The sequence below is a fragment of the Streptomyces sp. NPDC002588 genome (assembly GCF_040295925.1).
In the GTDB taxonomy this organism is placed as follows: domain Bacteria; phylum Actinomycetota; class Actinomycetes; order Streptomycetales; family Streptomycetaceae; genus Streptomyces.
This window is the reverse complement of record NZ_JBEOWF010000003.1, coordinates 1-57,671: the sequence shown is the minus strand read 5'-3', so window position 1 is coordinate 57,671 and position 57,671 is coordinate 1. Positions and strand designations below refer to the sequence as shown.

At 72.3% G+C, this 57,671-nt stretch carries 42 protein-coding genes (1 of these 42 running past the window's edge); 17 read left to right on the top strand and 25 right to left on the bottom strand.

Annotated features, from left to right (window positions below):
* A protein-coding gene (locus ABT057_RS04875; protein WP_352341023.1) for an AfsR/SARP family transcriptional regulator crosses the window boundary here: on the bottom strand, nucleotides 1-300 show its 5' portion. 2,859 nt of this gene lie to the left of the window's left edge; 300 of the gene's 3,159 nt are visible here — the first part of the coding sequence; its start codon is at nucleotides 298-300; its stop codon lies beyond the left edge, outside the window.
* 424 nt (nucleotides 301-724) lie between these two features.
* Between ABT057_RS04875 and ABT057_RS04870 the strand changes: the two genes are divergently transcribed.
* Nucleotides 725-2,254 (top strand): multicopper oxidase family protein, encoded by a 1,530-nt coding sequence (locus ABT057_RS04870; RefSeq protein WP_352341022.1) that lies wholly within the window; start codon nucleotides 725-727, stop codon nucleotides 2,252-2,254.
* 68 nt (nucleotides 2,255-2,322) lie between these two features.
* On the opposite strand, the gene glpK is transcribed toward ABT057_RS04870, so the two are convergent.
* A complete protein-coding gene (gene glpK / locus ABT057_RS04865; protein ID WP_352341021.1) occupies nucleotides 2,323-3,840 on the bottom strand; it encodes a glycerol kinase GlpK in 1,518 nt (505 codons plus the stop codon).
* 66 nt (nucleotides 3,841-3,906) lie between these two features.
* On the bottom strand, nucleotides 3,907-4,752 hold the full coding sequence (locus tag ABT057_RS04860; RefSeq protein WP_352341020.1) for an MIP/aquaporin family protein: 846 nt from the start codon (nucleotides 4,750-4,752) through the stop codon (nucleotides 3,907-3,909).
* Between the two features lie 251 nt (nucleotides 4,753-5,003).
* On the opposite strand from ABT057_RS04860, the gene ABT057_RS04855 reads away from it, so the two are divergent.
* A complete protein-coding gene (locus ABT057_RS04855) occupies nucleotides 5,004-5,927 on the top strand; it encodes a peptidoglycan-binding domain-containing protein (RefSeq protein ID WP_352341019.1) in 924 nt (307 codons plus the stop codon).
* 102 nt (nucleotides 5,928-6,029) lie between these two features.
* Here the strand turns inward: ABT057_RS04855 and ABT057_RS04850 are convergent, their stop codons facing one another.
* From ABT057_RS04850 to ABT057_RS04790, 13 genes are all read right to left on the bottom strand, one after another.
* On the bottom strand, nucleotides 6,030-7,460 hold the full coding sequence (locus tag ABT057_RS04850) for a PP2C family protein-serine/threonine phosphatase (RefSeq protein ID WP_352341018.1): 1,431 nt from the start codon (nucleotides 7,458-7,460) through the stop codon (nucleotides 6,030-6,032).
* An 85-nt stretch (nucleotides 7,461-7,545) separates the two neighbouring features.
* Nucleotides 7,546-8,268 (bottom strand): FadR/GntR family transcriptional regulator, encoded by a 723-nt coding sequence (locus ABT057_RS04845; RefSeq protein WP_352341017.1) that lies wholly within the window; start codon nucleotides 8,266-8,268, stop codon nucleotides 7,546-7,548.
* Nucleotides 8,269-8,317: 49 nt separating this feature from the next.
* Nucleotides 8,318-9,643, bottom strand: coding sequence for an enolase C-terminal domain-like protein (locus tag ABT057_RS04840; protein WP_352341016.1), 1,326 nt, complete (start codon nucleotides 9,641-9,643; stop codon nucleotides 8,318-8,320).
* Between the two features lie 53 nt (nucleotides 9,644-9,696).
* Nucleotides 9,697-10,740: an ABC transporter permease gene (locus ABT057_RS04835; RefSeq protein ID WP_352341015.1), complete on the bottom strand. Its 1,044-nt coding sequence runs from the start codon at nucleotides 10,738-10,740 to the stop codon at nucleotides 9,697-9,699.
* On the bottom strand, nucleotides 10,733-12,241 hold the full coding sequence (locus ABT057_RS04830; protein ID WP_352341014.1) for a sugar ABC transporter ATP-binding protein: 1,509 nt from the start codon (nucleotides 12,239-12,241) through the stop codon (nucleotides 10,733-10,735). Before ABT057_RS04830 ends, ABT057_RS04835 begins: the two co-directional genes overlap by 8 nt.
* 23 nt (nucleotides 12,242-12,264) lie before the next feature.
* The gene (locus tag ABT057_RS04825; protein ID WP_352341013.1) at nucleotides 12,265-13,326 is read right to left on the bottom strand and encodes a sugar ABC transporter substrate-binding protein; all 1,062 of its coding nucleotides are present in this window, start codon (nucleotides 13,324-13,326) and stop codon (nucleotides 12,265-12,267) included.
* A gap of 588 nt (nucleotides 13,327-13,914) precedes the next feature.
* A complete protein-coding gene (gene dacB / locus ABT057_RS04820) occupies nucleotides 13,915-15,279 on the bottom strand; it encodes a D-alanyl-D-alanine carboxypeptidase/D-alanyl-D-alanine endopeptidase (protein ID WP_352341012.1) in 1,365 nt (454 codons plus the stop codon).
* Between the two features lie 153 nt (nucleotides 15,280-15,432).
* Complete coding sequence (locus ABT057_RS04815; protein ID WP_352341223.1) at nucleotides 15,433-16,026, bottom strand: DinB family protein; 594 nt, start codon at nucleotides 16,024-16,026, stop codon at nucleotides 15,433-15,435.
* A gap of 99 nt (nucleotides 16,027-16,125) precedes the next feature.
* On the bottom strand, nucleotides 16,126-18,603 hold the full coding sequence (locus ABT057_RS04810; protein ID WP_352341011.1) for a CBM35 domain-containing protein: 2,478 nt from the start codon (nucleotides 18,601-18,603) through the stop codon (nucleotides 16,126-16,128).
* 62 nt (nucleotides 18,604-18,665) lie between these two features.
* On the bottom strand, nucleotides 18,666-19,241 hold the full coding sequence (locus ABT057_RS04805) for an AMIN-like domain-containing (lipo)protein (RefSeq protein ID WP_352341010.1): 576 nt from the start codon (nucleotides 19,239-19,241) through the stop codon (nucleotides 18,666-18,668).
* Nucleotides 19,242-19,348: 107 nt separating this feature from the next.
* Nucleotides 19,349-20,914: an outer membrane protein assembly factor BamD gene (locus ABT057_RS04800; RefSeq protein WP_352341009.1), complete on the bottom strand. Its 1,566-nt coding sequence runs from the start codon at nucleotides 20,912-20,914 to the stop codon at nucleotides 19,349-19,351.
* Between the two features lie 286 nt (nucleotides 20,915-21,200).
* Nucleotides 21,201-21,686, bottom strand: coding sequence for a MarR family winged helix-turn-helix transcriptional regulator (locus tag ABT057_RS04795; protein WP_502973777.1), 486 nt, complete (start codon nucleotides 21,684-21,686; stop codon nucleotides 21,201-21,203).
* Between the two features lie 153 nt (nucleotides 21,687-21,839).
* A complete protein-coding gene (locus ABT057_RS04790; protein WP_352341007.1) occupies nucleotides 21,840-23,999 on the bottom strand; it encodes a GH92 family glycosyl hydrolase in 2,160 nt (719 codons plus the stop codon).
* Between the two features lie 369 nt (nucleotides 24,000-24,368).
* Here ABT057_RS04790 and ABT057_RS04785 point away from each other — a divergent pair, with 369 nt between their 5' ends.
* The 6 genes from ABT057_RS04785 to ABT057_RS04760 all read left to right on the top strand — a co-directional run bounded on the left by ABT057_RS04785 (nucleotide 24,369) and on the right by ABT057_RS04760 (nucleotide 32,588).
* Nucleotides 24,369-24,845 (top strand): potassium channel family protein, encoded by a 477-nt coding sequence (locus tag ABT057_RS04785; protein WP_352341006.1) that lies wholly within the window; start codon nucleotides 24,369-24,371, stop codon nucleotides 24,843-24,845.
* 182 nt (nucleotides 24,846-25,027) lie between these two features.
* Nucleotides 25,028-27,844 (top strand): AfsR/SARP family transcriptional regulator, encoded by a 2,817-nt coding sequence (locus ABT057_RS04780; RefSeq protein ID WP_502973788.1) that lies wholly within the window; start codon nucleotides 25,028-25,030, stop codon nucleotides 27,842-27,844.
* The gene (locus ABT057_RS04775; RefSeq protein ID WP_352341004.1) at nucleotides 27,834-29,795 is read left to right on the top strand and encodes an AfsR/SARP family transcriptional regulator; all 1,962 of its coding nucleotides are present in this window, start codon (nucleotides 27,834-27,836) and stop codon (nucleotides 29,793-29,795) included. Before ABT057_RS04780 ends, ABT057_RS04775 begins: the two co-directional genes overlap by 11 nt.
* Nucleotides 29,792-30,709 carry a helix-turn-helix domain-containing protein gene (locus tag ABT057_RS04770; RefSeq protein WP_352341003.1) on the top strand — a complete coding sequence of 306 codons (918 nt, stop codon included), beginning with the start codon at nucleotides 29,792-29,794 and terminating at the stop codon, nucleotides 30,707-30,709. The genes ABT057_RS04775 and ABT057_RS04770 overlap by 4 nt, the downstream gene beginning before the upstream one ends.
* A 169-nt stretch (nucleotides 30,710-30,878) precedes the next feature.
* Complete coding sequence (locus ABT057_RS04765; protein WP_352341002.1) at nucleotides 30,879-31,847, top strand: alpha/beta hydrolase; 969 nt, start codon at nucleotides 30,879-30,881, stop codon at nucleotides 31,845-31,847.
* Nucleotides 31,848-31,868: 21 nt separating this feature from the next.
* Nucleotides 31,869-32,588, top strand: coding sequence for an alpha/beta fold hydrolase (locus ABT057_RS04760; protein ID WP_352341001.1), 720 nt, complete (start codon nucleotides 31,869-31,871; stop codon nucleotides 32,586-32,588).
* A gap of 63 nt (nucleotides 32,589-32,651) precedes the next feature.
* On the opposite strand, the gene ABT057_RS04755 is transcribed toward ABT057_RS04760, so the two are convergent.
* The 4 genes from ABT057_RS04755 to lgoX form a co-directional block, all read right to left on the bottom strand.
* Nucleotides 32,652-33,884 (bottom strand): cytochrome P450, encoded by a 1,233-nt coding sequence (locus tag ABT057_RS04755; protein ID WP_352341000.1) that lies wholly within the window; start codon nucleotides 33,882-33,884, stop codon nucleotides 32,652-32,654.
* A 96-nt stretch (nucleotides 33,885-33,980) separates the two neighbouring features.
* Nucleotides 33,981-34,931: an epimerase gene (locus ABT057_RS04750; protein ID WP_352340999.1), complete on the bottom strand. Its 951-nt coding sequence runs from the start codon at nucleotides 34,929-34,931 to the stop codon at nucleotides 33,981-33,983.
* A gap of 75 nt (nucleotides 34,932-35,006) precedes the next feature.
* Nucleotides 35,007-35,384 (bottom strand): peptidase inhibitor family I36 protein, encoded by a 378-nt coding sequence (locus tag ABT057_RS04745; protein WP_352340998.1) that lies wholly within the window; start codon nucleotides 35,382-35,384, stop codon nucleotides 35,007-35,009.
* 84 nt (nucleotides 35,385-35,468) lie between these two features.
* Nucleotides 35,469-37,454, bottom strand: coding sequence for an L-glutamate oxidase LgoX (gene lgoX, locus ABT057_RS04740; protein WP_352340997.1), 1,986 nt, complete (start codon nucleotides 37,452-37,454; stop codon nucleotides 35,469-35,471).
* Nucleotides 37,455-37,737: 283 nt separating this feature from the next.
* On the opposite strand from lgoX, the gene ABT057_RS04735 reads away from it, so the two are divergent.
* Both ABT057_RS04735 and ABT057_RS04730 read left to right on the top strand, forming a co-directional pair.
* On the top strand, nucleotides 37,738-39,792 hold the full coding sequence (locus ABT057_RS04735; protein ID WP_352340996.1) for a galactose-binding domain-containing protein: 2,055 nt from the start codon (nucleotides 37,738-37,740) through the stop codon (nucleotides 39,790-39,792).
* A 29-nt stretch (nucleotides 39,793-39,821) separates the two neighbouring features.
* Entirely contained in the window at nucleotides 39,822-40,424 is a 603-nt protein-coding gene (locus ABT057_RS04730; RefSeq protein ID WP_352340995.1) for a TetR/AcrR family transcriptional regulator, read from the top strand.
* Here ABT057_RS04730 and ABT057_RS04725 read toward each other — a convergent pair.
* Together ABT057_RS04725 and ABT057_RS04720 are read right to left on the bottom strand one after the other, a co-directional pair.
* Nucleotides 40,411-41,322, bottom strand: coding sequence for a pyridoxamine 5'-phosphate oxidase family protein (locus tag ABT057_RS04725; RefSeq protein WP_352340994.1), 912 nt, complete (start codon nucleotides 41,320-41,322; stop codon nucleotides 40,411-40,413). The two genes, ABT057_RS04730 and ABT057_RS04725, sit on opposite strands and share 14 nt — an antisense overlap.
* 4 nt (nucleotides 41,323-41,326) lie before the next feature.
* Nucleotides 41,327-42,019: a hemerythrin domain-containing protein gene (locus ABT057_RS04720; RefSeq protein WP_352340993.1), complete on the bottom strand. Its 693-nt coding sequence runs from the start codon at nucleotides 42,017-42,019 to the stop codon at nucleotides 41,327-41,329.
* Between the two features lie 162 nt (nucleotides 42,020-42,181).
* On the opposite strand from ABT057_RS04720, the gene ABT057_RS04715 reads away from it, so the two are divergent.
* The 5 genes from ABT057_RS04715 to ABT057_RS04695 all read left to right on the top strand — a co-directional run bounded on the left by ABT057_RS04715 (nucleotide 42,182) and on the right by ABT057_RS04695 (nucleotide 49,820).
* Nucleotides 42,182-45,610 (top strand): ATP-binding protein, encoded by a 3,429-nt coding sequence (locus tag ABT057_RS04715; protein WP_352340992.1) that lies wholly within the window; start codon nucleotides 42,182-42,184, stop codon nucleotides 45,608-45,610.
* A 53-nt stretch (nucleotides 45,611-45,663) separates the two neighbouring features.
* A complete protein-coding gene (locus ABT057_RS04710; protein ID WP_352340991.1) occupies nucleotides 45,664-46,422 on the top strand; it encodes an IclR family transcriptional regulator in 759 nt (252 codons plus the stop codon).
* 87 nt (nucleotides 46,423-46,509) lie between these two features.
* On the top strand, nucleotides 46,510-47,658 hold the full coding sequence (locus tag ABT057_RS04705) for a PP2C family protein-serine/threonine phosphatase (RefSeq protein WP_352340990.1): 1,149 nt from the start codon (nucleotides 46,510-46,512) through the stop codon (nucleotides 47,656-47,658).
* Between the two features lie 30 nt (nucleotides 47,659-47,688).
* Complete coding sequence (locus tag ABT057_RS04700) at nucleotides 47,689-48,474, top strand: LamG-like jellyroll fold domain-containing protein (protein WP_352340989.1); 786 nt, start codon at nucleotides 47,689-47,691, stop codon at nucleotides 48,472-48,474.
* Nucleotides 48,471-49,820 carry an alpha/beta hydrolase gene (locus tag ABT057_RS04695; RefSeq protein ID WP_352340988.1) on the top strand — a complete coding sequence of 450 codons (1,350 nt, stop codon included), beginning with the start codon at nucleotides 48,471-48,473 and terminating at the stop codon, nucleotides 49,818-49,820. The genes ABT057_RS04700 and ABT057_RS04695 overlap by 4 nt, the downstream gene beginning before the upstream one ends.
* A 4-nt stretch (nucleotides 49,821-49,824) precedes the next feature.
* Here the strand turns inward: ABT057_RS04695 and ABT057_RS04690 are convergent, their stop codons facing one another.
* The 3 genes from ABT057_RS04690 to ABT057_RS04680 form a co-directional block, all read right to left on the bottom strand.
* Nucleotides 49,825-50,991, bottom strand: a complete 1,167-nt coding sequence (locus tag ABT057_RS04690) for an MBL fold metallo-hydrolase (protein WP_352340987.1) — start codon at nucleotides 50,989-50,991, stop codon at nucleotides 49,825-49,827.
* A 184-nt stretch (nucleotides 50,992-51,175) separates the two neighbouring features.
* Entirely contained in the window at nucleotides 51,176-52,087 is a 912-nt protein-coding gene (locus ABT057_RS04685) for a LysR family transcriptional regulator (RefSeq protein WP_352340986.1), read from the bottom strand.
* A gap of 170 nt (nucleotides 52,088-52,257) precedes the next feature.
* On the bottom strand, nucleotides 52,258-54,549 hold the full coding sequence (locus tag ABT057_RS04680; protein WP_352340985.1) for an FdhF/YdeP family oxidoreductase: 2,292 nt from the start codon (nucleotides 54,547-54,549) through the stop codon (nucleotides 52,258-52,260).
* A 154-nt stretch (nucleotides 54,550-54,703) separates the two neighbouring features.
* Between ABT057_RS04680 and ABT057_RS04675 the strand changes: the two genes are divergently transcribed.
* Both ABT057_RS04675 and ABT057_RS04670 read left to right on the top strand, forming a co-directional pair.
* A complete protein-coding gene (locus ABT057_RS04675; protein ID WP_352340984.1) occupies nucleotides 54,704-55,618 on the top strand; it encodes a LysR family transcriptional regulator in 915 nt (304 codons plus the stop codon).
* Between the two features lie 384 nt (nucleotides 55,619-56,002).
* Entirely contained in the window at nucleotides 56,003-57,184 is a 1,182-nt protein-coding gene (locus ABT057_RS04670) for an acyl-CoA dehydrogenase family protein (protein WP_352340983.1), read from the top strand.
* Nucleotides 57,185-57,671 lie beyond the last annotated feature (487 nt).

Below are 57,671 nucleotides of genomic sequence, written 5' to 3'. Positions count from 1 at the left end.
GACGTATCCCCCCGACCTCTTGTCGAGGCGGATCGACGGCTGGGGCGTGTCCGCCCCGTCGTCCAGGGTCGCCGCCTCGGCGAGCAGGCGCCGCAGCCTGCTGATATGGGCGTAGACGACGGAGCGCGCCCCGTCGGGCGGGGCCGCGTCCCAGAGACGGTCGACCAGCGTGCCGACAGTCACGGGGCGCCCCGCGTCCGCCGCCAGCGCGGCGAGGACCACCCGTCTGCGGGGCTGTCCCAGATCCAACCCGCCCCGCGACACGCGCAGTTCCAGCGGACCGAGCAAATGGAGCTTCACCGGTATCCGTTCCACGACCGACGACGCACCGGCCGTCACACACTCTTTGCAGGACGGATACTAGATCCCCATTTCCGGAGCCGTCAGCCACTCCTGAGGGCACGTCAACTTCTTTACCCATCGGTGCTGTTGCGAAGGAGGACGCGAAGCCGCGGCACCGTCGACCGCTCCGGACGCCCGGGCTCCGGTCGCGGGGCGCCGGGGAGGCCGAGCCCGCCGCGGCGTTCGTCCCCGGGGGTGACGGTGGTCCGCTCGCCCGGATCGAGGAGCCGGACCGACCGGCCGCGCCGCACACGCCCGGCGTGACCACTCCACGTACACTGCGGTCGCATTCTGTAATATTTTGCCGGTCTGCGCCTGTTATGCGCCTATTTTTGCGTTTTCGTTACTGTTTGTATCCGTCCGTCGTCTGTGGAGGCGATTCATGGCAACTCTGCCGCGTCGTGGTGTGTTGAAGAGCCTTCCGGCCGTGGCCGGAGCCGCCATGGCCGGACGGGCCACCAGCGCGCAGGCCGCGGCACGCGTGACGGCCGAGCCCCCCTTCCCCCAGCCCGAGTCCCGCTCCACGCCGCCGGGCACGGGCCGGCTGCAGACGAGCCTGACCGTACGGTTCACCGAACGGGAACTGCCGGGCATCGGCAGGGTGCGCACCCGGACCTACGAGGGATCCCTGCCCGGACCGACCCTGCGGGTGCGTCCCGGAGACGCCTTGGCGGTCACCCACGTCAACGCGCTGCCGCCGAACACCGCGGCACCGCACCACGACCTCAACGTCCCGCACGGCTTCAACACCGTCAACCTGCACCTCCACGGCATGCACGTCGACCCCGGCGCCGAGGCCGACAACGTCTTCCGCTCCTTCGAGCCCGCCGACACCGCCGGCCGGACCGCGAGCTACCTCAGCACCGTCCACATCCCCGACGACCACCCCGCGGGCACGTTCTGGTACCACCCCCACCACCATGGAGCCACCGCGACCCAGCTGCTCAGCGGTCTCGCCGGGGTGCTCGTCGTCGAGGGCGACGTCGACGAGGTTCCCGAGATCGCCGCCGCCGAGGACTTCGTCGTCTGCATCAACGAACTCAAGCTGTCCGGCGGCCAGGTGCCCGACCTGACCTCGGGCGGCCTCTACGGGCGCCTCCCCTCCACCTTCCTGGTGAACGGCGCCTCCAATCCGGTCCTCACCATCGCCCCGGGCGAGGTCCAGCGCTGGCGGCTGGTCAACGCCGGGGCGCTCACCACGCTCTACCTGACCCTCGCCGGCCACGAGCTGCACCAGATCGCCTGCGACGGCATCACCCTCATGAAGACCGTCGCCACCCCCGCGCTCCAGCTGACGGTGGGCGGACGCGCCGACGTGCTGGTCCGCGGCGGCGAACCCGGCGTGTACCGGCTGACCGCGGGCGGAGTGGGCGACCCCCTGATGACGCTGGTGGTCGCCGGCACCCGCCGCCCCATGCCCCTGCCCACCGCCCTGCCCGGCCGACCCACCAGCCTGCCCGGACCCACCCGTACCCGGGCGCTGACCTTCCGCAGCTACCAGGACGTCTTCCCGGGGGCCTTCCCCAACGCCTACCGCATCCTCGGCGACGGCGAGACCCCGCACGCGGACCCGGAGGCCGGCCCGAACGACACCGCCTGGGGCCGGTTCCGTCCCGACTTCGTCAACCACCGCATCCGGCTCGGCCAGGTCGAGGAATGGACCGTGACCAACGACTCCCGGGTCCACGCCCACCACCCCCTCCACCTGCACACCAACCACTTCCTCGTCACCGCGGTCAACGGCCGCCCGCTGGCCACGCCCGTCTGGCACGACACCGTCGGCCTCCCGCCCCACGGCTCCCTCACCCTGCGACTGCGCGCCACGGACTTCGTCGGGCGCTCGATGGTGCACTGCCACCAGTCCCAGCACGAGGACGAGGGCATGATGCAGCTCATCGAGTACGTCCGCTGAGACACACCGGTGGCTCCCGGCCACCGGGCCGGGAGCCACCGACACGACACACTGCGGACGCCGCGGGTCTACTCGACCTTGACCCAGCCCAGCGTGCGCTCCACGGCCTCCTTCCAGCCCGCGTAGCCCTTGGCGCGCTGGTCCTCGGACCACTGGGGCTCCCAGCGCTTCGACTCCTGCCAGTGGGTGCGCAGTTCGTCGGTGTCCCGCCAGAAGCCGGTGGCGAGCCCCGCCGCGTAGGCCGCGCCGAGCGCCGTGGTCTCGGCGACGACGGGACGGCTGACCGGCACGCCGAGGACATCGGCCTGGATCTGCATGCACAGGTCGTTGGCGGTGACCCCGCCGTCCACCTTCAGCACGTCCAGGTGGACACCGGAGTCCTGCTCCATGGCCTCGACGACGTCACGGCTCTGGTAGCAGATGGCCTCCAGGGTCGCCCGCGCCAGATGGCCGTTGTCGTTGTAGCGGGCGAGGCCCACGATCGCGCCGCGGGCGTCGGAGCGCCAGTACGGGGCGAACAGTCCGGAGAACGCCGGGACGAAGTAGATCCCGCCGTTGTCCTCGACCGTACGGGCCAGTGTCTCGCTGTCGGCCGCGGTGCTGATGATCTTCAGCTGGTCGCGCAGCCACTGCACCGCCGACCCGGTGACCGCGATCGAGCCCTCCAGGGCGTAGACCGCCGGTTTGTCGCCGAACTGGTAGGCCACCGTGGTCAGCAGACCGTTCTGCGAACGCACCAGCTCCGTACCGGTGTTGAGCACCAGGAAGTTGCCGGTGCCGTAGGTGTTCTTCGCCTCGCCCGGCGCGTAGCAGACCTGTCCGACGGTGGCCGCCTGCTGGTCGCCGAGGACTCCGGCGATCGGGATGGCGGCGCGCAGCGGCCGCGAGGTCCGGGTCGTGCCGTACGCCTCGGCGTGGGACGACGGGTTGATCTTGGGCAGCATCGCCCGGGGGATGCCGAAGAATCCCAGCAGCTCGTCGTCCCAGTCGAGGGTCTCCAGGTCCATCAGCATCGTGCGGCTGGCATTGGTCACGTCGGTGGCGTGGATGCCGCCGTCGGGACCGCCGGTGAGGTTCCACAGGACCCAGCAGTCCGTGTTGCCGAAGACCGCGTGTCCCGCCTCCGCCGCCTCACGGACGCCGTCGACGTTCTCCAGGATCCACTGGATCTTTCCGCCGGAGAAGTAGGTCGCCGGCGGCAGCCCCGCCTTGCGGCGGATGACGTCGCCCTTGCCCTCGCGCTCCAGCGCCGCGGCGATGGAGTCGGTACGGGTGTCCTGCCAGACGATGGCGTTGTAGTACGGCCGGCCGTTGCGCGGGTCCCACACGACGGTGGTCTCCCGCTGGTTGGTGATGCCGATCGCCGCCAGGTCCTCGGGGGAGATGTTCCCGTGCCTCAGGGCGTTCTGGATCACGGAGTTGGTGCGCTCCCAGATCTCCACCGGATCGTGCTCGACCCACCCCGAGCTGGGAAGGATCTGGGCGTGCTCCAGCTGGTGCTTCGCCACCTCGTTGCCGGAGTGGTCGAAGATCATGAAACGGGTACTGGTGGTGCCTTGGTCCACCGCGCCCACGAAGTCCGCCATGTGATGCCGCCTCTTTCTCCGGGGATGTCGGTTCCGGGTGTCGGTCCTGGGGTTTCTTCGGGGGTGTCACTCCTCGGGGGCCGGGACGCGGCCCGGAGGCTCCGGCTCAGCCGTCGGCAGGAACCTGCCGACGAAGAACTTGTACAGGAACGCGCCGAGCAGACCGCCGACCAGCGGCCCGATGATCGGCACCCAGAAGTACAAGTTGTCGTACTGATCTCTCCAGGCTGTGCCGTACCCCGTGATGTAGCTCGCGAGCCTGGGTCCGAAGTCACGTGCCGGGTTGATCGCGTATCCCGCGTCGGTGCCCCAGGCCATGCCGATGCCCACGACCACGAGACCGATGATCCACGGGGCCAGATTGGCTCCCGGCGGTGTGTTGAGCAGGTCCGTGATGGCCAGGATCAGCAGCAGCAGGATGGCCGTGCCGATGACCTGGTCACGGAAGGCCCCCCACTCGTGGACCGGCAGCTTCGGATTGCCGTTCGCGGGGAGCGTCGAGAACACACCCTGCGATTTGATGGTGTGGCCGGGGTCGTACGTGCCGAGCGCCTCGGTGTAGTTCCACCGCACGATGAGGGCCGCGACGAACGCGCCGGCCGTCTGCGCCAGCGCGTAGGGCGCCACCTTGCTCCAGGGGAACCCTTTGAACGCGGCCAGGGCCACGGTCACGGCGGGGTTGAGATGCGCCCCGCTCAGCCGGGCCGCGACGTACACGCCCATGGTGACGCCGATGCCCCACGCCCAGGCGATGCTGTCATGGTTGCCGAGGCCGCCGGGTGGCGTGGTCAGTCCACCGCCCGCCACCACTTGAGCCACTACTCCGCAGCCGAACAGGATCAGAATCATGGTCCCGAGAAATTCGGCCGACAGCTCGCCGATCAGTCCAAGTCTTTTCAGCCGCTCTGCCATGGAAGCTCGATTCCGGCCGGCTCAGGACCGGCCGCAGATTGACCCGAGTCCTCATGGCATCAGAATAGGACGATCACCTACATATCGCACATACGAAACATTTATCCCCGGTGGTCCGGGGTGCTCCCGCGGGGCCTCGCGTGGCTGTTTTTCGACGCTCCGGATCTCTCGATTCCGGATTCGCGGGACTCCCGGGGATCCTGTGCGGTAGATGCGTTTGAACCCTGTAATTTGCATGGAGAGGTGCCCGCGTGAGCGATCCGACCGGCCTCGTCTGCCCGGAGTGCGGGACGCCCCGGGCCGCGGACGGCACCCCGGCCTGCTCCTGCGGTCGCCGCGCCTCCGACGCCCACCTCGAGGCCCGGGCTGCGGAGACGGCCGCCGCGGAGGACTTCGATCCCCTGCGCATCCGGCCGTTCGTCGAGGTCGGTGACGCCCCGCGGGCCTCCGGGGAACCCGAGGAGATCCCGCCCCCGGCGGCGGAAGAGCCACCGGCTCCGCCGGAGCCGCTGGAGCCGCTGGAGCCGTCTGAGCCGTCTGAGCCGTCTGAGCCCCCCGAGCCGCCGGAGCCGGTGGCCGAGGCCGTCGGGAACGGCCGGCGCCGGCCACGCCGGGTCGTGCTGACCGTCGGCGTGGCGGCCACGGCGGCCGTCGTCGCCACGGGAGGTCTGATCGCCGTACTGTTCACGTACCGCAGCCCCGCCCGGGACGGCGACGGCCCCGAGGACGTGCGGGCGAGCGTCCCGGCCGGAGCCACCGGGACCGGCGCCCCCTCCGCCACCCCCTCCCCGACGGTGTCCTCGGCGCGGACGTCCTCGACCCCCTCCTCATCGCCGAGCGCGACCCCTTCCGAGAGCCGGACCGCCCCGACGGGCACCCCCACCCCGACGCCGTCGTCCACCGGCGCCACGGCCACGGCCGTCCCCGCGCCGACCCTGTCCGAAGGGCCGGCTCCCGTGCTCCGCTTCGGGGACACCGGCCCCGAGGTGGTCGAACTCCAACTGCGCCTGAAACAGGCAGGTTTCTACGAGGGTGACGCGGACGGCGACTTCGACCGCGAGGTCGAGAGCGCCGTCCGCAGCTACCAGCTCGCCCGGTTCGTCCTCGCCGACGAGCCTGGCGTCTACGGGGCGGCGACCCGGAAATCCCTCGAATCCGAGACCTCGGAGCCATGACGCCGCGCGCCACTCGCCCGAGGACCAGGGGGTCGCGGGGGTCGCACACAACCGATCGGAAACGCTCGCACTCCGACAAGGGTGACGAAGGCGGGCCGTGCCTCAGCCGGCGGCCGGTGTCAGTTCGGCGAGCAGCAGCGTGCGGTCGTCTGCGCCCGCCGCGCCGGACGGGCTCCGCAGCAGCCGTTCGCACAGCGAGGGCAGCGCACCCGGGTCGTCCGCGTCGGCGGCCTCGGCGGCCTCGTCCAGGGCACGCGCCAGCCGGTTGATCTCCTGGTCTATGTCGGCGTCGCGTGACTCGACCAGTCCGTCGCTGTAGAGCGCGAGGAGCGCCGGTTCGGACACGGTCAGCACGGTCGGTTCGTAGCTGCCCGTGCCCAGGCCCAGCGGCAGGCCCGCGCCGGCCAGGGCGACCGGGGAGGTACGGCCGTCCGGGCCGCGCAGCAGCGGGGGCGGGTGGCCCGCCGCCACCAGCGTGCAGGTGTGCTCCCGGGCGTCCCACTCGGCGTACACACAGGTCGCGAACGACGCGCCCGGTGTGTCGCTGGCGAGCGCGTCTAGCCGGCGTATGAGCTCGTCCGCGGGGATGTCCAGGCCCGCCAGGGTGCGCAGGGCGGTGCGCAGCTGGATCATCGCGACCGCGGACTCCGGGCCGTGGCCCATCGCGTCCCCGACGATCAGGCCGACCCGGTCGCCCGGCCGCCGCAGTACGTCGTACCAGTCGCCGCCCACCACACTGCCCCGGCCGGCCGGCAGACAGCCGTGCGCTGTCCGGCAGCCCTCGAACTTCTGCGCGGGGCCCGGCGGCAGACTGTCCCGGATGGCCAGCGCCGTGCGGCGCTCACGCTCGTAGCTGCGCGCGTTGTCCAGCGCCACGCAGGCCTTCGCGGCCAGTGCCTCCACGGCCGCCACGTCCGCGGGCCGGAACGCCGGCCGGCCCGCTCCGCGCGTGCAGGTGATGAAGCCGATCGAGGTGCCCCGCAGCCGCAGCGGGACGATCAGGAAGGAGGCCACGCGCAGCAGATCGCCCCGGCGGGCCTCGGCGGCCCCGGACGCGACGAGCCGCTCGAACGTGTGGCGGTCCACCGTGTCGAGCACCTGCGCCTGTCCGGCGGCCAGAGCACGGATGTACGGCGTCTCGCGCGGGAAGGACACCATCTCGCCGACCGGCAGCGTCTCCTCCCAGTCCTCGTCCGCCTCCGGCCCCACCACCCGCAGCGCCAGCCGGCGCGCCTCGACGAGGGGAGGGTCGGCGGCGGTGTGTGCGTCCTCCTCGCGCCGCCAGCGTTCCAGCAGGTACACCGACGCCGCGTCGCAGAATCCGGGTGTCACCGCGTGCACGACATGGCTGCCGGTCATCCGCAGATCGAGTTCGGAGCCGATGACGTCGGCCGCGGGGGAGAACGCCGACCGGCGGGGGGAGGGCAGGGGGCCGGGTGCGTCGGTGTCGCGGCTGCGCGGGTCGTTCCGCAGGGTCGTGCCTTTCGCGTGGGGGCGGCCGCGTGGCGGGAGCAACGGATCGCCAATCGCCACGCAATAGTCGGCAACTATATGATGGCGCGTCAAGTTTCGAGGTCAGGGCCGTAGTTGCTTTCCGCCGTCCGCCGTCCGGCCCCCGTCAGGCCTGCTCGGTGCGGCCTGCCCGGTGCGGCCGTGTGGTGCGCAGGTGCTCCCTCAGCCACCGCTCGGTGTTGCTCACGTGCAGCAGCGCGGCGGCCTGGGTGAGGACGAAGTCGCGGGTGCACAGCGCCGCGAAGATCGCCTGGTGTTCGGCGAGGGTCCGGCCCGCGGCCTGGTCGTCGACCAGGCCGCGCCAGATCCGCGCACGCAGCGTCCGGCCCGAGATGCCCTCCAGGAGGGTGAGCAGCGTCTCGTTGCCGGTGGCGGCGACCACCGTGCGGTGGAAGGCCGCGTCGTGCGACATCAGCAGCTCCACGTCGTCGCGTGCCTCACGCATCGCGTCCAGATGACTCTTCACCTCGGCGAGTTGCTCGTCGGAGATCCTTAGCGCGGCCAGCGCGGTGGCGACCGGTTCGAGGAGCCGCCGTACCTCCATCAGGTCCTGCAGGGCGGCAGAGTCGCCCAGCAGCAGCTCCACCGCCCCGCCCAGCCCCTCCAGGAGCAGGCTGGGCTGGAGACTGGTGACATACGTGCCGTCGCCCCGCCGGACCTCCAGGACGCGGGCGACGGCCAGGGCCTTGACCGCCTCGCGGGCCAGGTTGCGGGACAGGCCCAGCTGGGCCGCCAGGTCCTGTTCCGGCGGCAGCTTGGAGCCCGGTGGCAGCGCCCCCGTGCGGATCAGCTCACGGATCTGCTCGATGGCCTTGTCGGTCAGGGACACCGCGGCCTCCTCCCGTGGCCGTCCCCCGGCGCTCCGGCCTCGGCGAAGGTCACCGAGCGCTCCAGACCGGCCCGTCGGGGTAGGCGTACTCCTTCAGTGACCCGGGGCGCATCTGCGCGCCCAGCCCGGGACGCGTCGGGGCGAGATAGTGGCCGCCGGCGACCCGGACCGGGTCGACGAAGTGCTCGTGCAGATGGTCGACATATTCGATCACCCGGTCCTCGAGCGTGCCGGACACGGCGACAAAATCGAACATCGACAGGTGCTGGACCATCTCGCACAGCCCGACCCCGCCGGCATGCGGGCACACCGGCACCCCGAACTTCGCGGCGAGCAGCAGGATCGCGAGGTTCTCGTTGACCCCGCCGACCCGGGCGGAGTCGATCTGCACGACGTCCACCGCGCCGGCCTGCAACAGCTGCTTGAACACGACCCGGTTGGCGATGTGCTCCCCGGTGGCCACCCTGATCGGGCGCAGCGCCTCGCGGATCGCCGCGTGGCCGAGGATGTCGTCCGGGGAGGTGGGCTCCTCGATCCAGTACGGGTCGTAGGGAGCGAGGGCCCGCATCCAGTCGATCGCGGGCCGGACGTCCCAGCGCTGGTTGGCGTCCACGGCGATCCGGATGCCGTCGCCGACCGCCTCGCGGGCGGTGCGCATCCGCCGTATGTCGTCCTCCAGCGACGCGCCGACCTTCAGCTTGATCTGGGTGAAGCCTTCGCCGACGGCCTCGCGGGCCAGCCGGGCCAGCTTCTCGTCGGAGTAGCCCAGCCAGCCGGGGGTGGTGGTGTAGGCGGGGTAGCCGTGCTCCAGCAGACGTGCGACGCGCTCCTCGCGGCCCGGCTCGGCGCGGCGCAGGATCTCCAGCGCGTCTTCGGGGGTCAGGGCGTCCGACAGCCAGCGGAAGTCGACCTGCGCGACCAGTTCCTCCGGCGGCATCTCGGCCAGCAGCCGCCACACCGGCTTCCCGGCGAGCTTGGCCGTCAGGTCCCAGGCGGCGTTGACGACCGCGCCGGTCGCCATGTGGATGACGCCCTTCTCCGGCCCCAGCCAGCGCAGTTGGGGGTCGTGGACCAGGGAGCGGGCGAAGCCGCCGAGGTCCCCGCACACCTCCGCCACCGGCCGGCCCACCACATACGGCGCGAGAGCCGCGATGGCGGCGGCCTGGACATCGTTGCCGCGGCCGGTGGTGAAGGCCAGGGCGTGCCCCTCCGCTCCGCCCCCGGCCGCGTCCGTGCGCAGGACGACGTAGGCCGCCGAGTAGTCGGGCTCGGGGTTCATCGCGTCCGACCCGTCCAGGTGCTCGGAGGTCGGGAACCGTACGTCGAGGACGTCCAGCGCGGTGATGCGGGCGGAACCGGACACAGCAGGGGACATGAGGTGACTCCCGGGGTCGGTTGAGAGACGGCCGGCGGTGACGGCCGCGCGGGTCACTCCTGGACCTTGCCTCCTGTGATGCGGGAGATGGCGAGGGCGACGAGGATGATCAGGCCGTTGAGGGCGCCGATCCACTGCGCGGGGACGCCGCCCAGGGTGAGCACGTTCTGGATCATGAAGAGCAGGAGGATGCCGCAGAAGGCCCCGAACATGGTGCCCTTGCCGCCGTTGAGGCTGATCCCGCCGATCACCGCGGCGGCGAAGACGGTGAAGATGTAGCCGTTGCCCTGGGCGGAGGCGACGGAGGCCAGGCGGCCGGAGAGCAGCAGTCCGGCGAGGGCGGCGAGCACGCTGCCGGTGACCAGGACGGTCCACAGGACCCGGTCGGTGCGGATGCCCGCCGCCTTGGCCGCGTCGACGTTGCCGCCGATGGCGTACAGCGACCGCCCGAAGCCGGTCCAGCCGAGGACCACGATGGCGACGGCGAAGAGCAGCAGGCAGATCCAGATGGAGGCGGGCATGCCGAGCCATTCCGCCGTGCCCAGGTAGAGCATCGACTGCGGCAGCTGGAAGAAGGTCTGGCCGCCGGAGATGCCGGTGAGGATGCCGCGCAGGGTGATCAGCATGCCGAGGGTGACGATGAAGCCGTTGAGGCCGAAGCGGATGATCAGCAGGGCGTTGACCACGCCGATGAGCGCGCCGACGGCGAGGGTGACCGGGATGGCCCAGGCGCCGGGGAGGAGGCCGAGGCCGTGTCCGGCGCCGGTGGGCACCACCAGCCAGGCCGCGACACCGGGCGCGAGGCCCATGGTCGACTCCAGCGAGAGGTCCATCTTCTTGACGATCAGGATCATCGCCTGGGCGAGGACCAGCAGGGCCATCTCGGACATGGTCTGCAGCACGTTGATGAGGTTGTCGGACCGCAGGAAGACCGGGTTGACGATCTGTCCGACGATCGCGATGACCACGATCGCGGGGACGAGCGCGAGGTCGCGCAGCCGGGCCAGCGGGATCCGGCCGCCGAACAGGCCGCGCCGCAGGGCCGCCGGACCGGTCGCCTTGGGGGAGGGCGCATCGGTGAGGACGGTGTCACGCATGAAGGTCCACTCCTTCCATCGCGGCCACGAGGTCGTGGTCGTGCCAGCCGCGGGGCAGTTCCGTCGTCACCCGGCCCTGGAACATCACCAGGACCCGGTCGCACCCGCGCAGATCGTCGAGTTCGTCGGAGGCGATGAGCACTCCGGTGCCGGCCCGGGCGGTCTCCTCGACCTTGCCGAGGAGGAACTCCTTGGACCGCACGTCCACGCCCGCGGTCGGGTTGATCAGGACCAGCAGCCGGGGGTCGTCGGCGAGGGCGCGGGCCATGACGACCTTCTGCTGGTTGCCGCCGGACAGCGCGGACACGGGCAGTTCGGGGCCAGGCGTCTTGATCGCCAGGTTCTCGATCAGCCCCCGGGCCAGTCCGTCCCGCCGGCGGTGGTCGATGAGCCCGCCCCGGCCGAGCCGGCCGGGCACGGACAGCGTGGCGTTGTCCGCGATCGACATCCCCGGCACGAGCCCCTGGTGGTGCCGGTCCTGCGGGACGAATCCCGCCCCCGCGGCGAGCGCGGCGGGCACACTCCCCGGCCGCGGCCGGCTGCCCGCGATCTCCACCTCGCCGGTGTCGGCCGCGGCCAGCCCCACGACGGTCTCGGCGACCTCGGTACGCCCGCTGCCGGCGGCCCCCGCCAGCCCGACGATCTCCCCGGCCCCGACCCGGAAGGTGACGTCCGCGTAGGTGCCGCCGCCCAGGTCCCGCACGTTCAGCGCGGCCGGGGCACGGCCGTCCAGGGTGCTCGCGCGCGGGACGCGCAGCTCGGCGGCCGCCTCGCCGGTCATGGCGGCGACGAGTTCGCCGCGGGGGAGTTCCGCCACCGGTGCGGTGAGGATGTGCCGGGCGTCCCGGAACACCGTGACCATGTCGCAGATCTCGTAGATCTCCTGGAGGTGGTGGCTGATGAACAGGAAGGTCACGCCCTGGCGTTGCAGGTCGCGGATCCGCTCGAAGAGCCGGTTGATCGCCGCCGCGTCGAGCTGCGCGGTGGGCTCGTCCAGGACGATGAACCGGGCGCCGAAGGACAGAGCACGGGCGATTTCCACGAACTGCCGCTGTTCCACGTCGAGTTCACCGGCCGGCGTCTGCGGATCCACCTCCACCGACCAGGTCGACAGCAGTTCCCGTGCGCGGCGGCGGGTGCCCTGCCAGCTGATGAGGCCGCCGCGGCCGTGGTCGTGCCGGTTCAGGAAGAGGTTCTCGGCGACGGTCAGGGTGGGGATGATCGTCGACTTCTGGTAGACGCAGGCCACGCGGGCGCGCCAGGCGCCCGGGTCCGTCAGCCGCGGTGCCGGGCGGCCGCCGAAGGTCACCGTCCCCTCGTCCGGGGCCTGCAGGCCGGTGAGGACGGACACGAGGGTCGACTTGCCCGCCCCGTTGCGGCCGACGAGTGCGTGGGTCTCGCCGGGCCTGATGGTGATCCGGGCGCCGTCCAGGGCCACCGTCGGACCGAATCGCTTGACTATGCCCGCCGCCTCGACGACGGGCGGCTCCGCGTCACTCATCTCAACCGCCTTGTCGTGAGCCGTCAGCCGAGGTTGTTGCCCCACAGGGAGGTGTCGGTGCTCTTGAGGCTCGGGACCCCGCCGTAGGTGCCGCCGTCGGAGGTGACCAGCGGAGCGGCGAGCTGGTCCTCCAGCAGACCCTCGCGGACCTGGACGATGGTGCTGTCGTGGTCGGTCTTGCCGGGCTTGAAGGACTTACCGTCGATCGCGGCCTTCAGGTAGTACAGGGCGTACTCGGCGTACAGGTCGGCCGGCTGGGAGACCGTCGCGTCGATCTTGCCGGCGGCGATGTCCTTCAGCTCCTCCGGAATGCCGTCGTTGGAGACGACGAACACGTGCTTCTTGTCCTTGGGCCCCACCAACAGGCCCTTCTGCTTGAGGACTTGCAGGGTTCCGGACAGCGCGAAACTGGCCTGCATGTAGACGCCCTTGATGTCCGGATTGGCGGTGAGGTCCGTCTGGAGCTTCTGGGCCGCGACCGCGCCGTCCCAGTTGGTGGCCTCCCCGAACACCTTGATGCCGGGGTAGTCCTTCTTCATGCACTCGTTGAACGCCTCGGTGCGGTCTCGGCCGTTGATGGAGTTGAGGTCGCCCTGCAGCATCACGACCTTGCCCTTGCCGCCGAGCTTGGTGCCGAGGTACTGGCACGCCTTTTCGCCGTACGCCCGGTTGTCGGCGCGCACCACCATGAAGACCTTGCCGCTGTCCGGGCGGGTGTCGACGGTGACCACCGGGATCTTCTTCGCCTCCAGCTGTGCCAGCGTCGGTGCGACGGCGGCGGTGTCCTGCGGCGCCATCGCGATGCCCTTGACGCCCTGGCTGATGAACGTCTGTGCGTTGGCGGTGAGTTTGGCGACGTCGTTCTGCGAGTTGGTCGTCTTGAGGGAGAGGCCGAGCTTCTTGGCGTAGTCCGGCGTGTACTTGATGTACGAGTTCCAGAAGTCGGTGTCGGACCGCGGGTAGTCGACGCCGACCAGCGGCTTGCCGTCCGAGGAGGCGGCGGTGCCGGAGCCGCCGCAGGCGCTGAGCAGCGCCAGTACGGACAGGGTGGAGGCAGCGGAACAGAGGACGTTGCGGATTCTCATCGGTACTTCCTCACGCTGGTCCCGGAGCGGGAGATGCATCCAAGAGATAGGATGTATATATAGCTGCGGTACGCGCGCCGTCTACCCCCGGTAAGGGCTCATCAACAGAGAGCCAGCTCAGGGGTGTTGAGATCGAAAGGTACCGTCTCCCGCGGGATGGGATTCATCCCATCAATCGCGTGCAGGCCTGTTGACATCAGCCGGATGCGCGGGTGATCGTCGTCCAGTGGCCCAAGCAGTGGTTCAAGGACACCAGGTCCGGCCCGCGGGACATGTACGACGCGGGCGACAACGCGGCGAGGTGCCGTGGCTGTCGTCGCGCGTCCGCCGGGGATTACGGGACAGCCCTTGGGCCGACTTGCCAGGTCTCCGGGGCGGACCTGGAGCAATGGACGTGGGGGCGCCGGCCCCGACCCGCCGATGGCAGGCGGTCGAGGCCGGCGGATGCCACGAGATGGCCGACCGCACCAACGGCGCGGTCGACGACGGAAGGGGTGCCACCCCCGACGGTTCCGCCGCCAGGCACCCTGGAACGGCGGAACCGATGAGCTGTGGGCCTTCTACTTCACGGCCCCGTGACCGGAGGCGTCAGGCCCAGCAGCCGTTGACCGTCGCGGCCAGGCCGTCCATGGCGTCCTTGATGTCGCTCGCGTTGGCGGTGGAGTTGTTCTCGATGAAGGAGAACACCTTCCACTTGCCGTCCTTGCCCTGCGTCAGACCGCTCAGGGCGATGGCCCCGGTGAGCGTGCCGGTCTTGGCGTGCACCTTGCCGACGGCGCACTTGGAGTTCGCGTCGTCGAAGCGGCCCCACTCCGGGCCGAGGGTGCTGCCCGCCTCGCCGGAGACGGGCAGGCCGTCGAGGATCGAGCTGAGCGTGTCCTCGTACTGGGGCAGCGTCAGCAGTTCCAGGATCTCGGCGAGGGTGGCCGCCGGGATGCGGTTGGCGCGGGACAGCCCGCTGCCGTCGTAGATCTCGAAGTTGTCGAGGGACACGCCGTACTTCTCGCTCAGCACCTGGCGCACGACCGTCGTGCCGCCCTCGAAGGTGGCGGGCTGGCCCGCGCCGAGCGCGGTCATCCGCAGCAGGGACTCGGCCATGTTGTTGTCGCTGGTCTTGAGCATCGTGTGGACGTAGTCCGACAGCGGTGCCGACTCGTGGCTGGCCACCGGGACGGTGCCCGAGCCCGCCGTGGCCCGGGTGACGTCCCCGTCGACGGTGATGCCGTCCGCCGTGAGCTGCTGGGCGAAGACCTGCCCCGCGTCGAGCGAGGTGTCGTCCACCATGTTCCCGTCGACGACGAGCGCGCGCACCGGGGTGATGGAGTCGGGGTAGTAGCCGGTGTTCCAGCCGTTCGCCAGGGTCGGCTCGGGGAAGAGACTGTCGTCCACGGCGACCTTCACCGAGGTCAGCCCGGCCGCCTTCAGGCCGGCGATCGCCGTCTTCGCCAGCTCGGCGAGGTCGGCGCTGGTCAGCGTCCGGTCGCCGCCGCCGATCAGGGTCAGCGTGCCGTCGCCGTACACCACCTTCGTGGTGAACCGGTGGTCCGGGCCGAGGACGGTGAGCGCGGCGGTCGACGTGGCGAGCTTGGTGTTGGACGCGGGCATCAGCGCGGTGGCGCCGTTGTGGTCCCAGAGCGTGTCGTCCGACTCCGCGTCGAGGACCACGCCACTGACGTCGGAGCCCAGTCGCTGGTCGATGACGCGGGCCTCGAGGTTGGCGACCATCTGCTGGTCGTCGGCGTCGAGTTCCGCGATGTCCTTGGCGGTGGTGCCGACGCCCTTGTCGGCGGCGAAGGCCGAGGGGCCCGACAGCGCCACCGAGGCGACGGGGACGGCCATGGCGAGCACCAGCGCCCGCCGCATTCCTCTGCCGCCCTGCGGAGCCTTACGGTGCCGGCGCCGGCCGCTCGGGACGAAAGAGGCTTCGGCGGTCTCTGGAGTTATGTCGCGCATGGAAGGTTTCACGGCTTTCGTGTGGGGGCTCTGCGAAAAGAGAATTCGGCGGCACCGTACCACCTGTGCCACACGCAACTCACAGGCAACAAAAGAGCAACGGGTGGCGGTAATTGACCGGCATTGGGCGGACGGGAATTCCGGGCCGGCTCCTCAGCCCTTTCCCGCCCGGTACAGATCGCGCAGCAGGGCGATCTCCGCTCCGTGGTGCAGCACCTCCTGGTTCACCCACCACACGATGTCGAGGAACGGTTCCTCCGGATCGCTGCCGTGCGGGTACGTGCAGTACCCGACGACGTCCAGCGTGGCGTCGTCGATGCCCAGCAGCGCTTCCCGCCAGGCCGCGGTGGCGGCGCCGAAGGCCGCGACGGCTGCCGTGGCGCTCCCGCTGACGGGATGGTCGTCTCTGGTCAACAGGTGGCCGCCCGCGGTGTGTTCGGCGCGCAGGGAGAGCATCTCGGTGAGGTGGCTCAGCCGCCACGCGAGGGTCGTGAAGGGCGGCGGCCAGGGGTGCGGATACGGCGCCGCGTCGCGTCCCCACTCGCCCGCGCCGGCCAGGAAGGCGGCTCGCGTCCCCGGCCCGTCCGCCTTCCGCCGGACCGACCAACAGCCGGGCACCGGCTCCCAGAAGTACTCGTCGTCGGTCAACGGACCGACCTCGGCCGGCGTCCCGTCACCGCTGTCCATGGCGGGTCCCGCGATACGGCCGAGAAGACGCTCGCACCCGAAGTCGAATTGCTCCAGCATCGGGGCCGGACGAGCTGGAATCACGGCAGAACTCCGTATGTCAGGACAGGGGCCAATGGGGTGGGAGAAGCGAAGTGGGAAAGGGCGAGAATCACCCGTTCAGCCTATGATCCGGCCGATTTCGATGCGGAAGACGTCCGGGGCCCGGCCGGTCGCGTTGCCCAGGGTCACCGTGTTCACGCCCTGTTCCAGGTCGACGGGGACGGCCAGGGTCCAGCGGTCGTGCGGGCTCCAGGTGTTCTTGAAGACCGCCCGGAGCGGGGCTCTGGAGCCCACCGTGATGTCCGCCGTGCGGGACACGATGTCCGTGTTGTAGGCGTGGCCGTTGTCGCGCCGGTCGTCGTGCGCGTAGTGGACGACGAGCAGGTGACGGCCGGCCCGGGGCACGTCCACCGTGAAGCGGGCGGTGCTCTCGGGCCCGTCGCCGAGCCGCGTGACGCGGTGGCCGCCGGGGGCGTCGCCGGAGCCGGCCAGTTCCGCTCCGCCCGTGAGAACCGCGGCGGCGGCCTCGCAGGACAGCGTGCCGGCCGTCGAGCCGTCGCCCGAGACGTCGAGGGAACGCACGGAGGCGTACCCGGCCGTCACCGCGATCCGGTTGTTGCCCGCCGCCAGGTACAGCCGCAGGGGCCGGCCGGGCCCGGCCGTCACCGTCTCGCCGTGCAGGGCGAGTTCCACCGGCTCGGAGGCCCGCGCAACGACCGTGAAGTAGCCGTCGCGCGGGGCGAACACGTCGAAGACCGCCCGGTCGCCCCCGCCCAGGACGAGCGCGCCCGTGCCGGTCCCGGACGACGACGCGTAGTCGTACGACGGGCTGCCCTCGATGTCCGCGAGCGTCGCCTCGTAGGAGGCGGACGGGGGGCCGGTGCGGGCGGTCAGACCGACGTGGTCGAGGGTGACCTCCGCCTCGCCCTTGCCGAGGGTCAGGACGTGCGCACCGGTCGACAGGCGGAGAGCGACCTCCTGCCTGCCGTAGTGGGTCCAGTTCTGGGTGGACGGGAAGGAGACGGTGACCGGGGCGCCACCGTCGACCGACAGCCGCTGGGTGGCGGGGGTGCCGGACTGGTTGCCGTACAGGATCGCCAGGTCGTAGGTGCCGTCTTCGGGGACCGACACCGTGAAGTCCACCTTGCTGGACGGGAAGCCGAGCGAGCCGACGTCGCGGGTCCCGGAGGCCGCGTAGCCGTTGGGCTCGCTCACCGTGCCCTGGGTGCGGACCTCGCCGTCGGTGACGGCCGCGTCCTGGGCCTCGTACGACGCCGACCAGGGGACGGTGGCGGGGGCGGGGGTGCCCGTCCCGGCGGGGGTGAGGACGATCCGGTACGCGGACATCCGGCGCAGTCCGCGCAGCGGCACCCGCACCGAGCCGTCGTCGGCCACCCGTGTCTTCGTCCGTGCCAGCACCCGCGGTGCCGGGTGCGCCCCCTCGTAGCCGGACCAGGCGGCCTCGGCGACGGTCGCGACGACCGCGGGGCCGAAGACGGACGGGGAGACGTTCCGGACGACGACATCGGCGTCGCCGTCCGAACCGCCGAGCAGCACCTGGGCCTGGCGGCGCGTGGTGTCGAGGCAGGCGAGGCCCTGCAGGGTGTCGACGGTGTGCGGCTGCGGCGGGGTCACCCGGACGGTGTCGCCGGTCAGGCCCGCGTACCAACGGAAGAACCACCAGCCGCCGTTGGGGCTGTTCGTGCCCGCCACGTTGCCGCTGAGGTCGCCCGCGGCGTCCCAGTAGGCCTGGTTGGCGTACACCTTGTTCCGCTCGAACATCGAGACCCACTGCACTAGTTGGCCCGGCACGGAGAGGTCACGGCGGTTGGCGTACTCGTCGATGTGGACGGTCAGCGGGGCGACGCCCGACTCCCGCTCGATCGACCGGTATTCGTCGTGGTGGGCCTGGAAGTCCCGCAACGAGCCGGAGTCCAGCTCGTGCCAGGTCAGCACGTCGGGCAGCACGTTCTCGCGCCGGGCGAAGGCGAGGAAGTCGGTCAGCAGACGGCGGTGGTAGGCGGCTTCGTTGGGGCCGGCGATCCGGGCCCGCGGGTCGATCGCCCGGATGCGCTCGTACACCGTCTTCCAGTCCCGCAGGAACCGGTCCCGGTTGGCCTCGTACTCCGCCGGGTCGGTGACGTCGAGGTGGTACCAGATCTGGTCGGGCTCGTTGAACGGGACGTGGACGAACCGGTCGGCGTGCGGAGCGGCCGAGATCTCGCGGACGATCCGGTCGACCCTGGGCAGGTAGTCGTCGATGCCCAGGTCCTCGTACGGCCACTCGGTGTAGACGTCCTGCAGCAGCACGTAGACGTCACCGCCGCCGCAGCGGAAGAACGACCTCGCCACCGTGAGCGCGTCCCCGTTGGGGTGCTGGGCGCCGCCCTCCGGCTTCTGGGAGATGCTGGTGATCTTCAGGGGGGCGAGCACGGCGTCACCGGGGACCCCGTCGTCGCTGAGCCCGTACAGCGCGCCGTTGGCGCCGTGCAGCACCGGGCCCTCGGACTCGGCGAGGTCGACGGTGAGCCGCGGAGGGACGGCGACGGTCGCCGTCTGTCGGGCGTCCGTAGGGTTGTGACCGGTCACATCCATAGCGGGATTGTGGCCGGTCACTGACCGGGCGTCAAGGGGCGACGGCGGCCGTCACCCGCGGTTCACCAGGAGTGCGCCACGTCCACCACCAGGTGGCCGTCCAGCTGGAGCACGCGGAACGGCAGCCGGGCGCGCACCCCGAGTCCGAACTGCGTCTGCCCCTCGAAGCTGACGCCGTACCGGGTGTCCCGGAACGTGCTGTAGCCGGTGAGGTTCACACCCGGCAGGGGCTGCCGGGGCACGCCGGGGTAGGTGGCGGTGCCGGTCTCGGGGTCGTAGGCGGGTGCCATCACCCGGATGTCCAGGATGGCGCCCCCGTTGATCGGGATCGGCTTGCCCGATCCGTCCTGGATCAGCTCGTCCACGTATCCGACCGCGTAACCGAGCTGGTCGGCGCTCGCGCCGGGGACGTCGACGACGAACCGGTCGTAGCAGTCGTGACGGCCGGTCCGCACGTTCGTGACGGACTCGCCCGACGTGCCGGCGAAGTCCGACTTGTCGAGGCTGCCCCAGCCGGTCGGGCAGGCGGCGACCGCCCGCTGGGCCGCCGCCGGGGCGGCCACGGCGGGCATCGCGGTCGCGCCCAGCGTGACGGTCAGGAGTGCCGCACACGCCCAGACTGTCCTGCTTCTTACCATCTTGTTCCCCCAAGGGTTGAGTGTCTGGTATCAGGGGAGACAGTCTGGTTGGCCCGAAGGTTGCACTTTCTTTGCCGGAACCTGGGCAGCGTGCGGCGGTGCCGGAGCTACGACAGGCTCTGGGTGGTGTAGGCGCACTCCGTGTAGATGTACCCGGACTCCAGCTTGGCCGTGTCCGAGCCGGGCGTGGAGAGGCTGTCGCTCTTCGGCTTGTGCAGGAAGTACGTGGTGCCCACCGGCAGGCTGATCGTCTTCTCCGGGTAGTTCTTGTTCGCGTTGCACGGCTTGAAGCCCGGGGTGATCGTGCTGGCCAAGGAGTACGCCTTGCAGCTGCCGCAGCCCTTCAGGGTGAAGCTGCCGGTCACCGGGCCCGTGTACATGACGGTGATGTCGTCGGGGCTGTCGTTCTGCACGGTGACCGAGATGCTGCCGCCGGTGCGCGTCGTGGGCAGCTTCTTGCCGGCGGCCGGAACCGTCTGGGCGACCTCCGCGGCGATCGCGATCTTCTTCGCCAGGGACGCGTTCTTGGCGGACTTGTGGGAGGAGGCGTACTCCTCCATGGTCGTCTGCGCGGCGTCGAAGTCGCCGTCCTTGTACTGGTCGACGCCGCAGGTGTACGCGCCCGCGTCGGCGCGGCTCGAGGCCTGGCCGGCGTCCTTGGTGAGCGCGTCGGAGACGCTCGCGTCCTCGGCCTGGATGCTCTCGATGTCGCTGCTCAGGTTCTTCAGCAGATCGACCGTCGAGCAGGGATCGCTGCCGCTCAGCCCCTTCGCCGTGGACGCCACGGCCGAGGCCACGGCCGGCTGGACCTTCGCGGCCTGCTCGGAGTCGGGGAAGGTGGTCAGCAGCTCGCCGAACTGGGAGGCCCAGGCGGCCTGCCGGGTCTTCAGGCCGTCCGCCGCGCACTCGTACAGCGAGGTGGCCAGTTTGTCGTCGGGCCAGGTCTTCAGGTCGCTGAGGTCGGTCTCGGGCATCTTCTTCGGGATCGTGCGCAGATAGGTGAGCGGTTCGATCGCCGTGCAGTAGTCGGCCTTGTCGTAGGCGCCGCCGACGGTCGCGTAGAACGTCTTCATGCGGGCGGGCACCTTCTCGGCGGCCCGGGAGCCGGAGTGGTCGGCGCTCAGGTTCTCGTAGACGTCCAGAGCGTCGTCGTAGTCGGACTTGGCCCTGCTGAAGGACTCGTCGCCCGACGCCTCCACCAGCTTGTCGGCCTTGTCGAGCCGGTCGAGCAGCATCTGCTGCGTCGCCTCGTCCCGAGCGCTGTCGTACAGCACGACGCCCGCGGCCGGCACGGCCAGCAGGACCAGGGCCAGCCCGAGCGCCAGCGGCGCGGGCGCGGGCCAGGTCAGCCGGGTGCGCAGACCCACCACGGCGCCGTGCGCCGCCGCCGCGACGAGGAACACGACGTACAGGACCAGCCCGAACGCCGGAACGCCGTCCGGGTCGGCGGGCAGCGCCACGAGCAGCAGGACGGCCGTTGCGACCAGGCAGACCACGGTCAGGATCCAGCGGCGGGTCAGCGCGTAACCGAGGCCCAGGCCGCTGAGGTTGAGCACGGCCACCGCGACGGCCCGCACACCGTCCGCCGGGGCGGGCGGCGGGGCCGGCGGCATCGGTGGAATGGGCGGCAGAGCGAACCCGTGGTCGTATCTGCCGTACTGATCCCCTGACATGGCGGCCTCCCCCGTCAACGTCCCCCGCACTTCGGGGATTTGTCAGTCTATCGGGCGAAGAAGACGCGCCGACAGAGGTCAGGGGTTCCGCGGGGGACGCGAGGACGTGGTCTCAGGTGTCGCGGGGTGTGTTCGACTGCCACGCCGTGAACAGGGGCATTCCGCTGTCTCCGGCGAAGACCACGCCGCGGCCCGTACGGCCGGATCGCCGACGACCGTCCGCAGCCACTGTCCGGCCAGGTCCCGTACGACGCCGGCGTGCCGGGCGATGCCGAGCCGTGTCATGTCAGCCTTCTGTGACGTTCGTCGTGACCAGTCGCAGGAGCTGTTTGGCGAGGGTGTCCTGCTCGGGGGTGAGCCCCATCGCGTCGCCGATGGCGAGGGGGACGGCGGCCGCCCGCTCGCGCAGGCGGGCGCCCTCCTCGGTGAGGCGCAGGGCGACCGAGCGCTCGTCGTCGGGGCGGCGCTCGCGGTGCAGCAGGCCGCTCGCCTCCAGCCGTTTGAGGAGGGGGGACAGGGTGCTGGACTCCAGTTGGAGCGCGGTGCCCAGCTCACGCACGGAGATCGAGTCCCGCTCCCACAGCACGAGCATCACCAGGTACTGCGGGTAGGTGAGGCCCAGTTCGTCCAGCAGGGGGCGGTAGCGGGCCGTGACCGCCCGGGAGGCGGCGTACAGGGCGAAACAGAGCTGGTCGTCGAGGAGCAGCGATCCGTCGTTCGGTGCGGGGGAGGTTACCTCCACTGCGCGGCTCCCGGGGTCTGCGCTCGTCATCGGCGCTCACCACCCTAGCGTTCGAGTCCTCTCGATTCTATCGCCCACAAATTGATCGAGCACAAATAAATAGTAGACTAATTAGTTGTGCACGATATAATCCCGACCCGCTGTCGGCACCCTGTGCGCGGCGCTGGGCACCGACTGGGCCGGCTACTCGTCCGAGAGGCGGAAGAGCAGGACGCCACCCGTGGCCGGGAACGTGTCGGGCAGCCAACGGGGGTCCGTGGGCAGGCCGTTGAGGCGCACGTCCCGTACCCGGTGGTTGGTGTCCGAGGCGCCCGGGGCGACGACGGTGATGTTCACGCCGTTGCCCCGGCGGATCACGGCGACCGGGAACAGCGGGCTGGCCAGGGCCAGTTGGGAGCTGCCGGGTACCTCTGGGTACATGCCGAGGCTGGCCCACACCGCCCAGGAGGACATCGCGCCGAGGTCGTCGTTGCCGACCAGCCCGTCGGGGCCGTCCCCGAACAGGCCGGTGAGGATGCGCCGTACGGTCTCCTGGGCGCGGTCCGGGCGGCCCGCGTAGTCGTACGCCCACGGGGTGTGGAAGGACGGCTCGTTGCCGAGGTAGGCGTACGGCAGGTCGGCGCCCGCGTTGAACTCGGTGAAGAAGGTGTCCAGTCGGGCCGTGACCGCCTCGGCGCCGCCCATCGCGGTGAACAGGGCGGGCAGGTCGTGCGGGACCATCCAGGTGTACTGCGCCGCGTTGCCCTCGACGTACTCCTTGCGCTGCGTCGGCTTGAAGTCGGGCCAGGTCCCGTCGGCCCGGCGCGGCTGCAGGTAACGGCTGCCGGAGTGGAGCAGGGTGCGCCAGTTGCCCGCGGCGTGGGTCAGCTCGGCCTGGAGTCCGCTCTCGCCGAGCCGTCCGGCCAGGTGGGCGAGGGCGCCGTCGGCGGCGGCGTACTCCAGTGTGGTGGCCGCGCTGCCCCACACGCCCTTGGTTCCGGCCGGGATGTAGCCGAGCGTGTCGTAGGGCGTGTGCCCCGGCCGCTGCCGTTCGTCCCGGCGGCCCGCGACGGCCGTGCGCAGCAGCTCAAGGGCCTCGAAGCCGGTGCCGCCGAAGGCGTGGACGGAGGCCGCCATGGCGGGCAGCGGGTCGCCGACCATCACCCGTGTGCCGCCGTTCGCGAGGGTCCAGCGGTCGAAGTAGCCCGCCTGGCGGCCCTGTTCGAGGATGGACTGCGCGACGTCCGAGGCCTCGCGCGGGGCGAGGAGCGTCAGCAGCTGGATCTGGGAGCGGTAGACGTCCCAGCCGGAGAAGTTCGCGTACTGCACATGTCCGGGGCGGGTGCGGTGGACCAGCCCGTCCATGCCCCGGTACTGCCCGTCGGTGTCGCTGAAGGCGCCGGGGTGCAGGAGGGAGTGGTAGAGCGCGGTGTAGAACATCCGGCGCCGCGCCTCGGTGCCGCCGGCCACGGTGATCCGGCCGAGCCAGTCGTTCCACACCCGGCGCGCGTCCCGCCGTACCTCGTCGAAGGAGCGGCTCCCCTGTTCGTCCTGCGCGTTGCGGCGGGCGGCGTCCTCGCTCACGAAGGAGATGCCGACCCGCACCGTGACCGTGCGGGTTCCGGGCGCGAACGACACGTACGCACCGGACGGCTGCCCGTCCAGCGGCTCGCTGTGGGCGAACGGCTGGTCGAAGACGGCGTGGAAGTACAGGCGGTAGCGGACGGACGTGCCGCAGAAGCCGCCGCTCGCGGTGGAGCCGGACAGCGTGCGCTCGCCGACCGCGACGGTTCCGGTGGCCTTGTTCCACGCCCGTGCCGCGTCGACGGTGAGACCGGCGGGCCGTCCCTCTTCCGCCGGGAAGCTCACACGGGCGATGCCGGACCGCTGGGTGGCGCTGATCTCCGTACGGATGCCGTTGTCGAAGTCCACGCGGTAACCCCCGGGCGACGCCTCCTCGGCGGCGTGCGAGAAGGTGGCGTACCGGTCCGCCGGGTCCGCCGCGGGCCGCCCGGTGAGCGGCATGAACGGAACGTTGCCGAAGTCGCCGCAGCCCGCGCCGGAGAGATGGGTGAGGCTGAAGCCGCTGATCCGGTTGTCCCGGTAGGCGTAGCCGCCGTACTGCCGGGTGACCGTGTCCGGGCTCCACTGGATGCCGCCCAGCGGCGCCGACGCCCCCGGGAAGGTGTTCCCGCCGCCGCCCCCGTGGCCGAAGTCGACCCCGCCCGGCGCCGTGCCGACGAAGGGGTTGACGTACTGGGCCGGGTCGTCGACGGGCGTCGCGGAGGTGACGGTGGCGGCCCGCGCGGGCGGGGCCAGCAGCACGGCCGCCGCCAGCGCGGCCCCGAGGGGTGACAGGCGCACGCAGATCTCCTTGCGTCGCGGGGGCCGGCGGAGCGCACGGCGGGGGAGACGCCCACTCTCACCGCCCCGGCCACGCGCACCGAGCCGCCGTGCCGCACACCCCCCGGAAGTCAGGCACACGGCGCAAGCCACAGCGTGAAAGGAGCGGCCGAGCGGCGACCGGGTCCGTGCCCGGCAAGCCGGCCGGCCCGAAGGCGCGCGGGGAACCGCGCGACAAGCCACGACGGCCCCGGCCGCGATCCCACCGCACACCGCACGGCGGGAGGCACACCGCCCGATCGCCGACGGCACCCCGCCGAAGGGATGACCGCGGGCGGTCGGCCGCGCGTCCGCGCGCTTGCGGGGCAGAGCGTCGCGGACCATCCGCTCATGCTGGCCGGACTCTGGACGCGCGCCCTCGACCTGCTGCTCGGCCGGGAGGGCCGCTCACTGCACCTGAAGGCGGCGGGCGGCGCCACGGCCGTCCTCCTGGTGGCGATGCTCGCCGGGTCGTGGGCGGTGGTCGTCGCCGAGCACGGCGCGCGGAGAGCCAATCTCACCTCGTACCCGAAGGCCCTGTGGTGGTCGGTCGAGACCGCGACGACCGTCGGGTACGGCGACTTCTACCCGGTGACGCTGTGGGGGCGGATCGTCGGCGGGATCGTGATGGTCGTCGGGATCACCACCTACGGCCTGGTCACCGCGGCGCTGGCCACCTGGTTCGTGGGCCACGAGGAGAGACGCAGGCACCGGCTCGCACAGGACGTCCGCGAGCTGCGCGAGGAGACCGCCCACGCCCTGCACGAACGCTTCGACCGGCTGGAGCGGTTGATCGTGGGCCGGCAGGGCCATGACGGCGGCGGGTGAAACATCCCGGCCGAGGGTGGTGAACGTCCCGGACGAGGCGGGTGGACGCTCCGGCCGACGTCTCTGAACAGCGAGGACCCCCCGTCCGTAACTCTCGGTAAGCTTCTCCCTGACGTAGAGTCGGAAGAGGGGGCGGAACACCTGAGAGGGGGGAAGACGTGCCGCTGGAGCCGGTGCGGTTCATGGTGCTGGGCGCCGTCCGGGTGCGCCGCGGGGAGGCGGAACTCGACACCGGGGGACCGCAGGAGCGGGCCTTCCTCGCGCTGCTGCTGGTCAGGGCCGGGCAACCGGTCGCCGTGAGCGACATAGTGGACGTGCTGTGGGACGCGGATCCGCCGCGCAGCGCGGTCAACGTCGTCCGCCGGCACGTGGGTTCACTGCGCCGGCTCCTCGAGCCCGGGCTCCCCGCCCGCGCCGAGGGCCACTGGCTCGTGCGGGACGCCGGCGGATACCGGTTGGTCACCGACGGTGACAACTCCGACCTCCTGCGGTTCCGCGCACTGCGGGAGGAGGCCCGCCACACCGCCGGCACGGCACCCGCTCGGGCGGTCGAACTCCTCACCGAGGCCCTCTCGCTGTGGCGCGGACCGCTCGCCGCCGGCATCCCCGCGCACGCCCGCACCCACCCGGCGTTCGACACCGTTGCCCGCGAACGGCTCACGGCCGCCCGGGAAGCCGCCGAGGCCGCCCTGCGCACCGGACTGCCGGACGCGGTCCTGCCCCACCTGCGCCGGGCCGCCGCCGAGCACCCGCTCGACGAACCCGTCCACGCCGCACTCGTCCGCCTCCTCGCCGCGGCCGGCCACCGCACCGAGGCCGCGGCCGCCTACGACGCCGTACGGGCCCGGCTGGCCGAGGAGTTGGGCATCGACCCCGGCCCGGAACTCCGGGACGCGCACGAGACGGTGCTGCGCCGGCGGCCGTCCCCCGACAGGCCGGAGACCGCGCCGCCGTATCTCGTGCCCGGTCAACTGCCGTACGACCTCCCGGCGTTCATTGGCCGCCGGGCCGAACTGGACGAGGTGCTCGCCCTGTTCGGTACGGAACCGGCCCGGTCGCCCGGGACCGTGGTGATCGGCGCCGTCGGCGGGATGGCCGGGGTCGGGAAGACCACCCTCGCGGTGCACTGGGCGCACCGGATCGCCGACCGCTTCCCCGACGGACAGCTCTATGTGAACCTGCGCGGCTTCGACCCCTCCGGCGCGGCGCTGGAGCCCGGTGAGGTCGTCCGCGGGTTCCTGGACGCGCTCGGCGTACCGCCCGAACGCGTCCCGCACGGACTGGACGCGCAGGCCGCGCTCTACCGCAGCGCCCTGGCCGGCCGGCGAGTCCTCGTCGTGCTCGACAACGCCCGGGACACGGACCAGATCAGACCCCTGCTCCCCGGCTCGCCCGGCTGCCTCACCATCATCACCAGCCGCGACGACCTGACCGGTCTGATCGCCGCCCACGGTGCCCGCTCCCTGACCCTGCGCCCCTTCGACGCGGACCAGACCCGGGCCTTCCTCGTCCGCCGGCTGGGCGCGGAACGGGTGGCGGCGGAGCCGCGGGCGGCCGACGAGATCGGCGCGCTCTGCGCCGGGCTGCCCCTCGCCCTCGCCTGTGTCGCCGCCCGCGCCGCGGTCCACCCCCACTTCCCGCTCACGGCGATCGCCGCCGAACTGCGCACGGCCCACGGCAGCCTCGACGCCTTCGCCCGCGCCGACGCCTCCGTCGACGTCGGTACGGTGTTCTCCTGGTCCACGGACGCCGTGTCCCCGCAGGCCGCCCGCCTGTTCCGGCTGCTCGCCCTGCACCCCGGCCCCGACTTCACCCTCCCGGCCGCGGCCGCCCTCGCCGGACTGCCGGTACGCGCCACCCGGCCGCTGCTCGCCGAGCTGATCGGCCTGCACCTGGTCACCGAGCACAGTCCCGCCCGTCACGCCTTCCACGACCTGCTGCGCGCCCACGCCGGCGAACTCCTCGACGAGCACGAGTCCGAGGGGGAGCGGCGGGCCGCGCTCGACCGGCTCCACCACCACTACCTGCACACCGCGCACACCGCCGACCGTCTCCTCGCCCCCAACGCCGACCCGCTGCCCCCGCCGCCCGCACCCGAGGGCGCCCGGCCCGAGGAACTCACCGACGACGACCGCGCCCTGGCCTGGCTCACCGCCGAACACACGGTGCTGCTGTCCGTCGTCGACGCGGCCGCCGCCTCGGGCGGGCCGGAGCAGGAACGTCTCGCCTGCCATCTGGCCTGGTCCCTGGAGCCGTTCTTCGACCGGCGCGGCCACTGGCACGACGGGCTGGCCGCGCAGCGCACCGCCCTCGACGCGGCGCGGCGGCTCGCCGACCCCGTCCTGATCGCCCGTGGTCTGCGCGGCCTCGCCCGGGTGGAGGGCCGACTGGGCCTGCACGAGCGGGCCGTCCCCCGACTGGAACAGGCCCTCGCCCTCTTCACCGAGCTCGGCGACGACACCGGCCGGGCCAACACCCACCGCAGCCTCGGCTGGGAGAGCGAACAGACCGGCGACCTGCCCGGCGCCCTGCGCCACAACCAGCTCGCCCTGGGCCTGTTCCGCACCCTCGGCGACCGCGCCGCGCAGGCCAGCGTCCTGAACTCGGTCGGCTGGTACCACGCGCTGCTCGGCGAGTACCGGCAGGCCCTGAGGCACTGCTTCGAAGCGCTCACCATGCTCCAGGACCTCGGTGACCGCTACGGCCAGGCCGCCACCTGGGACAGCATCGCCTACGCCCACCACCACCTCGGCCGCCACCCGCACGCCCTGCTCGGCTACCGCAACGCCCTCGTCCTGATGCGGGAACTGGGCGTCCCCTACTCCGAGGCCGCCATCCTCGTCCACGTCGGGGACACCCACCTCGCCATGGGCGACGAGCCGGCGGCCCGCACGGCCTGGGAGGAGGCCCTGACCCTCCTGAACACCCTCCGCCACCCCGACGCCCAACGAGTCGCGGCCCGCCTGGCGGGATCGGAGGGTCGGGCCGGTGCTTCCTGAGCGGGAGGGGCTGGTCGCGGCGCGCGGATCCGGGGCGGACGGTCCCGCCGTCCCCCCGGACGGCGAGGCGGACGGCGCGCTGCGCTTCGAGGTGCTCGGGCCCGTGCGGGTGTGGCGCGGGGGACGGGAGCTCGACCTCGGCTTTCCCCAACAGCGCGCGCTGCTCGCCCTCCTCCTGGTCCGCGCGGGCCGGCCCGCGCCCACGGCGGAGGTCCTCGACGTGCTGTGGGCCGAACGGCCACCGGCCAGCGCACCGCACGTGATACGCCGCTACCTGGCCGCCCTGCGCCGCCTCCTCGATCCCGGACTTCCGCCCCGCGCGCCCGGCCGCCTGCCGCGCCGCACCGGCGGCCACCTCCTGGAGACGACGGCGGACGAGGTCGATCTGCTCAGGTTCCGGGAGCTCACCCGGAGGGGGAGGCGGGCCGCGGCCACCGGGCGCTCCGAGACGGCGGCCCGGTATCTCACCCGGGCCCTTGAGGAGTGGCGCGGCCCGGTGGCGATGGGCATCCCGGCCGACGCGCGCGCCCACGTCCAGTTCACCGCCGTACAGCGCGAACTCCTCGACACCGCCCGGCTGGCGGCCGACGCGGCACTGCTGTGCGGGCAGGCCGAACACGTCCTGCCCGCCCTGCGCCACGCCACCGCCCGCGAACCCCTCGACGAGCCCCTGCACGCCCGCTTCATCCTCTCCCTGGCCGCGTGCGGCCTCCAGGCCGAGGCGCTCAGGGCCTACGACGGCATCCGCCGCCGGCTCGCCACCGATCTGTCCCTGACCCCCGGTCGTGAGCTGACCGAGGCGCATGCCCGGGTGCTGCGACAGGAGGTGAGCGGGGAACGGGAGCGGACCGTCCTGGTGCAGCCGACCGGATCCGGCACCGCGGGCACCGGTTCAGCCGTCCCGTGTCCCGCCCAACTCCCCTCCGCCCCGGACTGCTTCGCCGGGCGGTCGGCCGAATCCGAGCGGCTGACCGCGATCGCCGACTTCGGGACGGCGCCGGGTGTGGTCGTGGTCGGCGGGATGGCGGGGGTGGGCAAGAGCGCCCTGGTCCTGCACTGGGCGCACCGGGCGGCCCGGCGGTTCCCGGACGGGCAGCTGTACGTGCGTCTGCGGGGGAGCGAGGCGGACCGGCCGGCTCCGGAGCCCGCCGACGCGCTGCGGGGCATGCTCGCCGCGCTCGGTGTACCCGCGCGCCGCATGCCGGACGGGGTGGGCGCCCTGGCGGGCCTGTACCGCACCCTGCTCGCCGAGCGGCGCGTCCTCGTGGTGCTCGACGACGCCGTCGACACGCAGCAGCTGCGCCCGCTGCTGCCCGCCTCGCCGGGCTGCCTGACCGTGGTCACCAGCCGCAACGCCCTGCCGGGCCTGGTCGCCTCGGGTGCCCGGCCGCTGCGCCTGGAACCGCCCGCTGCCGCCGACGCCCACGCGATCCTCGACAGGCGCGTCGGCGCCGGACGGACGGCCGCCGAGCCCGCGGCCACCGAGGAGATCGTCGCTCGCTGCGGCCGGCTTCCCCTGGCCCTGACCGCCGTCGCCGACCGGGCCGCCGCCCGCCCCCACCTTCCCCTCGCGGCCCTCGCCGCCGAACTGCGCGCCGGGGACGGCGGACTGGACGCCCTGCCCGGCGTGCGGGACGCCTTCCTGAGCTGCCACCGGCGGCTGTCGGCCGACGGCGCCCGGCTGCTGCTGCTCCTGCCGAGCCACCCCGGACCCGACATCACCCCCGCGGCGGCCGCGGCGCTCACCGGGCTGCCGGTCCGTCGGGCCCGCCTGCTCCTCGCCCACCTCGCCGAGTCCCACCTCCTCACCGAGCCCGCCCCGGGCCGCTACACCCTGCACGAACTGCTGCGGGCCTTCGCCACCGAACTCGCCGGGCCGGCCCGGCCGCGGCCCTGTCACTCCGGTGTCACACTTTTTGCACCTCCGCCGCCCTACCGTCCGGGCACGTGACCATCGCGAACACCAGCACGACCACCAGTGCGCACACGCGCGCACCGCTCGGCGTGGAGATCCTCACGCAGGAGCGGACCGAGCGGCCCGGGTACGACCCCGCCCGGCTGCCCGGCGACGGCGGACCCCGCCGGCACCCCCTGCACCGGATCCTCGCCCGCGACCCCGGCGAGTACCTCTTCGTCGGCCTGCGCGGCGTCACCGCCCCGCCCGACACCCGGCCCCTCACCCTCCACCTCGCCCCCGGCGACATCTGCTTCTACGACGTCCGGCACGTCCCCGCCCTGGACCTGCCGGGACCTTTCCGGGCGACGGTCCTGCTCGTCCCGGGCGACCTGGTCGGGCCGGCGGCCACGGACGTACAGCGGATCACGCGCTTCCCCGTCACCCGTGCCTCCCGTCTCGGCGGCCTGCTCTCGCCACTCTTGTCCGACCTCGCCCGGGCCATGGCCGAGGCCCAGCCCGCCGTCGGCGAGATGCTCGCCTGGAACGCAGTGAACCTCCTCGCCACCCTCACCGCCGAACACCTCGGCGCGGCGGAGCCCGGCCCGGCGGGTGTCCGGTCACCGGTGCTGGAACGGATCCTGGAGTACGTCGATGTGCACCTGACGGACCCGGACCTGTCGCCGGAGGTCATCGCCCGCGCCCATCACATCTCCGTGCGCTACCTGCACAAGCTGTTCAAGGACGAGGGCACCACGGTCGGCCGCTGGATCCTGCGCCGCCGCCTCGAGGAGTGCCGGCGCGACCTGATGCGCCACGGCCGCGGCAGCCGGACCATCGCGGCGGTGGCCGCCCGCTGGGGCTTCCTCAGCGCCACCCACTTCAGCCGGGTCTTCCGGGCCGCCTACGGCATGTCCCCGCGGGAATGGCGCGACACCGCCGGGCGCGCCACGACGTCCGGACGGGGCTGACCCCGCCCGGCCCTCGCACCGGGGTCCGCTCAGTGCACCACGCTGCCGTGCGCTGAGAGCACATCACCGGTGCACCCGCGGGCAATTCACGGGCGCCCGCCGGATTTAGCGTGCGGGCGCGGGACGACGAACCCCGCAGACACGCACCCCGAAACATCAGGAGATTCCCATGTCCGACGTCGTAGAGCCGGTCGTGCCGGTGCTCGAGCCCGAGGCCGCGGCGTTCGCCGAGGCGACCGCGAACCCGCCGTATCTGTTCGACCTGGGTCCGGTCGAGGGCCGCAAGGCGGTGGACGAGGTGCAGTCCGGTGATGTCGAGAAGCCGGCGGTGGACGAGGAGTGGATCACCGTTCCGGGTGGTCCGACGGGTGGGGTGCGGACGCGGATCGTGAGGCCGGCGGGTGTCGGGGGTGTTCTGCCGGTGGTGCTGTACATCCATGGGGCGGGGTGGGTGTTCGGTGATGCGCACACTCATGACCGTCTGGTGTGTGAGCTGGCGGTCGGTGCCGGGGTGGCGGTGGTGTTCCCGGAGTACGACCTGTCGCCGGAGGCGCGTTATCCGGTCGCGATCGAGCAGAACTTCGCGGTGGCGCGGTGGGTGGTGGCCGAGGGCGGTACGAAGGGGCTGGACGGCTCGCGGCTGGCGGTGGCGGGTGATTCGGTCGGTGGCAACATGACGGCGGCGCTGACGTTGATGGCGAAGGAGCGGGGCGGGGTCGCGCTGCGGCAGCAGGTGTTGTTCTACCCGGTGACGGACGCGTCTTTCGACACGGGTTCCTACCGCCAGTTCGCGACGGGTTATTTCCTGCGCCGGGACGCGATGGAGTGGTTCTGGGACCAGTACACGACGGATGAGGCGGAGCGGGCGCAGATCACCGCGTCGCCGCTGCGGGCCACTGTCGAGCAGCTCAAGGATCTGCCGCCGGCCCTTGTCATCACCGGTGAGGCCGATGTCCTGCGCGACGAGGGCGAGGCGTATGCGAACAAGCTCCGCGAAGCCGGTGTCCCCGTCACCGCCGTCCGCTTCCAGGGCATCATCCACGACTTCGTGATGCTGAACGCCCTGCGCCCGACGCACGCCGCGGAGGCCGCCATCACGCTCGCCATCGGCACCCTGCGCGACGCCCTGCACGTCTGACCTTCAGGAGACAGCACACCCATGACCGCCACCACGCCCACCGTCGTGCTCGTCCACGGCGCGTTCGCCGACGCCGCGAGCTGGTCCGGCGTCATCGCCGAACTCCAGGGGCACGGCATCCCGGTGCTCGCCCCGCCCAACCCGCTGCGCGGACTCGCCTCCGACGCGGCCTACGTCGCCTCCGTCGCCGCCCAGATCGACGGCCCCGTGATCCTCGTCGGCCACTCCTACGGCGGCGCCCTCATCACGGTCGCCGGTGTCACGGAGAACGTCGTCGGCCTCGTCTACGTCGCCGCCTACGCCCTGGAGGAGGGCGAGAGCCTCGGCGAGCTCCAGGGCCGCTTCCCGCTGTCGCCGCTGGTCGGCAACCTCAAGGAGTGGACCTACCCGACGCCGGAGGGCGGGTCGGCCGTCGAGGTCACCATCACCGAGGACGCCTTCCCGTCGGTGTTCGCCGCCGATGTCCCCGCGGACGTCACCAAGGTCCTCGCCGCGGCCCAACGCCCGCTGGCCGCCGCCGCGTTCGAGGAGAAGGCCATCGCGGCCGCCTGGCAGACCAAGCCGTCCTGGGCGCTGATCGCGGGCGCCGACGAGGCCATCAACCCCGAGGTGGAGCGGTTCGGCGCGAAGCGCGCCGGGGCCACGACCGTCGAACTCGCGGGCGCCTCGCACGCCGTCGCGGTGTCGCAGCCGAAGGAGGTCGCGGACCTGATCCGCGAGGCGGTGCGCGCGACCGCCTGAGACGCACCCCGGTGGACCGCCGCGCGGACGTGCCCCCTGGGGGCGTCCGCGCGGCAGGTGTTTCTACCAGGTCACCGGCAGCTCGTACACCCCGTACACGATCCCGTCGTCCTTGAACGGGATCTCCTCCAGCCCCGCGGCCGGGCGCAGCCCCGGAACGCGGCGGAACAACGTGCCGTACACCACCTGGAGTTCGATGCGGGCCAGCGGCTGGCCCAGACACTGGTGGATGCCGAAACCGAACGCCATGTGGCGGCGGGCGTCGCGGCGCACGTCGAGGCGGCCGGGGTCGGGGAAACGGTCGGGGCTCCAGTTGCCGGTGGCACCCGGGATGATGACGCCCTCCCCGGCGCGGATGCGCTGACCGCCGACCTCCAGGTCCTCCAGCGCCAGCCGCCGCTGACCGCTGTGCACGACCGTCAGATAGCGCAGCAGTTCCTCCACCGCTCCCGCCATGACCTTCGGGTCGTCGGTGTCCCGGACGACCGCCAGCTGCTCCGGGTGTTCCAGCAGCGCCAGCACTCCGAGGGAGATCATGTTGGCGGTGGTCTCGTGCCCGGCGCCCAGCAGCAACTGGCCCAGCATCGCGGCCTCGTGCCGGGTGAGGTCGCCGTCCCGCATCCGTGCGGCGAGGTCGGACAGCAGGTCGTCGGCGGGCGCGGCGAGCTTCACGTCGAGCAGGCCGTCCAGGTACTCGTAGAGGGCGATGCTGGCGGCGCGGGTTTCCTCGACCGTCGAGTTCCGGCTCACTCCGACCTTGCTGTGCCTCTGGAAGAAGTCGTGGTCCTCGTAGGGCACGCCCAGCAGTTCGCAGATCACCAGCGAGGGCAGCGGCAGCGCGAGCGCGTCCACCAGGTCGACCGGCTGAGGCCCGGCCAGCATGGTGTCGATCAGGTCGTCCGTGATGCGCTGGACCGCGGGCCGCAGTGCCTCCATCCGCTTGATGGTGAAGGGCCCGGTGACCATCCGCCGGATCCGGGCGTGATCGGGGTCGTCCATGTTCAGGAAGGACGGCGGGGTCTTCCCCGCGATCTCCTTGAAGCCACGGCTCAGGTAGGGGAACCCGGCCCGCGTGACGTCGACGCTGAGCCGCGCGTCGCCGTACAGGGCGCGCTGGTCGTCGTAGCGGGTGACGAGCCAGTGCTCACTGCCGTCCCACAGACGGACCTTGGCCACCGGCCGCTCGTCGTGCAGGCGCATCATCTCCGGGGGCGGCGCGAACGGGCAGGCCGCGTCGCGGGGCATCGGGAACTCGGGGACGGACTCGGACGGGTCGTGCGCAAGGATGGGGGTCATGGCACTCCTGGTGGGGGGAACGTCCGGCGCCATGGAACCGCAGCCGCCTGACAGCCCGCCGTCAGAAACCTGACGGCGGGCTGTACGTGACCCACGTCACGGCCGCCGCCCGCTCCGTGCCCGTCCCACGAGATCGCCGGCCGCCCCCGGCCACTCCGGGTGGTCGAAGGCGAAGCCCGCGGCGAGCAGCCGGCCGGGGACGACCCGGCGGCTCTTCAGCAGCAGTTCGGTGTCCGAGCGCAGCGCGAGGGCGCCGATCTCCGCCATCCACTTCGTCGCCGGCAGCCCCACCGGGACGCCCCACGCGGAGCGCAGCGCGCGCATGAGGGCGCGCTGGGGGAGGGGCGCGGGGGCGGCGAGGTTGACCGGCCCGGCGAGGTCGTCGCGCGCCACGAGGAACTCCACCGCGCGCACGAAGTCCTGGTCGTGGATCCAGGAGACGTACTGCGCCCCGCCCGCGACCGGGCCGCCGAGGCCCAGCCGGGCCAGCCGCGACAGGACGTCGAACACGCCGCCCCGGTCCGGGCTCATCACCATCGCGGAGCGCAGCGCCACCTTGCGGGTGCGCGGAGTGTCGGCCTTCTCCAGCTCCCGCTCCCAGGCCGTGGCGATGTCGACGCTGTAGCTCCAGTACTCCGGCACGTCCGGTTCGGACCCGCCGATGATTCCGGTGTCCTCGTCGTTCGGGGCGTCGAAGCGGTGGGCGTAGACGGTCGCCGTGCTCATCTGGAGCCAGACCTTCGGCGGCCGTACGGCGGCGGAGATCGCCTCGCCCACCACCCGCGCCGACTCCACCCGGGAGTCCATCATGGCCTTGAGGTTGTCGGCGGTGTAGCGGCAGCTGACGCTGCGGCCCGCCAGGTTGATCACGACGTCGCTGCCGTCGAGTTCCCCGGCCCAGTCGCCCGGGGTCCTGCCGTCCCAGGCGACCTCGTGCGCCCCCGACGGGCGGCGGCTGAGTACGACGACATCGTGTCCGGCGGCCGTCAAGGACCGCCGCAACACATTACCGACCTGCCCGGTCCCCCCGGGCAACACGACCTTCACGAGCAGGCTCCCCTCGCCGTCGTCAGGGAGCCTACTCTCATTTGAACGTGTTCAAAACTCTGTCGCCGTCGTGGTCTACCAGCAGGGCTTGAACGAGCTGATGCGGTCGTTGGCCCCGTCCACGAGGACGCCGGCGGCGGAGTGCGCGGGGATCCACATCAGCATGTCTCCCCCGTAGTCCGCGTTCTGGTAGAAACAGATGTCCCGGTCTGTCCTGTTGACGATGGAGCTCGTCCGGTCGTTCATGTAGTCACCGACGTTGGCGCGGTACGGATCCGTCTGACCGATCCAGCGTCCCGTGAAGTTGACGTTCTGGAAAATGCACACCATGGCCGCAGGGCAGTCACTCTCGGCGGCGCTCGCCGAGGGCGCCATGGCCAGCGTGCCGCCGGCCAGGGCGGCCGTCATCACCGCGGGTACGGCAGCTCGTCGGATGAGTCGCTTGAACGTCACGGGTTCAGCCCTTCCTTCAGGATCGTTCCTCGAAGGAAGGGAAACACTGCTCGATTGCTCAACTGTTGTCCAGCGAGGCGGACTTCACGCCAAATGGACCTCCAGCGCCGCCCGTACGCCCGACTCCACCGCCCCCTCGATCCACGACGGCTTGACCGAGGTGTGGTCGCCCGCGAAGTGCAGCGGGCCCTCCGGGGTGCGGATCGCCGTCAGCAGCTCGGTGTGCTGGCCGGGCAGCAGCACGGACGCCTCGCCGTACGCGTAGGGGTCGCGCAGCCAGCTCTGGGTGCGCCCGGCGCCCGTGTAGAAGACCTCGATCCGCCGGCCGTAGACCTGCTGGAGCCCGCGCAGGGCGTGCGGGTAGCGGGCGTCGTCGTCGAGGGAGTCCCAGCGGGAGGCGTCGTCGGCCCAGCTGTAGGAGGCGAGGACGACACCGCCCTTGCTGCCCTCGACCGGATGGGACGGGTTGATCATGAACCGGTTGGAGTTGTCGGAGACCGAGCCCCCGCCGACGATGTGCGCCGCCTCGGGCTGGTCGCGGCCGGACCAGAAGGCGGCGGCGTAGTGCACCCGCTGACCGGCGGTGATGTGCCCCGGCGGCACGGACGGGTGCGCGCCCAGCAGGCTCCCGTCCGCCGGCGCCCTCCCGGCCCGGTAGTCCTCGTACAACCCCGGCCGTACGGCGTCGAGTTCGCGCTTCCAGTCCGCCTCGGTGAACTCCCACCACCGCCGGGAGAACTCCAGCAGCACCTTGGTCGCGCTGTCGTAGTGCAGCTCCGCGACCGCCCGCCGCTTCCTGTACGACATCAGCGGGCTGACCTGGACCTGTCGCAGCCCCGAGAAGGGCACCGTGACGATCGCCAGGTCGGCGGTGAACTGCTCGCGCACCACCGTGCCGTCACGGCCCTCCGAGACGGTGTCGACCCAGACGTGCGGTCCGTCCGCGCGGACGCGGGAGGTGTCGTCGGAGCCGTGCCGCCGCGGTGACCAGTACTCGATGCGCGTGGCCCGCCGGTCGAGGCGCAGCACGTCGGAGACCTCCTCCAGCAGCGCGTCCGCGAGCGTCGCAGTGCCGCCGACCAGCTCCCAGAACTCGGTGTCCGGGCTGATGAGGGAGGCACTGATGAAGCTGTGGATGAAGGAGAGGGGCAGCCGGGAGGTGAGGTTCTCCAGGGTGCCGATCAGGTCGATCGTGCGCTCGTCGAGGCCGGCCTCCTCGGTCAGGAACCGGTACATCGACCAGTCGCCGTACTTCTGCACGACCCGCGCCCACCCCCGCACCCGCTCCGGCAGCGGCTTGTCGACCCGCTTCCCGTCGGCGCCGAGCGTGCTGAACTCGTCGCGCACCGGGTCCAGGGCCTGGCGCAGGATCGTCCCGGAGGGGGTGTCCCAGTACCGGCGGGGGACACCGAAGGAGCGGTTGATCCGGCGCGGTGACCTCGCGTACGCGGAGCGGCGCACCCGGACGCCGTTGACGTGCAGCCAGGCGTTGTTGACGGGCCGGCCGTCCGCGTCGACGTCCACGAGATGGAACCGGCGCTTCCTGACGCCGAGTCGGCCGATCAGGCTCATCACCAGCGGATGGCTGCCCGGGATGCGCATCGCGCCCGCCTCCGCGTACTGCAGCGGATCGGCGAAGGCCCGGGCGGAGTGTTCGTGCCCGCCCGTACGGAACGTCTTGACGCGGCCGCCGACGCGGTTGCCGTTGGCCTCCATGAGCGTGACCTCGTGCCCGGCCCGCTTCAGCAGCCAGGCGGACACCAGGCCGGCCGGCCCCGCGCCGACCACCAGGATCTTCTTCGCGGTCCCCGTCCCGGTGCGGGGCAGGCCCTCGTCCAGGACCTTGAGGTAGCCCGGCACCAGCGGCCGGTCGTCTTCGTCGACCACCAGCAGGGCGCGGGCGACGGCCAGGCAGGTCGCCCAGTCGGCGGTGGACCTGGTCGAGGTCCGCTCGGGGAGGGCCGTGGCGGGGGCGGCGGCGGAGAGCGCCGCGGCGGCCCCGGCGGTGCCCGCCGTGAACCGCCGACGGGAGAGCCGGCCGGGTTCGACGGAAGCGTGGGAATTGTCCATATGCCCTGGATAGGGGGCGCGTGGGGGGCCTTCGCCGCGGTCGTCCGGATCATCACCTGAACGTGTAGGCGCGTCACGGTGGCCGTGCAACCAGTCTGCGCGTGTCGGGGGTTTGGGCGGGGCGCCCCGGTTATCAGGTCAAGCGTCCCGGACTCTTGACTCGGTCGGCGTCTGTCGCGATCCTCGACCCACTATCTTGCGTCGGTCATGACAATCTCATGGGCAGTCAAAACGCCCTCGTCGACCGCGCCTTCCCGCCGACCGAGGGACGTGGGCCGTGACCATGACCGGACGCCCTGACCGCAGACGCCGAGACGTCACACTCGTCTCGCTGCTCCTCCTCGTGCTCGCCACGATCCTCGGCCCCACGCCGAACTCGGCGGCCGCCACGGACTGGTGGACGCCGACCGCGAGGCCCACCCCCGACTCCCAGGTCGACGTCACCGGTGCGCCGTTCACCGGCACCGACTCGGTGGGCGACGTGCGCGGATTCGTCGACGCGCACAACCACCTGTTCTCCAACGAGGCCTTCGGCGGGCGGCTGATCTGCGGCAAGGTGTTCTCCGACGCCGGGGTCGCCGACGCCCTGAAGGACTGTCCCGAGCACTACCCCGACGGCACCCTCGCGCTGTTCGACTACATCACCCACGGCGGTGACGGCAAGCACGACCCCGTGGGCTGGCCCACCTTCACCGACTGGCCGGCCTACGACTCCATGACCCACCAGGCGAACTACTACGCCTGGATCGAGCGGGCCTGGCGCGGCGGACAGCGGGTGCTCGTGAACGACCTCGTCACCAACGGCATGATCTGCTCCATCTACCCCTTCAAGGACCGCAGTTGTGACGAGATGACCTCGATCCGGCTGCAGGCGAAGCTGACGTACGACCTCCAGGCGTACATCGACAAGATGTACGGCGGCACCGGCAAGGGCTGGTTCCGGATCGTCACCGACAGCGCGCAGGCCCGCGAGGTCATCAAGGCGGGCAAGCTGGCCGTCGTCCTCGGTGTGGAGACCTCCGAACCGTTCGGCTGCAAGCAGATCCTCGACATCGGACAGTGCAGCAAGGCGGACATCGACAAGGGGCTGGACGAGCTGTACGCGCTGGGCGTGCGCAGCATGTTCCTGTGCCACAAGTTCGACAACGCGCTGTGCGGCGTCCGCTTCGACGAGGGCGGCCTCGGCACGGCCATCAACGTCGGTCAGTTCCTGTCCACCGGCACCTTCTGGCAGACCGAGAAGTGCACCACCGCGATGCACGACAACCCCATCGGCACCGCCGCCTCCGACGCCGAGGACGACCTGCCGGCGGGCACCGAGGTCCCCTCCTACGACGACGACGCCCAGTGCAACACCCGAGGACTCACCGACCTCGGCGAGTACGCCGTGCGCGGCATGATGAAGCGCAAGATGATGCTGGAGATCGACCACATGAGCGTCAAGGCCGTCGGCCAGGCGCTGGACATCTTCGAGGCCGCGGACTACCCCGGCGTCATCTCCTCGCACAGCTGGATGGACCTGAACTGGACCGAGCGGGTCTACTCCCTCGGCGGCTTCGCCGCCCAGTACATGCACGGCTCCGAGGACTTCGTCAGCGAGGCCGGGCGCACCGAGGCGCTGCGCGACAAGTACGGCGTCGGATACGGATTCGGCACCGACTTCAACGGCATCGGCGACCACCCCGCCCCGCGCGGAGCAGACGCCGCGAACAAGGTGACGTACCCCTTCAAGAGCGTCGACGGCGGCTCGGTGATCGACAAACAGACCGTCGGCCGGCGCACCTTCGACTTCAACACGGACGGCGGCGCCAACGTCGGCCTCATCCCCGACTGGATCGAGGACATCCGGCTCGTCGGCGGCCAGGACGTGGTGGACGACCTCTTCCGGGGCGCCGAGTCCTACCTCGACACCTGGGGCGCCACCGAGCAGCACCAGGCCTCGGTGAACCTCGCGAGCGGCAGGACGGCCACGGCCAGTTCGTCCGAGTCCAACCCGTTCACCAGCTACCAGCCCGGCCGGGCCGTCGACGGCGACGACTCCACCCGCTGGGCCAGCGACTGGAGCGACGACCAGTACTGGCAGGTCGACCTGGGCTCCACCAACCTGGTCTCCCGCGTCACCCTCGACTGGGAACGCGCATACGGGAAGTCGTATCGCATCGAACTCTCCACCGACGGCAGCACCTGGACGACCGCCTGGTCCACCACCTCCGGCGACGGCGGCCTGGACACGGCCAGGTTCACCGGCACACCGGCACGCTACGTCCGCGTCCACGGCCTCGACCGCGGCACGGACTGGGGATACTCGCTGTACGAGGTGGGCGTGCACAGCGCCTAGCCGGAGGTCACGACACTCGGGGGACACGGATGGCACGCATGCCGTCGGCTCAGCGGCGCAGACAGCTGACGGAGGCGGCGATCAGGGCGATGGCCCGGGACGGCGTCCCCAAGACGACCACCCGGTCCATCTGCGCCGAGGCCGGCGTGTCCCTGAGCGTCTTCCACTACTGCTTCGACTCCAAGCAGGCCCTCGTCGAGTCCGTGATCACGACGCTCACCGGCCACTCGGTGAGCGTCGTGAAGGACGCGCTACGGCCCAGGGCCACCCTCGAGGAGACGGTCCGGGCCGGATTCCAGGCGTACTGGGACCATGTCCGCGCCCACCCCGACGAGCACATGCTGACCTACGAACTCACCCAGTACGCGCTGCGCGAGCCCGGCTTCGAGCATCTGGCGCGCCGGCAGTACGAGTTGTACGAGGAGGCGTACGCCGAGCTGATCGGGGACCTGTGCCGGGGCATGGACCTCCGGCTCGGTGTCCCCGTCCCCGTGCTCGCCCGCTACCTCGCCGCCATGACCGACGGCCTGACCCTCAACTACCTGGTCCTGGGGGACGCCGCCGCCTGGACGGACATCCTGGACACCGTCACCGCACACATCGCCGGGCTGGTGAGGGTCAGCGGCGCCTGACGTCCGCGGCCAGGGCCTTGAACTCCGCCCACTGGACGGCGGGTCGGGACAGACCCCGCCGCTCCAGATAGCGGGCGGTGGCGCTGTTCGTACGGCGCAGCACCCGGAAGGCGTCACCGGGGCGCCCGGAGCCCATCGGCTCCACGACCCGGTCGGGGACCAGCAGCCAGGACCGCCCCGATCTCCTCAACTCACCGCGCACCAAGGCGTTGTGCATGTCGTTGAGCTTCTCGTCGTGCCGGTGCACCAGCAGGGAGGCGGGGCCGGGCGCGGCGGCGCAGTCGGCGGGGACGTCGACGGCGAAGCCGCCGTCCGCAGGGACCGGCCGGGTGCGCGCGAGCACGGGCGCCCCGGAGGCGTCCCGGGCGGCGAGCACCGCACTCGGGTGACGGGCCAGCTGCGCGGCGCCGGGGAGCGTGCTCGGGCGGGGCGGCCCGGCACGCCCACCGGCCGGCTCCCGGACGATCACCTCCTCCGGGGTGACCGTGATCAGCAGCCGCAGGTAGTACCAGGCCATCATGCGGCGCAGCGGCACGGAGACGTACGCCCTGCTGTGCGGCTGCCGTGCGAACAGCATCCGCCAGTAGTCCTCGGCGCCCTCGGGACCGGTCCTGATCTCGTCCGGGCACTCGGCGCGGCCGCCCACGAAGATCTGCGGGGCCGGGTCGAGGCCGCTGCCGGTGGGGTCGGAGAACAGCAGGGCGACCCGGCCGTCCCGGCGGATGTTCAGCGCCTTCTGTGCGAACGCCAGGGACGTGGACAGCAGCAGGGTGCCGTCCGGGCGGCGCCACACCGCCGTGGGCCAGACCAGCGGGGTGCCGTCCTTGGCGAGGGTGACGAACTCGCAGGTGCGGTAGGCGTCCAGGACGTCGAGCGGGGCGGAGTCGAGCGGGGACATGGTTCTACTCACCGTCCAGCGGACCGCGGATCGCCCGGCACGCGGCGGCGTACTGGCGCCGCCCGACGACCGCCCACAGCAGCCGGCCCGCCAGCGGGGCCCTGCCCAGGAAGTAGGCCCGCTCCTCGGGCGTGGCCTCCTCCAGGATGGCCCCGAGAGCGATGAACAGCCTGTTCTTCGGGATCCGCTCCAGACCGCGCGTGCCGACCACGTCCCACTCCGCCACGGTCAGATGCCCGGCGACCAGCGGAAGCACCAACCGCTCCTCGTCGTCGAGGTGTTCGAGCAGCGCGGCGCGGTGCGCTTCCAGGGCCAGCGCCAGTTCCTCCCCGGCGATACGGTCCGCCGCCCTCTCCCAGGCGGGAGTCCACTCCTCGACCGCCTCCAGCGTGCGGTCGATGCGCCGGTGCTGCTCCTCCATCCGGGAGACCAGCTCGTCGTCCCGCGCGGCACGAGCGTGCAGCAGCGGCCAGACCAGCTCGTCCTCCAGGGCGTGATGGTGGTGCAACCCGCCGACGTACTCGCGCAGATGCGCCGCGACCTGCGCCGCGCGGGCCGCCCCGCCCTCGGGGACCGCGCGCACCAGGCGGGGCAGGAGCGCCGACTCGCGGCGGAAGACACGGTGGACCACGACCATCTCGTGGGTGTACGGCCGCTCGGCCGGGGGACGTTCGTCAGTCGTACTGCTGGGGGACACGCTCGGGAACTCCAACGCTCAAGGACCGGCAACAGCCACCCAGGATCCGCGCGCCGCTTGGCGGTCGCTTGGGATCCGCTTGGCGACCCGCACCGGGGCAACCGGGCCCCGTTTATCGTCCGTTGACGGCACGGAACCACGGCTCGGGTAGATTCCCGCGGCGTGCTGCGTATACGAGTCCTGGGTCCGCTGGGCGCCGAGGTCGGGGGCGGACCCGTCGACCTGGGCGCGCCACGGCAGCGCGCCGTGCTGTCGCTGCTGACGGCGGCGCGCGGCAGCGTCGTCCCCGTGGACCGGATGACCGACGCGCTGTGGCGCGGGGAACCGCCCGCGAAGGCCACGGTGTCCCTGCACACCTATGTCTCGCATCTGCGCCGCTCGCTGGAGCCCGGACGGCCGCCCCGCACCCCGGCGGCCGTCCTGGTCACCGCCCCTCCCGGCTACGCCCTGCGGCTGTCCCCGGACGCCGTGGACGCCTGGCGGTTCGAGGCGGCGGTGGGCCGCGCCCGCCGTGCCCCGGCCGAGGAGGCCCGTGCCCTGCTCGCCGAGGCCCTCGGCTGGTGGCAGGGGCCCGCCTTCGCCGAGCACGCGGACGAGACCTGGGCCGCGCCGGAGGTGGCCCGGCTGACGGAACTGCGCACCGAGGCCGGCGAACTCGCCGTGGCCGCCGACCTGCGCACCGGCCGCGCCGCCGAGGCGGTGCCGGCGGCCGAAGTCCTCGTCGGACAGAGCCCGTTGCGGGAGGAGGGCTGGCGGCTGCTGGCCCTGGCCCACTGGGCCCGCGGCCGCCAGGCCGACGCGCTCTCCACCCTGCGCCGGGCGGCCCGGACCCTCCGCGAGGAACTGGGCTGCGACCCGGGCCCGGCCCTCAAGGAACTGGAACGGGCCGTACTCGCCCAGAGACTCGACGTACTGCGGTCCTTCGTCCCCGCACCGACGCCCACTGGTTCGGCCGTGGCGACGCAGACGCCGGCGCCGGCGCCCGTCAGTCCCGTCCGGCGCCGGGCCGGTCTCTTCGTCGGCCGTACCGGTGAGCTGCGCGCACTGGACTCCGCGGCGCGGGCCGCCCGGGACGGGGGCGGGACGGTGCTGGTCACCGGGGAGGCGGGGGCCGGGAAGTCGGCGCTGCTCGACCGGCTCGCCGGGCTGCTGCGGGCCGACGGGTGGACGGTGGTGGTCGGACGGTGCCCCGAGTACGAGGGCGCGCCGCCCGCCTGGGCCTGGGTGGAGGCCCTCGGCGCGCTCGCCCGGGACCTTCCGCCGGCCCCCTCCGGAGACCTCGCCGTTCTGCTGCGCGAGCCGGACGGCGTGGCCGCCGCCACCCGTGACGCGACGACGCGGGAGGCTGCGACCCGCGACGACGCGCCTCGTCACGACACGACCCGTGACCAGGCGACCGCCGGACGCTTCCGGATGCACCGCGCGTTCGCCGGCTGGCTGCGCGCGGCGGCCGGTGCCGCCCCGCTCGCCGTGGTCATCGAGGACCTGCACCGCGCCGACGGCGAGACCCTCGCCCTGCTGGAGGCGGCCGCAGAGGTCACGGGCGTGCCCCTGCTCACCGTCGCGAGCTACCGGCCCGCCGAGACCGGGGAGCAGCTCGGCAAGACCCTCGCCCAGCTCGCCCCCGGCGCCCCGCACCGCGTCGCGCTGCGCGGGCTGCCGCCGGCCGACGTCGCCACCGTGGTCGACGCCGTCTGCGGCGAGCCCGTCGACGCCACGACCGTGGCCGCCCTCGCCGAGCGCACCGGCGGCAACCCCTTCTACGTGCTGGAGAGCGCCCGGCTGCTCGCCAGCGAAGGCGCCCTGGTCGCCGTGTCCGAGGTGCCGCAGGGCGTCCGGGACGTGCTGCGCAGACGGCTGGCCCTGCTGCCCGACGGCGCCCGGGCCGCCGTCAGGCTCACCGCGGTCGTCGGCCTCGAGGCCGAGGTGGCGCTGCTGCTCGACGCGGCCGACGCCGACGAGGACGAGGTGCTGGAGGGACTCGACGCCGCCCTCGCCGCCGACCTGCTCACCGAGCCGGGCCCCGGCCGGGTGCGGTTCGTGCACGCGCTCGTCCGCGACACCGTGTACACCGACCTCTCCGGCGTACGGCGCGGCCGGCTGCACGGCCGTATCGCCCGCGTGCTGCGCCGCCACCGCCCCGACGACCTCGCCGCCCTCGCCCACCACTTCGCCTGCTCCGGCAGCGCCGTCGACGCGCCGCTCGCCGTCGACTACGCCCTGCGCGCCGCAGAGGCCGCCGAGCGGCGCTACGCCCACGACGTCGCCGTGGACCTGATCCGGCAGGCGATCGAGGTGCACACGGCCGCCGTGCCCGACCCGTACGGGCGGCCGGAGGAGACCGTCGGGCTGCTGGTGCGGCTGCTCGGGGCGCAGGTCAGGGCCGGGTCCACGGACGCGGCGCAGGGTACCCGGCAGCGGGCCGTCGAACTGGCCGAACAGGCCGGCCGGGGCGACCTGGTCGCCGCGGTCTACGGCGCGTGGACCGAGCCCTCCCCGTGGCGCAGCCGGCTGGAGGGCCCCTACGACCGTGCCGCGCTGGCCCGGCTGGAGGTGTTGGCCGCCGATTCCGGGCTGGACGACCCCACCCGCGCCCGGGTGCTCCAGGTGCTCGTCGACGCCGTGGCCGCCGAGGACGCCCCCCGGGCCCTGGACGCGGCCCGCTCCCAGCTCGCGCTCGCCCGCGCGGGCGGCGAACCGCGGCTGCTGGCCGCCGCGCTGATGACGTCCGCCAAGCTGCTGCCGCACGAGGAGCAGGGCGCCGACCGCACCCCGCTCGTGGCCGAGCTGCGCGACCTCGCCCGGACGCACGACCTGCCCGCCTACCGCTGGATCTGCGAGCACCTCGACGGCATGACCGCCGCCGCCCGCAACGACCCCGAGGCCCTGAACCGGCACACCGCCGAAGGGCTGGCCCTCGCCCGCCGCTACCGGATGCTCTGGGCACAGGGCCTGGGCGCCGCGACCTCCGCCATGCTGGCCACCGTCACCGGCCGCTTCGACGCCGCCGAGGCCGGATACGCGCAGGCCGACGGGCTGCTGAAGCGGGTCGGGGCGCACCACGCCACGGGCCTGCGGACCCTCGGGCTGATCACCGTCCGGTTCGCCCAGGGACGCACCGCGGAGATCGAACGGATCATCCGCGCGGTGCACGAGTTCGCGGGGCCGTCCGTGGGCGTTCTGCTCGCGCTCGCCCTGACCCGCCTCGGCCGGCACGACGAGGCGCGCGCCGTGCACTTCCCGCCGGAACCGGTCACCGACCACCTCTACGGCATCGAACTCGACGTCCGCTCCCAGCTCGCCGTCCTCCAGGACGACCACACCACCGCGGCCGCGCTGATCGGGCATCTGCGGCCCCTCCGGGAGCAGCTCGCGGGCGCCGCCGGCGCCGCCTACGCGACCCGCCCGCTCGCCCACGCCCTCGGCGACCTGTACCGGCTCCTCGGCGAGGACCGGGCCGCCGCCGAGCACTACGCGCTGGCCGTCCGCACTGCCCGCGCCTGGGGCTCGCCCCACCTCACCGCCGCCGCCCACCGGGCCGCGGCCGACCTGACGGAGACGAACTCCCGCCGCCGGACCTTCGCCACGTAGGCCCCTCCCGAAGCCGCCTTGCCCGGCGGGGACGCCCGGCGCACGCTGGTCGTATGGGTGCGCAGGACGGTCCCACTCTCATCACGTCCGTGCAGCGGGCCTTCAGGCTGCTGGAGGCGGTGAGCGCGCACGACAACGGCGCGCCGGCCAAGCTACTGGCGCGGGAGACCGGTCTGCCCCTGGCCACCGCCTACCACCTGCTGCGCACGCTGGTCCACGACGGCTACGTGCGCAAACTGGAGGACGGCGGGTTCGTCCTCGGTGACAAGCTGCGCACCGTGCACACCGCGGGCCGGGGGCAGGTGCTGCTCAGCCGGGTCCGGCCGACGCTGACCGCGCTGCGGGACGAGCTCGCGACCGCCGCCTACCTCACCTTCTACGAGGAGGGCGAGATCCGGGTCGCCGAGATCGTCGACGGCCCCCGGGCGCCGCGGGTCGACCTCTGGGTGGGCTTCGAGGACGCCGGGCACGCCACCGCGCTGGGCAAGTCCGTGCTGCGGGAGCTGGACGACGAGGCCCGCAAGGACTACCTCTCCCGTCACCACCTCGCCGACCTCACCCCGAGGACCATCACCAGCCCCCCGGAACTGCTGCGGCAGCTGGAGTCCTCACCCGTGGCCCCGGCCGTCACCGACCTGGAGGAGTACGCCCTCGGCACGGTCTGCGTCGCCGTCCCCGTCCACAGCGGCGACACCCTCGGCTCGCTCGGCGTGTCCCTGCCCGCCGACAAGCTCTCCCGGCTGCCGGAGATCCGCGCCCGGCTGCTCCCGACGGCGAGCCGCGTGACCAGGGGCCTGTCGCTCACTATCTGAAATCCCGCTCCTTGTGGCGCCCGGGCCGGACCCGCTTTCCTGAGGTAAACGGACATTCGGCACACAGGTGAGGATTGCGGACGCGATATGAACCAGGCCCGACACCGTGGCGGCGGCCACCGGCCGGCACACCTGTTCAGGCATGTGGTGGCAGGACCGGCGCTGCCCCTGCTGATCGTTCTCGTCGTGGCCCTCGTCGACCTCCACGGCGGCGCCGGGATGATCGTGCTGCCCCTGCTCGCGGCCGGTCCCGCGCTGGCCGCCACCACCAACGGACCGCGCGGTGTCCTCTGCGTCGGACTCCTCGCGGCCGTGTCCGGCGCCCTGCTCGGCATCCGGCACGGGGTCCCCGCCCGGGACCTGGCGGGAGTCATGTCCGCCCTGGGCGCCGTGACGCTGGCGAGCGGCCTGGCCGGCATGCTGCGGGGGCGCCGGGAACGGGTCCTCGCGGCCGTCCGCTCCGTGGCGGAGGCCGCCCAGCACGCCCTGCTCACACCCGTACCGGAAACCGTCGGCCCCTTCCAGGCGGCCGTCCGCTACAGCGCCGCCGCGGCCGAGGCCCGGATCGGCGGGGACCTCTACGCCCTGGTGAACACGCCGTACGGGGTGCGGGTGATCGTCGGCGACGTGCGCGGCAAGGGACTGCCCGCCGTCGGGACCGCCGCCCTGGTGCTCGGCGTCTTCCGCGAGGCCGCCTACGACGAGCCCGACCTCCTCGCCGTCGTCGACCGGATCGAGCGCAGTCTCGCGCGCAACCTCGGCCCCGACGACTTCGTGACCGCCGTGGTCGCCGGGTATCCGGGGGCCGGCCGGCTGGAGGTCGTGAACTGCGGACACGCCCCTCCGCTGCTGGTCCGCGCGGCCGGCGAGGTCGTCGCGGTGGAGCCCGTCCGTCCCGCCCCGCCCCTCGGCCTGCGCGCCCTCACGGACGAGACGCCCGGCCGCCACGAGCTGTCCTTCGCCGACGGCGACCAACTGCTCCTCTACACCGACGGGGTGACCGAGGCCCGCGACCACGACCGCGCGTTCTACCCGCTCGCCGAGGGCCTCGCCCGCCATCTGTCCGACGAGCCCGCCCGTACCCTCGACGCCCTCCACGACGAACTGCTCGCGCACGTGGGCGGCCGGCTCCACGACGACGCGGCGCTGCTGCTCCTCCGCAAGCCGCCGGCCGCCGCCGAGGTCGTTCACCAACTCACCTCTCCCAGGCTGCTGTTGGGGGAACGGGCTGTGTGACGGCTGTGACGGCTGTTGCAGACTGGGCGCATGACACGCATGAGGAAGTTCGCCGCTCTGCTGGCCGCCTCGGCCGCGTTGCTCGCGACACCCCCCACCGCCTCGGCCACCCCCACGACCCGCGTCCCCCACGGCATCTTCGCGCGGGAGACCTTCGACCGCCTGCCCCTCGGCCCGGTCACCGCCGCCCACGGCTGGACCGCCGACACCTCGAACGGCTCGCTGACCGTCGTCCCCGGCAGCGACGGCCACGGCCGCGAACTGCGGCTGCGCACGGAGGGCAACGGCCGCGCCTTCCTCGTCCTGTCCGGCCTCGCCCCCGCCGGCAACAGTCTCTGGGCCCGGCTGCGGCTGCGCGTCGACGCGTTCCCCACCGCCCCCGACTGGGCGCACTGGACGATCGCCGAGGCCTCCGGCTCCGACGCCCCCACCCTCGTACGCCCGCTGGGCGGCCAGTACGTCCCCACGGCGCGGGCGAATTTCTGGGGCGTCGGCTCGGACCTCGGACCCACCGGCGACTGGACCGCCTGGCAGACCTCCGCCCCCGCCACCGCCGGCACCTGGCAGTGCGCGGAGTTCCATCTCGACGCGACCGACAACCGCGTCACCGTCTACCTGAACGGCGCCGAGCGCCCCGAACTGACCGTCTCCACCACGCGGCACGGCGGCACGCCGGACGACTTCGTCTTCCCCGCCTTCGACCGGCTCAAGCTGGGCTGGCAGCTGTACCAGGCCGACCCCACGCCGTCCTCCTACGAGATGCGCATGGACGACGTGGCGCTGGGCAGCCGGCGGGTCGGGGGGTGCGCCGCATGACGCGGGGACTGTCGCGCAGGGTGGTCCTGGGCGGGATGGCGGGCGGGTTCGCCGCGCTGACCGTGGGTACGGCCGCCGCTGCCGCACGAGGCGGGGAGCCGTATCTGCCGCTGCCCGTCGGGGACGGCGGCGGTCCGGCCGGAACCGACCGGGTGCACGTGCTCAAGGTCGGCCCGGACACGGCCCGCACCGTCCTGGTGCTCGTCCCCGGCATGTTCGGCGCCGCGAACGACTTCCGGCTGCTCGCCCGCGACCTCGTCGCGGCCCTGCCCGGCATCCAGGTGTGGGCGTTCGACCGGCGCGAGGAGAACCTCGCCGACCGCTCGGGCTTCACCGGCGCCGACCCGGCCGGCTACTACCTGGACGGCCACTACCGCTCGCAGGACCCCGCCGCCTCCGCCTTCGCCGCGGACTGGGGCCTCGCCCGCACGGTCGCGGACCTGGACACGGTCGTCAAGGCCGCCGCGCACGGCGGACGGCGCCGGGTGGTGCTCGGCGGCCACTCGTGGGGCGCCACGACCGCGATGGCCTACGCCGCCTGGGACTTCGACGGCCGCCCCGGGTACCGGGACCTCGCCGCTCTGGTGCTGGTCGACGGCGGGGTGCGCGGCGCCTTCGACGGCACCGGGCAACCGGTGGCGAACTCGCCGGAGGAGGTGCGCGAGCGGCTCGCGGCGATCGACGGCGGGGCGGTGTTCGACCTGACCCTGAGCGCCGTCGGACTGGGCGCCCGCCCGGAGAGCACCCAGATCTGGTACCAGCTCGCGGGCTGGTACGCCCACCGGGACCCGGACGGCCCCTCGGTCCTGCAGCCCCGCATGCCCGACGCGCTGCGGCCGCCGGTGCCGGTCACCAACGCCGCGCTCCTCGGCACCCTGGTGGACACCGGCTTCGGCTGGCCGAACGACATCAGCGTGCACTCCGGGCACCTCACCGACGGCGGCGGGGTGCACGGCTGGACCGACACCGGCATCACGCCCATCGGCCGGGTCGCCGAGGCGTACGCGGGCGGGCCCGTGCCGGCCGTGTGGGAGTGGTACTGGCCGGCGCGGCTGTCGGTGGACCTCGACGTCACCGACCCCTACGCCGACACCGGCCTGGCCCGCTCGCTCGGCCTGCGACTGCTGCACGCCGGGGACCTGGACACCCCGCTGTACGCCTTCCAGACGAGCTATGCCGAGGGGACCGTCGTCTCGGCCGCCCGCGAGGTCGTGGCCGGCTCCCGCATCCCGTACGCGACCTACGAGACGGACGGCGGGATGAACCACCTCGACCCGCTGTTCGCCGCACCGGCGCACAACACCCTCACCCGCACCCTCGCGCCGTTCCTCGCCCGGCTGCGCTGACCCGTCAGGCGGTTCCCGGCCGGCCCGGCACCGGCACATGCATCAGGTCCGTCCCCAGCAGCGTGCGGCCGCCGTAGCCGTGGTGGCGCGCGCTCTCGCGCAGCAGGCGGCGCCAGCGCGCGTCGGAGACGGCGGCCGGGTCGCCGGGGCCGAGGTGGGTGGCCACCAGTGTGCGGGCGTCCGCCTCGGCGGCGATCCGGCCGAGCTCGGCCACGTCGGTGTGGGTGGTGAGGATGTGGTCGATGAGGGCTTGCGGCAGGCCCAGACCCGCCAGCCCGGCGGGGTGGAGGGCCTCGTGGACCAGGACGTCGGCGTTGCGGGCGAGCGTGATGACGTTGGGGGTGAGGGCGGTGTCGCCGGAGAAGACGACGCTCCCGTGGCCGGTGTCGAAGCGGTAGGCGTAGGCGGGGAACACCGCGCCGTGCGGGACCAGCACGGCGGTCACTCTGACGTGGTCGTCCTCCATGACGGTGAAGGGCCGCATGGCGGGTGCGGTGTCCGTCGCGGACGCGGCGACCCCGGCCGGGGGCAGCACGTCGTGGACGTCCAGCAGCGTCGCCGGGTCGACACCGGCGTGCTCGGTCATGAAGAACGTGGGGGAGGCGGCGTAGGCCTGCCCGGCAAGCTTCGACATGGCGACGGTGCCCGGTACGGGACCCGGCGCGCCCGCCACGGTGGAGGAGACGCCCGCGGGGCCGGGGCCGTACACGGCGACCGGTTGCCGGAACCCCTGTGCGCCGGCCGCACCCGCGCACAGCAGGGGGAAGGAGTAGTAGTCGACGACGTGATCGGCGTGGAGGTGGGTGAGGAAGATGCCGGCGAGCGAGGGCAGCGACAGTCCCGCCCGCAGGTACTGGGTGACCGCTCCGCGTCCGCAGTCGACGACGTACGTCCTGCCGTCCACGACGAGGGCGGACGAGATGCCGTACCGGTTCGCCAGCGGCGGCGGACCGCCGTTGGTGCCCAGGAGCACGAGCGACAGGGGCCCGTCGGAGGCGACCGCGGGTGTCGCCGCCGCGGCCGGGGTCGCACCTTGCAGGAGGGCGGCGGAGGCGACGGCGGACGAGGCCAGGGCGCCCAGCACCGTTCTGCGGCTGGTGCGCCCGGGCTCCGGCGGCGACGCGGCGGACGTGTCCCTGAGCGACGGTTCGTTCTCTGCGGTGCTGCACATGGCGGGGCGGCTCCTCTGCGGTGGGGAGGACATGACGACGGCGGCAGCGTCCTCGCGCGGCCCGCTGCGGCCCCGATCACTGGGCGGAAGCCTGCACCCCACCGCGCACACCCGGGGAGAGCGCGGCGCGCAACCTGAGGTGACGTGTTGGCCGTGCCGGTGAGCCGGCCGAGGCCCCGTGCCGTCAGGGACCGATCACCGGGATCGGGTTCTCCTTGAACCACCTGGTGAGGAACGCGAGCAGGGTGACGGTCTTGCGCGGCACGGTCTGGCCCGGACCGTAGACCGCGTACAGCGGGCGGTCGGGCACGGGCACACCGGGAAGCTGGGCCCGCAGGGCGCCGGAGACGAGATCGTCGTAGGCCGAGCGCTGGGGGAGCAGGGCGATGCCCCGGCCCCGCACGGCGGCCTTCTGCAGGGCGAGGTAGGAGTTGGAGGAGAACACCACGTTGCGGATCTTGTGCAGCGTGGACGTGGGGCCGTACCCGAGACGCCAGACGGGCTCGTTGACGTGCACCAGACAGTCGTGCGCGGCCAGTTCGTCGGGGCGGGTGAGGGGACCGTGCCGTGCGACGTACTCCTCGGACGCGCACAGGGTGAAGGGGAGCGACGCGATCTTCTTGAGGTGCACCCGGGAGTCCCGCAGGTCCCTGGTGTGCAGGGCCACGTCGAATCCGCCGTCCAGGAAGTCGTACGTGCGCTCCGAGAGCCCGCCCAGCTCGAACCGTACGGCGATCTTCGGGTGTGCGGCGGCGAAGGCGGCGATCGCGTCCCCGACGTCGAGGCTCCCGATCCACTTGGGGCAGACGACGCTCAGCGGACCCTCCGCCCGGTCGTGCTGCTGCGCGATCTCGGCCTCCTCCGTCTCCACCTCGGCGAGGATGCGGGCGGCGAACTCGGAGTAGCGCAGGCCGGGTTCGGTCAGGCTGACCGAACGGGACGTGCGGTTGACCAGCCGGACACCGAGCTGCCGCTCCAGCTCGGCGACGTGACGGGAGACGAGCGAGCCCGACGAGCCCAGCGCTCGGGCGGCTCCGCTGAAACTGCCGTGCTGCGCGACGGTGACGAAGCTGCGCATCAGGAGCATGCGGTCCATGGAGATCCTTGCGAGGTGCGGCGACTCTGCCACTCGAACTGCTGCTCAAGAGGCTACTTAAACGTTCTAGCAGCCGACGCTAACAGAGACCTCCCGGATCGCGCGAGAGGTGAGAAGTGAGGCCGCGGTCACGGGCCCGGGACGGGCCCCGGGACCCGTGAGCGGGCGTATCAGACCGACGCCGCCCGCTCCAGCCGGACGATCACGCTCTTCGAAGTCGGCGTGTTGCTGATGTCCGCGACGCTGTCCAGCGGCACCAGGACATTGGTCTCCGGGTAGTACGCGGCGGCCGAACCCGGGGGAGTGGGGTAGCCGACGACCCGGAAGCCGGCGGCCCGCCGCTCGGCGCCGTCGGACCAGACACCGACCAGGTCGACGAGAGCGCCGTCCGCGAGTCCGAGTTCGGTGAGGTCGGCCGGGTTCACGAGCACCACGCGCCGGCCGCCCTTGATGCCCCGGTAGCGGTCGTCCATCGCGTACGGAACGGTGTTCCACTGGTCGTGCGACCGCAGGGTCTGCAGGACCAGATGCCCCTTGGGCGCCTCCAGCACGGTGAAGTCGTTGACGCTGAAGACGGCCTTGCCGCTCGGCGTGCGGAACACCCGGGAGTTGACCGGGTTCGGCAGCCGGAAACCGCCGGGCCGCCGGACCCGCTCGTTGAAGTCCTCGAACCCCTCGACGACCCGGGCGATGCGGTCGCGGACGAGGTCGTAGTCGGCCTCGAAGTCCGCCCAGGGGATGTCCGGTTCGCCGCCGAGCACCTTGCGGGCGAGGCGGGTGATGATGGACACCTCGCTCAACAGGTGCGCGGATGCCGGGTCGAGCCGGCCACGCGTGGCGTGCACCTCGCTCATGGAGTCCTCGACCGTCATGAACTGCTCGCCGCCCGACTGGACGTCACGGTCGCTGCGGCCGAGCGTCGGCAGGATCAGCGCCGTACGTCCGCACACCGTGTGGGACCGGTTGAGCTTGGTCGAGATGTGCGCGGTCAGCCGGCAGCCCCGCATCGCGCGCTCGGTGACCTCGCTGTCGGACATCGCCCGGACGAAGTTGCCCGCGACCCCGAGGAACAGCTTGGCCCGCCCGTCGCGCATGGCCCGGATGGAGTCGACGGAGTCCAGCCCGTGCGCCGTGGGCGCGGTGAACGCGAACTCCCGTCCCAGCCGGTCCAGGAACGGCTGGGGCATCCGCTCCCAGATGCCCATGGTGCGGTCGCCCTGGACGTTGCTGTGCCCGCGCACCGGGCAGACCCCCGCGCCGGGCCGGCCGATGTTGCCGCGCAGCAGCAGGAAGTTGACGACCTCCCTGATCGTGGGCACGCCGTGCTTGTGCTGGGTCAGGCCCATGGCCCAGCAGACGATCACGCTGCGGCTGTTCACGACCCGCTCGTGGACCTGCTCGATCTCGTCCCGGGTCAGTCCCGTGGCCCGCAGGACCTCGGCCCACGACGTTTCGCGGATGTGGTCGGCGAAGGCGTCGTAGCCGGTGGTGTGCGCCTCGATGAACTCACGGTCGAGGACCGTGCCCGGCTCCTTGTCCTCCGCCTCCAGCAGCAGCAGGTTCAGCGCCTGGAACAGCGCGAGGTCGCCCCCGGGCCGGATCTGCAGGAACTGGTCGGCGATCTGTGTGCCGCGGCCGATCACGCCCCGCGCCTTCTGCGGATGCCTGAAGCGCAGCAGCCCCGCCTCGGGCAGCGGATTGACCGCGACGACGCTGCCGCCGCGGCGCTTGGTCTCCTCCAGCGCGGACAGCATCCGCGGATGGTTGGTGCCGGGGTTCTGCCCGACGACGAAGACCAGGTCGGCGTCGTAGAGGTCGTCGAGTCCGACGCTGCCCTTGCCGATGCCCAGGGTCTCGTTCAGCGCCGAACCGCTGGACTCGTGGCACATGTTGGAGCAGTCCGGCAGGTTGTTGGTGCCGAAGGCCCGCGCGAACAGCTGGAGCAGGAACGCCGGCTCGTTCGCCAGCCGGCCGGAGGTGTAGAACAGCGCCTCGTCCGGGTGATCCAGGGCGCGCAGCTCGCCTGCGAGCAGGTCCAGCGCCTCGTCCCAGCCGACCGGCTCGTAGTGGGTCGCGCCCTCCCACAGCACCATCGGCTCGGTCAGCCGGCCCTGCTGGTTGAGCCAGTGGTCGGTCCTGCGGCTCAGTTCTTCGACTGAGTACCGCCGGAAGAAGTCCGCGGTCACCCGCCGGGAGGTGGCCTCGTCGCCGATGTGCTTGGCGCCGTTCTCGCAGTACTCGTTGCGATGCCGGTGGCCGGGCGCCGGCTCGGGCCAGGCGCAGCCCGGGCAGTCGAAGCCCTTCGGCTGGTTGATGCTCAGCAGGGTCAGCGCGGTCCGCTTCGGCGAGGTCTGGCCCAGGGCGTACCTCAGGGCGTGGACGACCGCGGGAGCGCCGGTGGCCCACGTCTTGGGGGCCGTCACCGACAGCTCTTCCTCATCCGGTCCGCCGGCATCCCGCATCGAACCTCACGCCCTCTCTCCGCACGTCCGCACCCACTGTTCGCCGGTGCTCCGAGCCAGGTCAAAGCGGAAACAGCTATCGCGTGATCGGCGGTACCGATCAGACAGGCGCGGCACCGGTGCCGGGCACGGCGACGCGGTGGATCATTGAGGCGTGCTGCTCCGCCAACTCGAGTACCTCGTCGCCCTCGCCCGCGCCCGTCACTTCGCGAAGGCGGCGCAGGCCTGCTACGTCTCCCAGCCGGCCCTGTCCGAGGGCATCCGCAAGCTGGAGGACGAACTCGGCATCCCCCTCGTCCAGCGGGGACGCAGGTTCGACGGCCTCACCCCCGAGGGCGAGCGCGTCGTCCTGTGGGCGCAGCGCATCCTCGCCGACCGCGACGCCATGCAGGGCGAGATCCAGGCACTGCGGGCCGGACTGACCGGCCGCCTGCGCATCGGGACCGTGCCGACCGCGACCACGGCGGTCGCGCTGCTGACCCAGCCGTTCTGCGCCGCCAACCCGCTCGCCACCGTCCAGGTCTTCGCCGACCTCCAGGCCGAGGACATCGTCCGCCGCCTGCGGACGTACGAGCTCGACGCCGCCGTGACCTACCAGAGCTCAGTCGCGGCACACGACTTCAAGTTCGTCCCCCTCTACCGGGAACGCTATGTCCTGCTGACCCAGCGTCCCGGTCCCGACTCCGGCCCCGCCGAGATCTCCTGGGAAGAGGCCGCCCGGTACCCCCTGTGTCTGCTGCACCCCGGGATGCAGGGCCGCCAGGTGCTCGACGCGGTGTTCGAGGCGGTGGGACTCTCCGTGACCCCACGCGTGGAGACCGACTCGATCGCCTCCCTCTTCGCGCAGGTCAGAGCCGGTCAGTGGGCGAGCGTCGTGCCGCACGCCTGGCTGCACGTCTTCGGCGTCCCCGCGGGCATGCACGCCGTCCCCCTGGTCCGTCCGCTGCGCACGGAGCGCATCGGCCTGGTGCTCCCCGCGCGGGATCCGGTCTCCGTGATCGGCCAGGCGCTGATCGACGTGGTCGACCGGTCCGGCGTCGCCGCGACGCTGGACCGGCTGCCGGAGTAGCCCCGGGGGGACGAACCCCGGTCCCGCGCAACCGGCCTGATCCCGCCGCTTCGTTGTCGTTCCGTTATCGGCCGGGCCAGATTCGATCACAATGCGACTGCACTCTCGATGACCATGATCGCTCACCACGCAGAGCGGTCTCGCTCCGGAGGCGCACCCGCTGCCCGCCCGCGGCCGGTGTCCGGCGCGGAACGGCGCGACCTTCACGCGCCTCCGGAGCTCTGTGGTTCCTGACGGCGATCCGCCCGGACACGTGGCCGCGGGCCCTGTCCCGGTCAGCGGAAAGCGCGCAGCGGCACCGGTACCGCGACCCGACACTGAGGGCACCCTGCCGCCCGGGACGCGCGGCACAGGCGAAGGATCAGCCACCAGGAGGTGTGCGGCGTGACGCATGAAGTGGTCGGCCGTGTCGAGGAGCTGGGTGCCGAACTGGCCGCACTCGCCGACGAGAACGAGTCACTCGGCAAGCTCAGCGACCGGACCGTCGGACTGCTCCGTTCCGCCGGGGTCATCCGGCTGTTGCAGCCCAAGGAGTTCGGGGGGTTCGGCGCCCACCCCCGGGACTTCGCGGAAGCGGTGATGGCGGTCGCGCGGCACGACGGGGCCGCGGGCTGGGTGTGCGGCGTCGTAGGGGTGCACCCGTGGGAGCTGGCGCAGATGGATCCCCGGCTCGCCCACGAGGTCTGGGACGACGATCCGGACACCTGGATCGCCTCGCCGTACATGCCGAACGGTATCGCCGAACCGGTGGACGGCGGCTATGTCCTCAGCGGACGCTGGCCGTTCTCCTCGGGCAGCGACCACTGCCGCTGGGACTTCCTCGGCGCGCTGCTGGGGGACGGCAAGGGCAGGCCCGCCGGCCCCATCACCGTGCTGCATGTCGTTCTGCCACGGTCGGACTACGAGATCGTCGACGGCACGTGGGACGTGATCGGGCTGTCGGGGACCGGCAGCAAGGATGTCGTCGTGGACAAGGCGTTCATCCCCGAGCACCGGGTGATCCGGCAGGAATCGGTCCAGGAGGGCACGGCCGCGGAGGCCGTCGGACTCACCGACACCCTGTACCGGCTGCCGTTCAGTTCGATGTTCCCGCTCGGGATCACCGCGGCTGTCGTCGGTATCTGTGAGGGTGCGCTCGCGGTGCATCTGGCGCAGCAGCGTGACCGGGTGGCGGTGACCGGGGTTCAGGTGCGTGACGATCCGTATGTGCTGTATGCGGCCGGTGAGGCGGCGGCGGAGATCGCTGCGTCGCGGGTGCAGCTGATCGATGGGATCAGCCGGTTGTACGACCAGGTGGAGGCGGGTGAGCGGGTCACGCTGGAGGACCGGGCGGATGTGCGGCGCAATCAGGTGCGGTGTGCCTGGCGGGCGGTCTCCGCGCTGGATGAGATCTTCGCGCGGTCCGGTGGCAACGCGATCCGGCGGGGCAATCCGATGCAGCGGTTCTGGCGGGACGCGCATGTGGGTCTGCAGCACATGATCCATGTGCCCGGCTCGGCCTATCACGCGAACGCGCTGGCCCGGATGGGGCTGGAACTGCCAGAGTCGATGCGCATCCTGATCTGAGGGGCCGGATGGGCGGCAGCTCGGGTGCCCCGAGGACGCGAACGGCGGGCGACGGTTCCACGACGTCCTGGGCGGTCGAGACCTGTGTGTTTCCGGTGATTTGAGTGTACTGAAATAGGATCCCTTGCGGGAGAGGCATGCGCGATAGGCCCTATGTCAGCTGATTGTCAGCCAGTTCAGGCGAAACCGTCTGGTGATTTCGCATGCTGAATCATTGACTGGACCGGTCGGTACAGCTAACTTCGGCCTCATCCGCGGGTCGGGTTCTGGCGCGAACGACGAGGTTCGAAAGAGGTACCGCCTGTGTTCAGGGAATTTGTGGTGTCCGGTGATTCGCACATCATCGAGCCGGTCGATCTGTTCAAGACCCGGCTGCCGAAGGGTCTTCGTGAGCGGGCTCTGTGGGAGGAGGAGTTCACGCTCGAGGAGCCGATCGTGGAGGGTGGGCACACGGAGTTCAAGAAGCTGCACACGATCGGTTATGACG

What these genes read in the sequence shown, in the direction of transcription:
- dacB (WP_352341012.1), bottom strand. Translation starts at nt 15,279, where the DNA reads ATGCGCGACATAACTCCAGAGACCGCCGAAGCCTCTTTCGTCCCGAGC.
- ABT057_RS04710 (WP_352340991.1), top strand. Translation starts at nt 45,664, where the DNA reads ATGGGTGCGCAGGACGGTCCCACTCTCATCACGTCCGTGCAGCGGGCC.
- ABT057_RS04835 (WP_352341015.1), bottom strand. Translation starts at nt 10,740, where the DNA reads ATGCGTGACACCGTCCTCACCGATGCGCCCTCCCCCAAGGCGACCGGT.
- ABT057_RS04765 (WP_352341002.1), top strand. Translation starts at nt 30,879, where the DNA reads ATGTCCGACGTCGTAGAGCCGGTCGTGCCGGTGCTCGAGCCCGAGGCC.
- ABT057_RS04700 (WP_352340989.1), top strand. Translation starts at nt 47,689, where the DNA reads ATGACACGCATGAGGAAGTTCGCCGCTCTGCTGGCCGCCTCGGCCGCG.
- ABT057_RS04810 (WP_352341011.1), bottom strand. Translation starts at nt 18,603, where the DNA reads ATGGATGTGACCGGTCACAACCCTACGGACGCCCGACAGACGGCGACC.
- lgoX (WP_352340997.1), bottom strand. Translation starts at nt 37,454, where the DNA reads ATGGACAATTCCCACGCTTCCGTCGAACCCGGCCGGCTCTCCCGTCGG.
- ABT057_RS04725 (WP_352340994.1), bottom strand. Translation starts at nt 41,322, where the DNA reads ATGTCCCCGCTCGACTCCGCCCCGCTCGACGTCCTGGACGCCTACCGC.
- ABT057_RS04840 (WP_352341016.1), bottom strand. Translation starts at nt 9,643, where the DNA reads ATGTCCCCTGCTGTGTCCGGTTCCGCCCGCATCACCGCGCTGGACGTC.
- ABT057_RS04680 (WP_352340985.1), bottom strand. Translation starts at nt 54,549, where the DNA reads ATGCGGGATGCCGGCGGACCGGATGAGGAAGAGCTGTCGGTGACGGCC.
- ABT057_RS04805 (WP_352341010.1), bottom strand. Translation starts at nt 19,241, where the DNA reads ATGGTAAGAAGCAGGACAGTCTGGGCGTGTGCGGCACTCCTGACCGTC.
- ABT057_RS04815 (WP_352341223.1), bottom strand. Translation starts at nt 16,026, where the DNA reads ATGCTGGAGCAATTCGACTTCGGGTGCGAGCGTCTTCTCGGCCGTATC.
- ABT057_RS04690 (WP_352340987.1), bottom strand. Translation starts at nt 50,991, where the DNA reads ATGTGCAGCACCGCAGAGAACGAACCGTCGCTCAGGGACACGTCCGCC.
- ABT057_RS04830 (WP_352341014.1), bottom strand. Translation starts at nt 12,241, where the DNA reads ATGAGTGACGCGGAGCCGCCCGTCGTCGAGGCGGCGGGCATAGTCAAG.
- ABT057_RS04760 (WP_352341001.1), top strand. Translation starts at nt 31,869, where the DNA reads ATGACCGCCACCACGCCCACCGTCGTGCTCGTCCACGGCGCGTTCGCC.
- ABT057_RS04795 (WP_502973777.1), bottom strand. Translation starts at nt 21,686, where the DNA reads ATGACGAGCGCAGACCCCGGGAGCCGCGCAGTGGAGGTAACCTCCCCC.
- glpK (WP_352341021.1), bottom strand. Translation starts at nt 3,840, where the DNA reads ATGGCGGACTTCGTGGGCGCGGTGGACCAAGGCACCACCAGTACCCGT.
- ABT057_RS04785 (WP_352341006.1), top strand. Translation starts at nt 24,369, where the DNA reads ATGCTGGCCGGACTCTGGACGCGCGCCCTCGACCTGCTGCTCGGCCGG.
- ABT057_RS04735 (WP_352340996.1), top strand. Translation starts at nt 37,738, where the DNA reads ATGACCGGACGCCCTGACCGCAGACGCCGAGACGTCACACTCGTCTCG.
- ABT057_RS04755 (WP_352341000.1), bottom strand. Translation starts at nt 33,884, where the DNA reads ATGACCCCCATCCTTGCGCACGACCCGTCCGAGTCCGTCCCCGAGTTC.
- ABT057_RS04860 (WP_352341020.1), bottom strand. Translation starts at nt 4,752, where the DNA reads ATGGCAGAGCGGCTGAAAAGACTTGGACTGATCGGCGAGCTGTCGGCC.
- ABT057_RS04685 (WP_352340986.1), bottom strand. Translation starts at nt 52,087, where the DNA reads ATGGACCGCATGCTCCTGATGCGCAGCTTCGTCACCGTCGCGCAGCAC.
- ABT057_RS04870 (WP_352341022.1), top strand. Translation starts at nt 725, where the DNA reads ATGGCAACTCTGCCGCGTCGTGGTGTGTTGAAGAGCCTTCCGGCCGTG.
- ABT057_RS04705 (WP_352340990.1), top strand. Translation starts at nt 46,510, where the DNA reads ATGAACCAGGCCCGACACCGTGGCGGCGGCCACCGGCCGGCACACCTG.
- ABT057_RS04730 (WP_352340995.1), top strand. Translation starts at nt 39,822, where the DNA reads ATGGCACGCATGCCGTCGGCTCAGCGGCGCAGACAGCTGACGGAGGCG.
- ABT057_RS04825 (WP_352341013.1), bottom strand. Translation starts at nt 13,326, where the DNA reads ATGAGAATCCGCAACGTCCTCTGTTCCGCTGCCTCCACCCTGTCCGTA.
- ABT057_RS04800 (WP_352341009.1), bottom strand. Translation starts at nt 20,914, where the DNA reads ATGTCAGGGGATCAGTACGGCAGATACGACCACGGGTTCGCTCTGCCG.
- ABT057_RS04695 (WP_352340988.1), top strand. Translation starts at nt 48,471, where the DNA reads ATGACGCGGGGACTGTCGCGCAGGGTGGTCCTGGGCGGGATGGCGGGC.
- ABT057_RS04780 (WP_502973788.1), top strand. Translation starts at nt 25,028, where the DNA reads ATGGTGCTGGGCGCCGTCCGGGTGCGCCGCGGGGAGGCGGAACTCGAC.